This is a genomic window from Microbaculum marinum, assembly GCF_037855135.1.
GTDB classification, from domain to species: domain Bacteria; phylum Pseudomonadota; class Alphaproteobacteria; order Rhizobiales; family Tepidamorphaceae; genus Microbaculum; species Microbaculum marinum.
In genome coordinates, this window is sequence record NZ_JAZHOF010000001.1 from 113093 (window position 1) to 170136 (window position 57044).

Below are 57044 nucleotides of genomic sequence, written 5' to 3' on the forward strand. Positions count from 1 at the left end.
ACATCTTCCGCGTCCAGATCCGCGCCCTGTTGCGGGCGGCCGCCGAGGGCGAGATCCGGGTGATGGTGCCGATGGTGTCCGTGCCGTCGGAAATGCGGCAGGTTCGCGAGATGGTCGCAGCGGCCGCAGGCGAGCTCGCGGCGGAAGGCCTTGCCCACAAGGTGCCGCCGGTCGGCATGATGGTCGAGGTGCCCGCCGCCGCGCTGGTGCTCGAGGCCTTCGACACCGACTTCGTGTCGATCGGCTCCAACGACCTGACGCAATACGTCATGGCGGCGAGCCGCGACAGCGCCGACCTGCACGACCTCGCCGACCCCGCCGATCCGGCGGTGCTGGCGCTGATCGCAACGATCGTCGACAAGGCCGGCAGGCGGGCCGTCCCCGTGTCGATCTGCGGCGACGCCGGTGGCGACCCGGCGATCGTGCCGGCGCTGCTCGATGCCGGCCTCAGAACGCTGTCGGTCGCCCCCGCGGCGGTCGGCAGGGTCAGGCGGGCGGTGAACGACTACCGGAGCGCGGCGGCATGAACCGGCACCAAGGGGGCAAACCCGAGCCGGTCGAGGGGATCGTCGAGTACAAGAGCCTGCTGCGCGACGTCATCGACCGGCGTCCGTCCGGCACACGGCGCCGGCTTGCCGAGGCGATCGGCAAGAACCCGAGCTTCGTCAGCCAGATCACCAATCCGGCCTACCCGACGCCGATCCCCGCCGGGGACGTCGAGGCGATCCTCGAACTCTGCCACTTCTCGCCGGAGGAGCGGACGCGGTTCCTGGAGGCCTATGCCAACGCCCATCCGCGCCGCGTCGGGGGGCGGCGCAGCCGGCCCGCCGTGAGGTCGCTGACCCTGAAGGTGCCCGACCTGGGGGCGGTCGGCCGCAACGTGGAATTCGACCGCGCCGTGCAGGATTTCGTCACGCGCCTGGGGCGGCTGATGGACGATACCTGAACCGCAGAACCCAAGCCACGCGGGCTATTGCCGGGAGGAGGAACATGAAGAAGCTCATCAACGGCGTCGACACGGTCCTGAGCGAGAGCCTGGACGGCTTCTGCGCCGCCCATGCCGACATCGTGACGCTCGGCGAGGAGCGCAAGTTCGTGCGCCGCGCGACCCTGACGCCGGGCAAGGTGGCGCTGGTCTCCGGCGGCGGCTCGGGCCACGAACCGCTGCACGCGGGATTCGTCGGCCACGGCATGCTGGACGCCGCCTGTCCGGGCCAGGTGTTCACCTCGCCGACGCCCGACCAGATGCTCGCCGCGGCCGCCGCCGTCGAGCAGGGCGGGGGCGTGCTGTTTATCGTCAAGAACTACGAAGGCGACGTCATGAACTTCGAGATGGCGGCCGAAATGGCATCCGGCGAGGTGATGACGGTGGTCACCAACGACGACGTGGCGGTGGAGAACTCCGACTTCTCGACCGGCCGGCGCGGCGTCGCCGGCACGCTGATCGTCGAGAAGGTGGTGGGCGCCGCGGCCGAGGCCGGCGCCGACCTCGCCGCCTGCAAGGCGCTCGGCGACCGGGTCAATGCCCGCACCCGCTCGATGGGGATCGCGCTGACCTCCTGCACGGTGCCGGCCGCCGGCAAGCCGACCTTCACGCTGGCCGAGGACGAGATGGAGATGGGCGTCGGCATTCACGGCGAGCCGGGCCGCCGCCGGGTCAAGCTGATGCCGGCGGCCGGCATCGCCGCCGAACTGATCGAGGCGATCGCCGGCGACCTCGGCGCCGAGGCCCGGGGCGACGCCATCCTGCTGGTCAACGGCTTCGGCGGCACGCCGGCGATGGAGCTTTACGTGATGTACGAGAACGCCCGCGCCGAGCTCGAGAAGCGCGGCGTCCGCATCGCCCGCTCGCTGGTCGGCACCTACGTCACGTCGCTGGAAATGGCCGGCTGCTCGCTCACCGTGACGATGCTCGACGAGGAGATCGCCCGCCACTGGGACGCTCCCGTGCACACCGCCGCGCTGCGCTGGAAGATGTAGCGGCGGCCCGCCGCCTGCACCGCGCTAACCCATCTGCCTGAGCGCCTCGCGGCCGAGCTCGGTCGTACGCCAGTAATGCTCGGTCAGCAGCCGCACCGCCAGGTCGGCGTCGCGTGAGATCGCCGCGTCGGCGATCGCCTTGTGCTCGTCGGCGGCGTTGCGGGTGCGGCCGTGCCGGCGGGAGACGTGGCGATAGCGCTCGGCGACGTCGAACAGGTCGTCGCAGAACTTGGTCAGCCGGGACGAGCCGCTGGCGCGCACCAGCGCATGATGGAAGGCCATGTGCGCGGCCGACCACTCGCGGGTGCGGTAGGCGGCGTCGTCCTTGACGAGGCGCGGCAGGTGCGTCAGCCGATGGCAGGCGAGGAGGACGTCCTCCTCCCATTCGGCGTCGCCGTTGGCGATCGACTTGCGCAGCCCGATCTCGTTGAGCCAGCAGCGCGTCGTGGTGACGTCGACCAGGTCCTCCTCGGTCAGCGGCGCGACCGTGAAGCCGTGCTGGTCCCACTGCTTGACGAGGCCTTCCGCGGTCAGCCGGTTGAGGGCCTCGCGGACCGGACTGATCCCGACGTTCAGGCGGTCGCACAGCGAGCGGATCTTGAGGCGCGCGCCGGGCGCGATCTCGCCGGCGATGATCTCGTGCCTGAGGGTGGCGAATGTCGACGTGGCCAGCGTTCCCTTCGGGCGAAGCGCGCCTTCCGACTTCGTATCAAGCGTCGACACCGCGGTGACCGTCCGTTGTTGTTCCGGCCTTGCGTCCGCCACGGCGTCGGCGGCCGGAGTCCGGTGCCTGCTGCGCAGTCCCGGAGCCTTGCGACGAACGCCATTCTGTTCGATATTTTTGCACTTTTCAACAAATGATCGATTTTCTTGACCATGCTCTTCGAGGCGCGTAACGTTCCCAAAACGAACAACGACGTAGAGGGCAGGCGGCACCATGGACCTGGGAATTGCCGGAAAGACCGCGATCGTCTGCGCGTCGACCCAGGGTCTCGGCCGGGCATGCGCCGAGGCGCTGCTGGCCGAAGGCGTCGACGTCACCATCAACGGCCGGCACGAGGACAGGACGCGCGACGTCGCCGCCGAGCTCGCGGGCCTCGCCGGCCGGGACGTCGGCTGGGTTGCCGCCGACATCACGACGAGGGACGGCCGCGAGCGGCTGATCGCCGCGTGCGAGTCGCCCGACATCCTCATCACCAACAATGCCGGGCCGACGCCGGGCGCCTTCCAGGAACTCGACGAGGAGGACTGGCTGGCGGCGCTCAACACGCACATGCTGGCGCCGCTGGCGCTGGTCAGGGCGGTGCTGCCGGGCATGCGCAGCCGCAAGTTCGGACGCATCGTCACCATCACCTCGGCGATGGTGACCCGGCCCAACGCCGGCATGGAGATCTCGACGGGACCGCGCACCGGCCTGACGGCGGTGCTGAAGGCGGTCTCGCGCGACGCGGTGCGCGACAACGTCACCATCAACAACATGCTGCCGGAGCGCATCGACACGCCGCGCCAGATCCAGATGGCCCACCGCATCGCCAAGCGCGAAGGCGTCGACTACGACGAGGCGCGCCGCATCCAGGCGCAGATGGTGGCGGCCGGGCGGCTCGGGCTGCCGGAGGAATTCGGCGCAGCCTGCGCGTTCCTGTGCAGCGTCCAGGCCGCCTTCATCGCGGGCCAGAACCTGCGGCTCGACGGCGGCTCGTATCCGGGGCTGGTGTGATGGCGATGGAGATCAACGACCTGCTGCCCACCACCGTGGTGGGAAGCTATCCGCAGCCGGAATGGCTCGTCGACCACGGCGTCATGGCCGACAACACGGTGCCGCGCATCCGGCTGGCGGAGATGTGGCGCATCCCGGAGCCGCACCTGGCGGAGGCGCAGGACGACGCCACCGTCGTGGCGATCGAGGAGATGGAGCGCGCCGGCATCGACATCATCACCGACGGCGAGATCCGGCGCGAGAGCTATTCCAACTTCTTCGGCACCGCGCTCGACGGCGTCGACATCGACAACCCGTTCATCATGACCAACCGCAAGGGCATGCAGATCCCGGTGCCGCGGATCGTCGGCGAGATCCGCCGCCGCGCCCCGGTCGAGGCCGGCAACCTCGCCTTCCTGAAGAGGCACGCGACCCGCAGGGTCAAGGTCACGCTGCCCGGCCCGTTCACCCTCAGCCAGCAGTCCAAGGACGAGCACTACGGCGATCCGGAGGCCGTGGCGCTGGCCTTCGCGGCGGCGGTCAACGAGGAGGCGCGGCAGCTCGACGCGATGGGCGTCGACGTCATCCAGCTCGACGAGCCGTGGGTCCGCAACGATCCCGACGCGGCGAAGCGCTACGCGGTCAGGTCGATCGACCGGGCGCTGGAGGGGCTCTCCTGCCAGACCGCCATCCATGTCTGCTTCGGCTACGCCCGCGGCGCCCGGCCGAAGCCCAGCAGCTACGATTTCCTGGCGCAGCTCGCCGACTGCCGCGCCGGCCAGATCTCGGTCGAGGCGGCGCAGCCGAATATCGACCTGGCGATTCTCGAGAGCCTGCCGGGGAAGGACATCATCCTCGGCGTGCTCGACCTCAGCACCCCGGAGGCCGAGACGCCGGACCTCGTCGCGCAGCGGATCCGCGAGGGGCTGGAGCACGTGGCGGCGGAGCGGCTGATCCCGGCGCCGGACTGCGGCATGAAGTACCTGTCGCGGCGGCTCGCCTTCGAGAAGCTGCGGGCGCTCAGCGAGGGCGCGGCCATCGTGCGGCGGTCGCTGCAATGAGCGGCCGCACCCAGAGCCGGCGGAGGTGAGGAATGCCGATACCCGACCCCGTCCACTATCCGCCGTTCAACATCACCCGCGCCGGCCACGTCCGGGTGACGGTGCGCGACCTCGACGCGGCCCGCGACTTCTACACCTCGGTCTACGGGCTGATCGTCAGCGACGAGGCGGACGGAGCGCTGTACCTGCGCGGCGTCGAGGAGGTCTGCCACCACAGCCTGGTGCTGACGGCGGCCGGGGACGGGCCGCTCTGCGAGCGCATCGGCCTGCGGGTGCAGACCGAAGAGGAGCTGGACAAGGCGCATGACTGGTTCTGCGGGGAAGGGCTCGGCCCGGCCTGGGTCGAGCAGCCCTGGCAGGGACGGACCCTGCACGTCACCGACCCGTGCGGCGTGCCGCTGGAGCTGTGCGCCTCGATGACGGCGGTGCCGCGGCTCGGTTCGGCGGTCGACCGGCATCGCGGCGGCGTGGCGCTGCGCTTCGACCACTTCCAGATTCTGGTGCCGGACGCCCAGGCGGCCTGCGACTTCTACACCCGGCTCGGGTTCCGGGTCAGCGACTATGTCGAGACGCCGGACGGCGCGCTGGTGGCGGCCTTCATGTACCGCAAGGACATCCCCTGGGACCTGGTGTTCTTCGCGGCGAAGGGGCCGCGCATGCACCACTTCGCCTACATCACGCCGAACGCCGTCGACATGTTCCGCGCCTGCGACATCGCCGGCATCCGCGGCTATGGCGAGGCCGTCGAGCGGGGCCCGGGCCGCCACTCGATGGGCCATGTCCAGTACGTCTATTTCCGCGACCCGGACGGCCACCGGTCCGAGCTGGTGCTCGACGCGCCGCACCACATGACGGACCTGGAGAACGAACCGGTGCAGTGGACCCCGGCGAGCATCGGCGAGAAGGCCTGGGGCCTGCCGGCGCAGCGCGCCTGGTTCCTCGAGGCGAGCCGGTTCCCCGGCGTCGAGCCGGTCGAGACGTCGGTCGCCCGCGGCGCGCTGACGCTTGAGGACTACCTGAGCGCCCGCACGGTGGTCGCCTGAGCGGCGGCAGGCGGCGGGAACGACGGCCAAGACGCCATCCGCCCGCCGGGCCGGATGGACGCGAACTGGGAGGACCGGCGATGCGCGGTGCGTGTCAGGCCACGGGCGTCGGCGGTCGACAATCTGGAAACCGGAGTATCGCATGACGCAGGTGTATCGCGCCGACCATTGTGGAAGCCTCATCCGTCCCGAGAAGCTGAGGCGGGCGCGGGCCGACTTCGCGCACGGCAGGATCGACCGCGACCGGCTGAGGGAGGTCGAGGACGAGTCCATCCTGGAGGCGTTCGAGCTGCAGCGCAGCGCCGGCGTCGACATCTATTCCGACGGCGAGTTCCGGCGCGGCTTCTGGCTCTCGGCGATCTCCGAGGAGTTCTTCGAGGGGATGGAGAACGAGGGCATCGACTACATCCGCTATCCCTTCCTGAAGGGCCGCGACATCGCCGATGCCGCCCTGCTGGTGCCGCCGAACCCGGTCGTCAAGGGCAGGCTGCGGCTGAAGAAGCGGATCACCGCCGACGAGGTCGCCTTCCTCAAGGCCAATGCGCCGGGGCCCTACAAGATCACCGTGCCGAGCCCGGTGACGCTGTCGCGCGCCTCCTACGTCGAAGGCATCAGCGAGCGCGCCTACCCGACCTGGAGCGACTTCTTCCAGCACTATACCGACCTGACCGCCGAGGAAGTCTCGGCGATCGCCGACGACGGCGTCCCCTACATCCAGCTCGACGCGCCGCACTACACCCGCTTCATCGTGCCCGAGCGGCGCCAGCAGCTGACCGACCTCGGCATCGACCTGGAGGAGGAGCTGGCGACCGCCATCGACGCGGAGAACCGCTGCCTGCGCGCCGCCCGCAAGAACGGCGCCACGGTCGGCGTCCACATCTGCCTCGGCACCTTCATCCTCGGGCCGCAGGGGCCGCTCGGCGGCGCCGGCGCCTACGACGAGGAGGTCGTCGGCCGGCTGCTGAGCGAACTGGAGGCGGACGTCTTCCTGATGGAATATTCCGACCGGGCCGGCTCGCTGGAGACGCTGCGCAACGCGCCGAAGGGCAAGACCGTCTCGCTCGGCATCCAGAACACCCGCGACCCGCGGGTCGAGACCACCGAGGAGATCCAGCGCAAGATCGAGACGGCCGCCAGGTACGTGCCGCTCGAGAACCTGAGCCTGTGCCCGAACTGCGGCTTTTCGGGCGGCGCGGCGGAAACCTGGCTGACGGAGGACGTCGAGAAGCGGAAGCTCGAGGTGCTGGCGGAAACGGCGCACCGGGTCTGGAACTAGCCCGATGCGCTGGCTGGCGGCCCGGCGGCAGCATCACCGAGGATTGCATGCTGACGGTCGATGACGTCTCGGTACGGTTCGGCGGCGTGGTGGCGCTCGACGGTGTCTCGTTCGCCGTCGAGCCCGGCATCATCTGCGGCCTGATCGGACCCAACGGCGCCGGCAAGACCACGCTGTTCAACTGCCTGACGCGGCTCTACGAGGTGTCGTCGGGCACGATCACCTTCGACGGGGTGTCGCTGCTCGACCTGCCGCGCCACCGCATCGTCTCCTGCGGCATCGCCCGGACCTTCCAGAACCTGGCGCTGTTCAGCACCATGACGGTGCTCGAGAACGTCATGATGGGCGCCCACAGCCGGCTCGGCTCGAGCTTCCTCGACACAGCGCTCCGGCTGCCCTCGATGCGGCGCGAGGAGGAGGAAGCACTGGCGGTGGCGCGACGTCTGCTCGGCGACTTCGGGCTCGATGCCGAGGCCGACACGCCGGTCTCCGAACTGACCTTCGCGACGCGCAAGAAGGTCGAGTTGGCGCGCGCGCTGGCCAGCGAGCCGAAGCTGCTGCTGCTCGACGAGCCGGCCGGCGGACTCAACCATGCCGCCGTGGAGGACCTCGCCGACACCCTGCGCCAGCTGCGCGACCGGCACCACATCACCGTGCTGCTGGTCGAGCACCACATGAACCTGGTCATGATGGTGTCCGACCGCGTCGTCGCGCTCGACTTCGGCAGGAAGATCGCCGACGGCACGCCCGGCGAGGTGCAGCGCAACGCCAAGGTGATCGAAGCCTATCTCGGCGAGGCGCCGGCATGACGGACCTGCTCAGGCTGAAGGGCGTCGAGGCCTCCTACCGCGACCACCAGGTGCTGTTCGGCATCGACCTGGCGATCGCGCCGTCCAGCTCGGTGGCGCTGCTGGGGGCGAACGGCGCCGGCAAGACCACCACGCTGCGGGCGATCTGCGGCATGGTGCGCACCAGGGGCGAGATCACCTTCGAGGACGAGCGCATCGACGGCCGCCGCACCGACCAGGTGGCGCGGCTCGGCATCGGCCACGTGCCGGACGGCCGCGGCACCTTCCTGAACATGACGGTCGAGGAGAACCTGCAGCTCGGCGGCTACCTGCGGCGCCGGAGCGGGGCGATGGCCCAGCGCATGGAGCAGATCTTCACCCACTTCCCGCGGCTCAAGGAGCGCCGCAACCAGCAGGCCGGCACGCTGTCGGGGGGCGAGCAGCAGATGCTGGCGATCTCGCGGGCGCTGATGCTCGATCCGAAGCTGCTGCTGCTCGACGAGCCGTCGTTCGGGCTGGCGCCGCTGATCGTCAAGGAGATCTTCTCGATCCTGCGCGCCATCAACGAGACCAACCGGACCGCGCTTCTGATCGTCGAGCAGAACGCCAAGCTGGCGCTGGACATCGCCGAGCACGCCTATCTCATCGAAACCGGATCCATCGTCATGCACGGCCCCTCCGAGAAGCTGAAGGGCGAGGAGTCGATCCGGAAGGCCTATCTCGGATACTGACATGTACGAGCTGTTCCACCAGATCCTGACCGGACTCTCGCAAGGCGGCATCTATGGCGGCCTGGCGCTCGGCCTGGTCATGGTCTACCGCACCACCCATCACGTGAACTTCGCCCAGGGCGAGTTCGCGATGTTCTCGACCTTCCTGGCGCTGACCCTGATCCAGGCCGGCTTCTCGTACTGGTCGGCCTTCTTCCTGACCATCGCCATCTCCTTCGCCGGCGGGATGGCGGTCGAGCGGATCGTCATCCGTCCGTTCCACCAGGCCTCGGCGCTGACGCTGGTCTGCGTGTTCATGGGTCTGCTGATGGTCACCAACGCGACGGCCGGCTGGCTGTTCGGATACACCATGCAGCCGTTTCCGAGCCCGTTCTCCGACGCCTTCGCGCTCGGCGGCTTCATCCCCGCCCACGAGGCCGGCACGATCCTGCTCGTCGCATTGATGCTGCTGCTGATCTACCTGTTCTTCCGCTTCACCTGGCTCGGCCTTGCCATGCGGGCGACGGCGGAGAACGGCGAGTCGAGCGCGCTCGTCGGCATCAATGTCGGCGCCATGCTGGCGCTCGGCTGGGGGCTTGCGACGGGCATCGGCGCGGTCGCCGGGATGATGGCGGCGCCGATCGTCTTCGTCGATCCCAACATGATGAGCGGCGTGCTGGTCTATGCCTTCGCCGCGGCCCTGCTCGGCGGCATCGACAATCCGTGGGGCGCGGCGATCAGCGGGTTCATCGTCGGCGTCGTCGAGAACATCGCCGGCGCCTACCTGGTGGGCACCGAGCTGAAGCTGACGCTGGCGCTGGCGATCATCGTCGGCGTGCTGCTGATCCGGCCCAGGGGCATCTGGGGCCGCAGCTTCGTGACGCGGGTGTGACGCGATGTCGATGACGATCGTACCCGCCGCCGCCCGCAGCGTGCCGCTGAGACCCGCCACGCGCCGGTGGCTGCTCGCCGCCGTGCTGGTGGTGGCGCTGCTGCTGCCGTTCGTGCTGAGCGACTTCCGCACCTTCCAGCTCACCCTGATCCTGGCCTACGCGATCGCCCTGTTCGGCCTGAACCTGCTGATGGGGTTCAACGGCCAGATTTCGGTCGGGCACGGCGCCTTCTTCGCGGTGGGAGGCTACACGGCGGCCATCCTCATGATGATCTACGGGGTGCCGTACTGGGCGACGGTGCCGATCGCCGCGGCAGTCGCCTTTCTCGTCGGCTTCCTGTTCGGCATCCCGGCGCTGCGGCTCGAGGGCATCTACCTGGCGATGGCGACGTTCTCGCTCGGCGTCACCGTTCCGCAGCTGCTGCGCGTGCGCGCCTTCGAGCCGTGGACCGGCGGCGTGCTCGGCATCGTCATGGACAAGCCCGAGGTCCCCTTCGGGCTGCCGATCAACCAGGACCAGTGGCTCTACTACTTCGTGCTGGCGTTCACCTGCCTGCTGTTCGCGCTGGGCTACAACCTGACCAGGGGCCGGATCGGCCGGGCGATCGTGGCGATCCGCGACCAGCCGCTGGCGGCAGCGTCGATGGGGGTCAACATCGCGCTGTACAAGTCGGCCACCTTCGGCATCAGCGCCGGCTTCACGGGCCTCGCCGGGGCGCTGGCGACCATCACGGTCGCATATGTCTCGCCGGATTCGTTTCCGATCCTGCTGTCGATCAGCCTGCTCGTCGGCGTTGTGGTCGGCGGTCTCGGCTCCGCGGCGGGAATGTTCTTCGGCGCCGCCTTCATCGTGCTGGTCCCGAACATGGCGGGAAGCGTGTCGAAGGCGCTGCCATGGGCGATCTACGGCCTCGGCGTGATCGTCATCATGTACGTCGCCCCGCTGGGGGTCGGCGGTCTGGCGCAGCAGGTGATGGCCCGGCTGCGCCGGCCGGCCTCCGGCCATGGCGGCGGCAAGGAGCAGTAACGTCACCAAAACAAACGGGAGGACAGCATCATGCTGCACATACTGAAGAAACTGACGCCGGCACTGGCGCTCGCGGCCCTCGTCGCCAGCCAGGGTCCGGCGGGCGCGCAGGCGCCCGGCGTCTCCGACACCGAGATCAAGATCGGCCAGACCATGGCCTACAGCGGCCCGGCGTCGTCCTACGGCGTGATCGGCAAGGCCGAGGCCGCCTATTTCGACATGGTCAACGACAACGGCGGCATCAACGGCCGCAAGATCAACCTGATCAGCCTGGACGACGGCTACAGCCCGCCGAAGACGGTGGAGCTGACCCGGCAGCTCGTCGAGCAGGACGGCGTCGCCTTCATCTTCCAGAGCCTCGGCACGCCGCCCAGCACCGCCGTCCAGAAGTACCTCAACCAGAAGGGCGTGCCGCAGCTGTTCATCGCGTCGGGCGCGGGCAAGTGGAACAATCCCGAGGAGTTCCCGTGGTCGACCGGATGGCAACCGACCTATCCGACCGAATCGGCGGTGTTCGGCAAGCACATCCTGCAGACCAACCCGGATGCGAAGGTCGCCGTCCTCTATCAGAACGACGATCTTGGCCGCGACTACCGCAAGGGCCTGGTCGATGCCTTCGGCGACCGCTTCGAGGACATCGTCGTCGGCGAGGCGACCTTCGAGGCGAGCGATCCGACGGTCGACTCGCAGATCGTCAGCCTGCAGGCGAGCGGCGCCGACACGCTGGTGCTCGCCGGCCTGCCGCGGCCGGTCGCCCAGGCGATCCGCAAGGCCTACGACATCGGCTGGAAGCCGACGCTCTACCTGCCGTCGGGATCGAGCTCCGTCTCCTCCGTCCTGACTCCGGCCGGCCTCGACAAGTCGGTGGGCGCGGTCACCGTCGGCTTCCTCAAGGACCCGACCGACGCGCAGTGGGCCGACGACGAGGAGTACAAGGCCTATGCCGAGTGGATGGACAAGTACTATCCCGACGGCGACAAGGCGGAGTTCCTCAACGCCTTCGGCTACGCCGCGGCCGCGACGCTGGTGAAGGTGCTGGAAATGGCGGGCGACGACCTGTCGCGCGAGAACATCATGAAGCAGGTGGAAAGTCTCGACGACGTTGCCGTCCCGATGCTGCTGCCCGGCGTCACCGTCAGCGTCAGCCCGGAGAACCATAGCCCGATCCGCAAGATGCGCACGATGCGCTTCAACGGCGAGAAGTGGGAGATCTTCGGCGACCTGATCGAGGGCTGAGCCGCACCATCGACCGGCCCGGCCGGATCCGGGCCGGGTCGCCTCCCAAGCACCGCCGCGCGGCGGATTCGCCCCGCCGCGTAGCCCTCCCCGGCCGCCCTGTAGCCTGGATGGAGCGCAAGCGTAATCCGGGGCCGCTTTATAGCTAAGAGCCTCCCGCCGCTTCGCGCCCGCCCTCGTGGTTCGAGACAGCCGCTGACGCGGCTTCCTCACCATGAGGGCTTCGAGGGGCCAGACCTGCGGCAGCCGTACGCGGCCGTCCCCGGATCAAGCCCCGGAGTCAACTGCGGCGTGGCGTGTCCGAGCCGCAGGTCAAACCCTTCCTTCGTCATCCCGGCCGGAGCGCAGCGCAGAGCCGGGATCGGAGAGCCCCCGCCTCTCCGTGGCTCTCCGATCCCGGATAATCGCGTCCGCGATTTCCGGGATGACGGTGGACAACGAAGGGGGCGGCCCTACCTCCGCGGCTTCGCCCCATCGGCGCAAAGCCCCCTTGCACCGACGACGTCCCGGACCTGATCCGAGACCCAGCGCAAAACCAGGCGAAGCCGCCGTGCCTCGCTCCGCGGAGCCCGGATGGAGCGCAAGCGTAATCCGCGCCGCCTTCCGACGGCCTCTCGCCGCGCCCGCCCTCGTGGTTCGAGACAGCCGCTGACGCGGCTTCCTCACCATGAGGGCTTGGAAGGGCCGGACCTGCGGCAGCCGCACGCGGGTCCCCGATCCGGTCTCCGGCGTCGACTGCGTCGTCGAAGGAAGCCGCCGCTCCTTCAGCGCGTGCGCAGTCCGTCGACGAAGATGTCGATCAGCCGCAGCACCTTGGCCTGCCAGTCGGGCTTGCCGTACATCTGGTAGCACATGCCCACCAGCGTCAGCAGCAGGTCGTCCGGAGCGACGTCGGCGCGGATCTCGCCGGCCGCGACCGCCCGGTCGAGCAGCGAGCCGACCGAGGCCGTCAGCCTTTCGGCCGTGTAGGCATGCAGCTCCGAGGAGCCCTGCGCGGCGAGCGCCAGGGCGACCAGCATGCCCTTCTTCGTCGCAACCAGCCGGACGCTCGCGTGCAGCCAGCGGCGCAGGCCGTCGACGGGCGCCGCCTCGCTCCCCAGCTTCAGCGACAGGTCGTGGAGCTGATCCACCTCGTGGCGGTAGACCGCCTCGAACAGGTCCTCGCGCGTCGGAAAGTGCCGGTAGAGCGTGCCGATGCCGACACCGGCCGTTCGGGCCACGGCCTCGAGGCTCGCGTCGGGACCGCCGGCGCTGAACACCTCGGCGGCGGCGTCGAGCAGGCGCAGCCGGTTGCGCTGCGCATCGGCGCGCGGCTTTCGCGCCCGGCTACCCGTAGTCCTGGTTCCTGGGCCGGAGTCCTGCGGCTTATCTGCCATTCTGTTCCTGCCTGCCTCCCGCCTCCCGAAAAACGGAGGCTCCCTCCTCTTGCAAAGCGGAGGCACCCTCCGTATAATACATCACATGGCGCCCGGGCACAGTCGCCCCGGTGCCGGGCCGGGTGGCCAACCGTTTACCCCCGAATGGCCGCAGGTGCGACCCAGCACTCCCTCATGGCCTCCCGGCCGCCCCGAACTCTACATCAGCAACCCGTGCCTGACTGGAGTCCCCCGATGACATTCTCCATCAGCCTCGCCATCAATGGCGAGCAACGAACGGTCGAACTCGACGATCCGCGCGTCACCCTGCTCGACCTGCTGCGCGAGCGCCTCGAGCTTACCGGAACCAAGAAGGGCTGCGACCGCGGCCAGTGCGGCGCCTGCACCGTCCTGCTCGACGGCCGCCGCGTCAATGCCTGCCTGGCGCTGGCGGTCAGCTGCGACGGCGGCGAGGTCGTCACCATCGAAGGCCTGGCCGACGGCGACGAGCTGCACCCGGTGCAGGCCGCCTTCATCGACCACGACGGCTTCCAGTGCGGCTTCTGCACGCCCGGCCAGGTGATGAGCGCGGTCGGCCTGATCGCCGAAGGCGAGGCCGGCGCCGACCCCGAGCGCATCCGCGAGGGCATGAGCGGCAACCTGTGCCGCTGCGCCGCCTACAAGGGCATCACCGAAGCGGTGCTGGACGCCCGGGAGAGGATGGCCGGACGCAGCGAAAGGAGCGCGGCATGAAACGCTTCGACTACGTGAAACCCGCCAGCGTTCCCGAGGCGGTCGCCGCCGCCGCCGAGCCAGGCTCGGCCTATCTCGCCGCCGGAACCAACCTCGTCGACCTGATGAAGGGCGGCGCGATGCGGCCCGACCGGCTCGTCGACGTCAGCCGCCTGCCCGGCCTCGACGCAATAGAGCGGCTTGCCGACGGCGGCGTGCGGATCGGCGCGCTGGTGCGCAACGCGACGCTGGCCCGGGATCCGGGCTTCGCGCGCGACTTTCCGGCGGTGGCCGAGGCACTGCTGTCGGGCGCGTCGGCGCAGCTGCGCAACGCCGCCACCGTCGGCGGCAACCTGATGCAGCGCACCCGCTGCCCCTACTTCCACGACACCGCCAGCGCCTGCAACCGCCGCGACCCGGGCGCCGGCTGCGATGCGCTCGGCGGCGAGAACCGGCTGCACGCGGTGCTCGGCTGGAGCGAGGCCTGCATCGCCACGCACCCGTCCGACTTCTGCGTGCCGCTGGTGGCGCTCGGCGCGGTCGTCGAGATCGAGGGCAGGGCGGGCCGGCGCGAGATCGAGCTTCAGGACCTGCACCTGCTGCCGGGCGACACGCCGGAGCGCGAGACCGCGCTCGAGCCGGGCGACCTGATCGTCGCCGTGCGGCTGCCGGCGGAGGCGAGGGCCTATGCCGGCCACGCCCGCTACCTGAAGCTGCGCGAGCGCACCTCCTTCGCCTTCGCGGTGGTGTCGGCGGCAGCCGCGCTCGACATGGACGGCGGCACGGTCCGCAGCGCGCGCATCGCGCTCGGCGGCGTCGCCGCCAAGCCGTGGCGGGCCCCCGAGGCCGAACACCTGCTGGCCGGCGCCGACGCCGGGGAGGACGCCTTCCGGCGCGCCGCCGACGCGGCGCTCGCCGAGGCCAGGCCATCCGGCGACAACGCCTTCAAGATCGAACTCGCCAGACGGATCGTGGCGCGGGCCCTGACGCTGGCGGCAGCCGGTACGCCCGAACGCGTCGCCGCGCTGCCCGGCTCCCCCTTCTCCTCCAACGCCGGAGACCCGCAACATGCTTGAGGTAACCAGCCTGCCGGCCGCGCCGCACATGCGCTACGGCTCCAATTCCGGCCAGGCGCTCACCCGCCGCGACGGCGTCCTGAAGGTGACCGGACAGGCCCGCTACGCCGCCGACAACCATCCCGAGGGCCTGCTCCACGCGGTCACCGCGACGAGCACGATCTCGCGCGGCCGGGTCATCCGTCTCGACGTCGAGGCGGCGAAGGCCCATCCCGGCGTCGTCGAGGTGATCACGCCGGCCAGCCGGCCGCCGCTGATGGCCGATCCCGACTGGAAGGGCCATCTCTTCGCGTTCCGCACCGAGGCGCTCCAGAACGACCAGGTGCGCTACGCCAACCAGCCGATCGCCCTGGTCGTCGCCGAGACGCTGGAATCCGCCACCGAGGGCGCCGCGCTGCTGGCGCCGCAATACGAGACCGAGCCGGCCCGCACCGGCCTCGACCTCGAACGCTTCGCGCCGGAGGCGGTCGGCGTCGGATCGCCGCCCGGCGCAGCCGTCGGCGACGTCGAGGCGGCGCTCGGCGCCTCGGCGCGACGCATCGAGGCGAGCTTCGACACCGCGGCGCAGTACCACAACGCGATGGAGCCGCACGGCCTCGTCGCCGCCTGGGACGGCGACCGGCTGACCATCGACATGCCGAACCAGGCGCCCGTCATGGCCGGCGCGGCCTTCGCCCGGTATTTCGGCATTCCGCCGGAGAACGTGCTGATCCGCACGCCGTTCGTCGGCGGCGGCTTCGGCTCCAAGGCGATCCTGAACGGCCCGCAGATCCTCTGCATCCTGGCCGCCCGGATGCTGAACCGGCCGGTCAAGCTGGTGCTCAGCCGCGGCCAGATGTACGGGCCGGTCGGCCATCGCGGCCAGACCCGCCAGACGCTGCGGCTGGGCTTGGCCGACGACGGGCAGCTGACCGCGCTCGCACATCACGCGGTGGCGGCAACCAGCAGCTTCGACGAGTTCATCGAACCTGCCGCAGCCGTCTCCGAGCTGGTCTATGCCAGCCCGGCGATCTCGACGAGCCACGAGGCGGTGCGCAACGACATCGGCACGCCGGGGCCGATGCGGGCGCCGGGCGCCGCTTCCGGCTCGATCGCCCTCGAGGTCGCCATCGACGAGGCCGCCGAGGCCTGCGACATGGATCCGCTCGAGTTCCGCCTGAAGAACTACGCCGAGGCCGAGCCGATCTCCGGCAAGCCCTACTCCTCGAAGGCGCTGCGCGAATGCTACGCCGAGGCGGCCCGCAGCTTCGGCTGGTCGGGACGGCCGCTGGCGCCCCGGCAGATGCGCGACGAGGCCGGCCTGCTGGTCGGCTGGGGCATGGGCACCGCCGTGTTCCACTGTCCGATGTTCGCCGCCGAGGCCTGCGCCGTGCTGCGCAGCGACGGCACCGGCCTGGTCGAGACCTGCGGCATCGACATGGGTCAGGGCGCGTGGACGGCGCTCGCCCAGATCGCGGCGGACGGGCTCGGCCTCGACATCGACCAGGTCGAGTTCCGCTCCGGTTCCTCCGACCTGCCCGACGGCGGCATCGCCGGCGGCTCCGGCCACACCGCGACGGCTGGCATGGCGATCGACATGGCCGGAGCCGACGCCATCGCCCGGCTGGCCGACATTGCGACGGCCGACCCGGCTTCGCCGCTCTACGGCTCCGGCAATGCCGGCGTCGTCGCCCGCGAGGGGCGTCTCCACCGCCGCGACGACGAGACCCGCTCCGAGAGCTACGCCGATATCCTCGCCCGCGCCGGGGTGGCGCAGGTGGAGGGCACCGGCAGGGGCGGCCGCGACCCGGCGGCGGCGCAAGACCACGCACTGCAGGCGCACGGCGCCGTCTTCGCCGAGGTGAAGGTCGATCCCGACCTCGGCCAGGTCCGCGCCACCCGCCTGGTCGGCGCCTTCGCGGCCGGCCGGATCATCAACCCGCGGCTGGCGCTGAGCCAGCTGCACGGGGGCATGATCTGGGGCGTCTCCTTCGCCCTGCACGAGGCGGCGGTCGTCGACAGGCGCACGGGCCGGGTGATGAACGCCGATCTCGGCGAGTATCACCTGCCGGTCAACGCCGACGTGCCGTCGGTCGAGGCGCTGCTCGTCCCCGAGCAGGACCCCTACGTCAACGAACTCGGCATCAAGGGGGTGGGCGAGATCGGCATCACCGGCAGCGCCGGCGCGGTCGCCAACGCCGTGTGGCACGCGACGGGCATCCGAGTCCGCCGGTTCCCGGTGCGGATCGAGGATCTCATGATGTCCGCCGCAGCATAGCGGTCTGCACCACCCGCGGCGGAGGCCGGCACATGCGGCGGGCTGCGACAGCGGCCCGCCGCTTTCGGTTTCGGGCCGTGGACACCGTGTCCCGGGAGGTTTTGCGATCCGGCTGCTTGACATCGGAATGAATTGCCAGAACAATCGATGCAAACGATTGCATAAGCATCCCGAAGCAGGATGCACGCACTGCCGGGCCGGTTTCCGGCGCTGCACGGAGGAAAAGCTTGGGACGCGACCAACTGCTCTCGGTCACCGGTCTGGCAAAGCGCTACGGGGCGACCGTGGCCCTGCAGTCGCTGTCCATGGAGGTCGCCCCCCGCGAAGTGCACGCGATCCTCGGCGAGAACGGTGCCGGCAAGTCGACGCTCGTCAAGATCCTCTCCGGCGTGGTGCGACCCAACGGCGGAACGATGCGGCTCGGCGGGAGCGACTACACCCCGCACTCGATCGTCGAGGCACGGCGTGCCGGCGTCTCGACGGCTTTCCAGGAACTGAGCCTCCTGCCGAACCTGACGGTGGCGGAGAACCTACTGCTCCCGAACGTGTCGGGCGGACCGTTGCGGCCAAGTTCGCGCGGCGACGCGATCGCGGCGGCCCGCGACATCTTCGCTGAATTCGACATCGACGACATCGATCCGCGCTGGCGGGTCGAGGACCTGAGCCTTGCCGAGAAACAGCGGCTCGAGATCACCCGGGCCTTCTCCCACAAGCCGCGGCTGCTGATCCTCGACGAGCCGACGGCGGCGCTGCCCGACACCACCTGGCTGTTCGACCAGATCCGCCGGCTGACCGGGGATGGCGTCGCGATCCTCTACATCTCGCACCGGCTGGCGGAGGTGCGCGAGCTGTGCCAGCGCGCCACGGTGCTGCGCAACGGCGTCTCCATCGGAACGGTGGATCTCGCCGGCATCAACGACGACGAGATCTTCAAGATGATGGTCGGCCGGGCGCCGGAAGCCCGCTTCCCCGGCCGCGCGCCGGCCGCCGGCGACAGGCCCGTGGTGCTGGAGGGCCGCAACCTGTCGTCCGGACGGATGCGCGACGTCAGCTTCGAGTTGCGGCAGGGCGAGATCCTCGGCGTGGCGGCGCTCGAGGGCCAGGGGCAGCTCGAGCTGTTCCGGGCGCTGGCCGGGCTCGCGCCGGCCACCGGCGGCGACATCCAGGTCGACGGCAGCCCGGCAGCGCTCGCCTCGCCCCACCAGGCGATGGCGGCTGGGATCGCCTACGTGCCGGAAGAACGCAAGGTCGAAGGGGTGTTCGGCGGCCTGACCGCCGCCGCCAACGTTTCCCTGCCGAAGATCGGGGCGATCTCCAGGTCAGGTATCCTCACCCACGCCCAGGACGCGAAGGCCATCGCCGGCCCCGCCAGGGCGGTGGAGCTCGCCGACCGCTACTTCGGCTTCCGGATGAACGACCTGTCGGGCGGCAACCAGCAGAAGGCGGTGCTGGCGCGCGCCCTGATGAGCGGCGCGCGCTGCCTGGTCATGTTCGATCCGACCCGCGGCGTCGACGTCGGCACCAAGCAGGCGATCTACGCGATGATGCGCGACTTCGCCGACAAGGGCGGCGCGATCCTCGTCTATTCGTCGGAATTGCCGGAACTGGTCAATCTCTGCGACGCCTGCCTGGTGATCTACGGCGGCCGGGTCGCGGCCGAGGTGCCGCGCGGGGAGCTGTCGGAACAGTACCTGCTGACGGCCGCCCACGGCCATGTCGGCGACGAACCGATGAAGGCGGCGAGCTGAGATGAGCGCCGTCGACGCGACATCGGCGACAGAGGCCGGCCACGCCGCGCCGAAGCGCCGGCTGCGCCAGGGCATCGCCTCGCAGGGGGCGGTCCTGATCGGCGTGATCTACGTCATCCTGTGGGTCGTCTACGCGGCCGAGCAGCCCTCGGCCCTGTCGGCCTATTCGATCGAATCGCTGCTCAACAATTCGCTGCCGCTGATGCTGGCGGCGGCCGGCCAGACCTTCGTCGTGCTGCAGGGCGGCTTCGATCTCTCGGTCGCCGGCATCATCTCGCTGTCGAACGTGCTGGTCGCGGTCTATCCGGTCGAGGGGCCGTTCGGGGCACTGGTCAACCTGGCGATGGTGGTAGGCGTCGGGCTCGCGGTCGGCGCCACCAACGGCATCCTCGTCGCCTACATGCGCATCCAGTCGATCGCCGCGACGCTGGCCACGATGATCGTCTGCCAGGGCATCGCGCTCTTGATCCTGAAGGCACCCGGCGGCTACGTGTCGGAGTTCATCGCCTACGAACTGACCGGCTCGCTGTTCGGGACGGTGCCGGTCGCGGCGGTGATCGCGGTCGCCGTCGCCTGCATCTGGCTGGCGTTCCGGCGCACCAACACCGGCATCGCGCTCTACGCGGTCGGGCGTGACGCGACGGCGGCGGAACTGTCGGGCATCGACGTCCGGCGCACCCGGTTCGCCGCGTTCTGCTGGGCCGGCGTCCTCTACGGCTGCGCCGGCTTCATGCTGTCGGCCCAGACCTCGACCGGCAATCCGACCGCCGGCGAGCCGTTCCTGCTCCTGTGCTTCGCCGCCGTCGCGCTCGGCGGCACCTCGTTTTCCGGCGGCTCCGGCGGCGTCATCGGCTCGCTGATCGGCGCGGCGACGCTGATGCTGATGCAGAAGGTGCTGTTCTCGACGGGCGTCTCGTCGTTCTACACCGGCGTCTTCCAGGGCGTCGTGATGATCGTCGCGGTGCTGTTCGCAGCCTTCGTCCAGTACATGTCCAGGTCGCGGGGCAACGGCTGATGAGCGTCGAGGACGACATGACGGCAACCGATGCGGCGGCGGCGGCGGCCGACACCCGCGGCGCCGCGCGGATCGGCAGCGAACCGATCACGATCGCGGTAATCTTCGGCATCACCGTCCTGCTGATCCTGTCCTCGCGGTTCATCAGTCCTGCCTTCGGCGGCTGGAGCCAGACCGAGACGATCCTGTTCCTGTCGTCGTTCCTGGTGTTCTGCTCGTTCGGGCAGGGCCTGGTCATCCTGGTGCGCGGGCTGGACCTGTCGATCGCCTCGATGATCACGCTCGGCGGCGTGCTGACGACGACGTGGCTGGCCGGCAGCAACGACGGTATCTGGTACGTCATCCCGGCGATCCTCGCCGTCAGCGCCGCGATCGGCAGCATCAGCGGGATCGGCGTCACCGTGCTGCGGATTCCGCCGTTCATCATGACGCTGGCGATGGGCATCATCGTCTACAGCCTGTGTCTCGGCTACACCCAGGGGACGCCGCGCGGTTATCCCGCGCCGGCGCTCGCCGACCTGATGCGCGCCCACGTGCTGGGCGTCCCGGCGCCGGTGCTGCTGCTGGCGGTGTTCGTGGCGATCGCGGTGGTACTGCAGTCCTGGACCACCTTCGGTCGCAGGCTCTACGCGGTGGGCAACAATCCGGTCGCCGCCCACGTCTCCGGCCTGTCGACGCGCCGGCTGACGATCGGCGCCTACGCGATCTCGGCGATGTGCGCCGGCTTCACCGGCATCGCGCTGGCCGCCTACGCCAACGGCGCGACGCTCCGGATGGGCGACGACTACCTGCTGCCCTCGATCGCCGCGGTGGTGGTCGGCGGCTCGTCGATCCTCGGCGGCAAGGGCAATTTCCTCGGCACCGTGGGCGGCGCCATCCTGCTGACGACGCTCGGCACGATCCTGGCGGCGCTCGGCATCGAGCAGGGCTGGAAGACGATCATCGAGGGCGCCGTCATCCTGGTCGCCCTGATCATCCTGCGCGAGAGCGTCTACGAGGCGATCCGCGTCTGGATGGGGAGGACGTCCGCGGGCTGAGGGGAATCCCGACGCCCCGGACAGGACGGAAAGGTTTGCGAGTGGGTTTTTCCGAGCCGTCGTGCAAACGATTGCATGACGATCGGGGAGAAGTCGCGGCACCTGCCGAGGGACCTGGTGCGTGCCGTTTCGAGAAGGCCGGGCTTGCCGGCCGAACAATATGGAGGAACACGAAATGAGAGTGACTAGAAGCCTGGCCTCACTGGCGCTCGGGGCGCTCGTGGCGGTCGCCGTGGTCGGCGCCGCCAGCGCCCAGGACAAGAAGAAGATCTACCTGTCGCTGAGCTATTCCGGCAATTCCTGGCAGAGCGAGGCGGCCAACATCGTCAAGGCGCTGGCCAAGACGCCGCCCTACAACGAGACCGTCGAACTGGTCGAGGTGATCTCCGGCACCGACCCGCAGGCGCAGATCTCCGACTACGAGAGCATGATCGCCGACGGCGCCGACGGCATCATCTCCTTCCCGATCTCCTCGACGGCGCTGAACCGCGTCATCAAGCGCGGCTGCGAGCAGGGCGTGCTGTTCTTCATGTACGACGCCACGGTCACCGAGCCGTGCGCCTACAACATCAGCTACATCACCTCGGGCTTCGGCGAGAACACCGCCCAGGCGCTGGTCAACGCGCTCGACGGCAAGGGCAAGATCTTCCTGTCACGCGGCGTGCCCGGCAACTCGGTCGACGAGCGCCACACCAACGGCGCCAAGCACATCTTCGACCAGTATCCCGGCATCGAGGTCGTGTCGGAGTACTACAGCTACTGGGACGACCGCACCACGCAGCAGGAGACCGCCAAGGCGCTCGCCGCCCATCCCGACGTCGACGGCATCTGGGCCCAGGCCGGCGAGTACGGCGCCATCGAGGCGCTGCGCCAGGCCAATCCCGACCGCCTGGTGCCGGTCACCGGCGAGAACTCCAACGGCTTCCGGCTGGCGCTCGCCAACCCGGAGGACCAGGCCAAGGGCCTGAAGGGCGTCTCCTCGGGCTCGCCGCCCGCGCAGTCGGGCTACGCCTTCAAGCTGATGATGGAGATCCTCAACGGCGACCGCGAGCTGGAGCCGATGAACATCCAGTATCCGCTGCCGTGGGTTCCCGCCGACGCGGTGCAGCTCTGCGAGGGCGACACCTTCGAGAACGGCTGCAACGCCTTCCCGGACGGCAAGGTGCCGAGTTCCTTCGTCACCGAGGTGTTCAATCCGGAGCTGCTGCCGGAACTGTCGCTGACCTCGGCGCTGGACGGCGAGCCGACGCCCGGCGCGACGATCCAGCCGCTTCCCGCCGACGTGGTGGTGAAGGCGCCCAACGAGCCGGGCATCAACTGCCAGCGTTGCGAACCGCCGGCCGATCTCTACAAGCTGACCAAGATCGAGCCGACGGTTAAGCCGGGCAACTGAGTGCGATCCCGGGAGGGGCGGAGGTCCGCCTCTCCCGTCACTATCCGGCGGCAGCGCCGAGGCAGGAAGGAAATATGGCCGAGATACTGAAGTCCGGAATGGACCCCGAATCACTCGACGCGGTGGACAAGTCCGTCCGCGAGACGGTGCAGGCGATCCTCGAACGCGTGCGCACCGAGGGCAGCGCCGCGGTTCGCGAGTATTCGCAGAAGTTCGACAACTGGAACCCGGAGAGCTTCCGGCTCTCGGACGCCGAGATCCAGGACTGCATCGACAGCCTGCCGGCGCAGACGATCGACGACATCAAGTTCGCCCAGGCGCAGATCCGCGGCTTCGCCGAGGCGCAGAAGGCATCGATGCTGCCCGTCGAGGTGGAGACGATCCCCGGCGTGACGCTCGGCCACCGGCACATCCCGGTGAAGAGCGTCGGCTGCTACGTGCCCGGCGGCCGCTACCCGATGGTCGCCTCCGCCCACATGAGCGTGGTGACCGCGCGCGTCGCCGGCGTCGACCGGGTCATCGCCTGCACCCCGCCGACCAACGGCAAGGCGCATCCCGCGACGATCGCGGCGATGGCGCTCGGCGGCGCCGACGAGATCTACCTGCTCGGCGGCGTCCAGGCGATGGCGGCGATGGCGCTCGGCACCGACGAGATCGCCCCCGTCGACATGCTGGTCGGCCCGGGCAACGCCTTCGTGGCGGAATCCAAGCGCCAGCTGTTCGGCCGCGTCGGCATCGACCTGCTGGCCGGGCCGACCGAGATCCTGGTGCTGGCCGACGACACCGCCGACGGCGAGATGTGCGCCACCGACCTGCTCGGCCAGGCCGAGCACGGGCCGAACTCGCCGGCGGTGCTGGTCACGACCTCGCGGCGCGTCGCCGAGGACACGCTGCGCGAGATCGACCGGCAGCTCGGCACCCTGAAGACGGCGGAGGTCGCCGGCAAGGCATGGGCCGACTACGGCCAGGTCATCCTCGTCGAGGACGACGAGGAGATGCTGCGCGAGGCCGAGCGGATCGCCTCCGAGCACGTCGAGGTGCTGACGGAGAACCCGCGCTGGTTCCTCGACCGGATGACCAACTACGGCTCGCTGTTCCTGGGCAAGGAGACCAACGTCGCCTACGGCGACAAGGTGATCGGCACCAATCACACCTTGCCGACCAAGACGGCGGCCCGCTACACCGGCGGACTGTGGGTCGGCAAGTTCATGAAGACGGTGACCTATCAGCAATGTACGGAAGAGGCGAGCGTGGTCATCGGCGAGTACTGCTCGCGGCTGTGCGCCATCGAGAACTTCTGGGGCCACAAGGAACAGGCCGACCTGCGCCTGAGACGCTACGGCGGCAGGAACACGGCCTGAGGCCGCGGCCCGGCAAGGCGGGGAGCGTCCGACGGCGACCCATGCATTCGCGCCGCGCCCGGGACCGCAGCAGCACACGGACATCGGCATGACATCGATCTCCAAGGACACGGCAGCCGCAGACCCCTCTTCCCCCGATCCCGGGCCCGACCCGGGACCGGCGGCGGACGCGGCGACAGGCTGGTCGCGCGTCACCGCGCGCGACATCGCCGAGGAGCTCGGCGTCTCCGTCTCCACGGTGTCGCGGGCCTTCACCGAGAATGCCGTCATCGCGCCGGAGACGCGCGAGAAGGTGCACCAGGCGGCGGAGCGGCTCGGCTACCAGCCCAACCCGTTCGCCCGCAGCCTGATCACCCGGCGCAGCAAGATCGCCGGCATCGTCGTCGCCGACATCACCAACCCGTTCTATCCCGAGGTGCTGGCCAGCCTGACGCGGCGCCTGCAGGACACCGGCCTGCAGACCATGCTGTTTTTCGCCGGCCCCGGCCGCAAGACCGACGACGCGCTGCCGACGCTGCTCCAGTACAGCCCCGACGTCGCCATCGTGCTGGCCGCGACCATGTCGTCGGAAATGGTGACGGCCTGCCGCGCGGCGGGGACGCCGGTCGTGCTGTTCAACCGTTACGTACCCGGATCGGGGGCGGCGGCGGTGTGCTGCGACAACTTCGACGGCGGCCGCCAGGTCGCGGAGGCGCTGGCCGCCGCCGGCCACCGGCGCCTCGCCTACATCGCCGGCCTGCCCGACACCAGCACCAACACCGACCGCCTGCGCGGCTTCGTCGAACGCTGCGCCCAACTCGGCGTCGAGGCGCCGATCGTCGAGGAGGGCGGCAGCTTCACCTACGAGGCCGGCTTCACCGCCGTGAAGCGGCTGATGGACCGGCGCAATCCGCCGGACGCGATCTTCTGCGCCAACGACATCATCGCCATCGGCGCGCTCGACGCCGCCCGCCGCGAGCTCGGCCTGTCGGTGCCGCGGGAGCTCTCGGTCGTCGGCTTCGACGACATCTCGATGGCGGCCTGGCCGTCCTATTCGCTGACCACCGTGCGCCAGCCCGTCAACGCGATGATCGAGACGACCATCGACGAGGCGCAGCGGCTGCTGGCCCACCCGCAGGCGCAGGCCGAGGAGCACACGCTGCCGGGCCGGCTGATCCGGCGCGGGTCGGCCCGACTGGAGGAGACGACATGACGGCAGTCCAGACCGGAACAGGGGCCGGCGCCATCCACGGAGCCGACTGCTCGATCTGGGACCTCCCGGCGGACGCGGCCCCGGATGCGCTGATCGGCGAGGGCATAGATCGCGACGAGGTCATCGCCTATCTCGGCGCGGCGCGGCCCGTCTACGACGCCTTCAAGCGGGTGCTCGGCCAGTTCGCCGGGCTGCTGCTGCTGTCGCAGGCCGACAGCCGCAGCGTCGTCGACCTCGACCTGCCGATGCACACCTCGGCGAGGGACCAGCTGCTTGAAGCGACCGAGCGGCTTCGCGCGGTCCCGGCCACCGCCGCGGTCGAGCGTCACCGCGACGCGCTGCTGGCGATTGCCGGGCTGCTGCGCAGCGGACTTGAAAAGCTCGAGAAGGACCTGTCCTCGCCGCGCCGCGCGGAGGCGGAGTTCGAGGCGATGTCGGCGCTGCTGCACGAGGCGCAACGGCGCCTGCTGGCGGCGTCCGAGCCGCGGGCGGGCATGACGCCCGTCGACTTTTCCCACGCCTGCTGCTCGTGCGGAGCCCGCAAACACACAGGCAGGCCGGGATAGCCGGGCCGCCACCGCGACGCATCAGCGAGACAAATCCGAAGGGAGGAAATGATGGCGCTCTACTCGATCCACGTCCTGGAGTATTCCTACGTCCCGAACTACCACAAGAGCGGCGTGCTGTACGGCGCCCACAACCAGGGCTACGTCAAGCTTCCCTACTGCTACGTGCTGATCAAGAGCGACGAGCATGTCGCCCTCGTCGACGTCGGCTACAACCACAAGGACTACGGCAAGCACCTCGCCGACAAGTTCGGCGTCGAGAACTGGCACAGCCCCCGGGAGGTGCTGGCCGAATGCGGCGTCACGCCGGAGGACGTCGACACCGTCTTCATCTCGCATGCCCATTTCGACCATTTCGGCTGCGTCGAGGACTTCCCCAACGCAACCTTCTACATCCAGCGCTCCGAGATCGAGAACTGGGTCTGGGCGATGTCGCTGCCGGACCGGATGCGCTGGATGATGATCGCGGTCGATCCGGGCGACATCCTGCGCGGCGTCAACCTGGCGAAGGAGAAGCGGCTCAGGGTGATCGACGGCAGCGTCGAGAACGTGCTGCCCGGCATCGACCTGCATGTCGCCCGCGACAGCCACACCTTCGGCTCGATGTGGGTGACGGTGCGCAACGACAACGAGACGGACTCGAGCGATACCTGGGTGCTGGCCGGCGACCTCGTCTACCAGTTCGACAACCTAGAGGGCGACGGGTTCGCCGTCGACGTGGAGACGATGTACACGCCGGTCGGGCTGGCGGTCGGCAGCCAGATGAACCTGGTGCTGGCGACCGAGGAGATGATGAAGCAGACCGGCTACGAGGCGCGCCGCGTCATCCCGATCCACGAGGAGCGGCTGGCCGACACGTTCCCCTGTCGGATCACCGACAACAAGCTGCGGATCAGCGAGATCTGCCTGGCCGACGGCGCCACGTCCGTCGTGTCCTGAGGGCGCAGCGGCGATGACCAGACCCGTCGGAATTGTCGGTGCCGGCCTCGTCGGCTCCGGCTGGGCGATCGTCTTCGCGCGGGCCGGCTATCCGGTTCGCGTCTTCGACAGCGACGCCCGCACCATGGCGACCTTCGCCGAGCGGGTGCGCGGCAACCTCGAGGATCTGGCCCGCTACGAGCTGATCGACAGCCCCGACGCGGTGTTCGAGCGCGTCGAGATGGTCGACACGCTGGAGCAGGCGGTCGGCGAGGCGGACCATGTCCAGGAATCGGTGTTCGAGCGCACCGACGTGAAGCAGGCGATCTACCGGCAGATCGACGAGGTCGTCGGAGCCGACACCGTCGTCGGGTCGTCGTCGTCGGGCATCCCGGCGTCGGAGTTCACCGACGGGCTCGACCATCGCGAGAACTATCTGGTCGTCCATCCCGTCAACCCGCCCTATCTCGTGCCGGTCGTCGAGATCGTGCCGGCGCCGTGGACCCGTGCCGAGGCGGTCGAGCGGGCGACGACGCTGATGGAGGCGGTTGGGCAGGTGCCGGTGCTGGTGCGCCGCGAGGTCGCCGGCTTCGTCCTCAACCGCCTGCAGGGCGCGCTGCTCCGGGAGGCGTGGGCGCTCTACGAGGAGGGCTATGCGAGCCTCGAGGACATCGACAAGACGGTGTCGGCCGGTCTCGGACGCAGGTGGTCGTTCATGGGCCCGTTCGAGACGATCGACCTCAACGCGCCGGGCGGCATCAGCGACTATGCCGAACGGCTCGGCGGACTCTATCTGGACATTGCCCGGCAACGCTCCGACCCGCAGCCCTGGAGCCGCAACCTGATCGCCCGCGCCGACGCCGAACGGCGCGGCGCGCTGCCCAAGGAGAGCCTCGGCGAGCGCACCAAGTGGCGCGACCGGCGGCTGATGGCGCTGTCGGCGTTCATGGCCAGGAGCCGGGAGGCGGAGGGCGAATGACCGGCGACACCCCCCTGTCGCGCTATTCGCTCGACGGCCGCACCGCGCTGGTGACCGGCGCGGGCCGGGGCATCGGGCGGGCCTGCGCGCTGGCCCTTGCGCGCTCCGGCGCCGACGTCGCGCTGATGTCGCGCTCGCGCGACGAGTTGGAATCGCTGGCCTCCGAGGTCAAAGCGACCGGCCGACGGGCGCATGTCCTGGTGGCCGACGTCTGCGACAAGGCAGCGGTCGATGCCGCCATCTCGGGCCTGCCGCGGCTCGACGTGCTGGTCAACAATGCCGGCACCAACGTTCCGCAGGAATTTCTCGACGTCGACGAGGAGACCTTCGACAGGGTCACCTCGATCAACATCCGGGCGGCGTTCTTCACCGCCCAGGCGGCGGCGCGGCGGATGGTCGCCGCCGGCGCCGGCGCGATCGTCAACATGAGCTCGCAGGCCGGCCACGTCGCGCTGGTCAGGCGCACGGTCTACTGCACCACCAAGTTCGCCATCGAGGGCCTGACCAAGGCGATGGCCGTCGACCTGCGCGGCACCGGCGTCCGGGTCAATGCCGTGGCGCCGACCTTCGTCGAGACGCCGATGACGAAGCCCTTCCTGTCCGATCCGGACTTTCGCGCCTACGTCGACGCCAACCTGCTGACCACCCGGCTGGCCGGCGTCGACGACGTTGCCGACGCCGTGCTGTTCCTCAGCTGCGATGCCTCGGGGATGGTGACCGGGACGAGCCTGCTCGTCGACGGCGGCTGGACGGCGCACTGACCGGCAGCTCGGCCGGGTCGCCCGACGCGGGCAGACTGACCGGGCGCTGGCGGATCGGCTCGACGCCGGCCCGTGCGACGAGGTCGGGCAGGGCGGCCAGGATGACTTCGCGGAATGCGGATGCCACGGGACTGCGCACCGCGCCGCGACGCTCGAGCAGCCCGACGGTGCGCTGCGCCTCGCCGTCGCGCAGCTCCAGCGCGGCAGCGCCTTCCGGCAGACCGACGGTCGCCAGCGCCGGCAGCAGCGTGATGCCGAGACCCGCCCGCGCCAGCGCCACGAGCGAGGTGACGTTGTGGACCGTCAGCGACGCGCGCGCCGCCTTCGCCCGATAGCCGGCCGACTGGATCGCCTCCGAGGCGCCGTTGCGGATCAGCGTTTCGCCGGCGAGGTCGGACCAGCGCAGCGGCGAGGGCCTGGCGCACAGCGGCGAACCCTCCGCGCACACGACCTTGAAGCGGTCGCGGAACAGCGGCGTGAACTCGGTGAGGGCATCTGATACCGGCTCGCCGGCAAGCCCCAGATCGGCCTGGTCGGCCTCGACCATCGCCTGGACGCTGCGGCTGTCGATGTCGAACAGCTCGACCTCGAGCCCCGGCCGCTCGGCGACGAACCGCGGCAGCAGCGCCGGCAGCAGATGGGTCGCGACCGACGGCACCGCGGCGACGCTGAGGCGGCCGATGCGGTTCTGGGCATAGGCGCGGATGCGGGCGATGGACTTGTCGTAGCTGCGCAACTGCACCTGTGCGGTGTCGAGGATGAAGCGGCCGAGCGCCGTCAGGCTGCTCTTGCGGTCGGTGGCAAACAGCGGCCCGCCGACCTCCTCCTCGAGCTGCTTCAGCGTCATCGAGATGGCCGAGGCGGTGCGGCCCAGGCGGTCGGCGGCGTCCTTGATGTTGCCGACCTCGGCGACGGTGATGAAGACGCGCAGCGCTTCCAGCTTGATCATGCCCGCTCCACTTCAGGAATCCTGAAATTGGTAACAGATATTTCTGTTTGATTGAAGCGGCGGCTTCGCCGAGGTTGTCCCGCACGGAGCACCGAATGACAGCCACCTTTGCAAACCTGATCGCGGGCGAATGGACGCCGGGCGGCGAGACCGTCGCGAATATCAATCCCTCGGATCTCTCCGACATCGTCGGCGCCTACGCGCAGGCGACGCCGGCCCAGCTCGACGATGCGGTATCGGCGGCGCGGGCGGCGCTGCCGGCCTGCCGTGAACTCGGCCTCGAAGCGCGCCAGGCGGCGCTCGATGCGATCGGCCGCGAGCTGATGGCGCGGGCCGAGGAGCTCGGCACGCTGCTGTCGCGCGAGGAGGGCAAGCCGCTCGCCGAGGGCCGGGGCGAGGTCTATCGCGCCGGCCAGTTCTTCAGCTATTACGCCGCCGAAGTACTGCGCCAGCTCGGCGAGACCGCCGACTCGGTGCGCCCGGGCGTCGAGATCGACGTGCGCCGCGAGCCGATGGGGGTCGTCGCGGTGATTTCTCCCTGGAATTTCCCGGTTGCCACCGCGAGCTGGAAGATCGCCCCGGCGCTCGCCTTCGGCAACGCGGTGATCTGGAAGCCGGCGAACGAAACGCCGGCCTCGGCCTGGGCGCTGGCCGAGATCGTCTCCCGTTCGGGCCTGCCGGACGGCGCCTTTCAGCTCCTGATGGGTCCCGGTTCCGGCATCGGCAGCGGCCTGGCCGGCCACCGCGGCGTCGACGCCGTCACCTTCACCGGATCATACGAGGTCGGCTGCCGGGTGGCGCTCGCCGCGGCGGCGAACCTGACCAGGTTCCAGCTCGAGCTCGGCTCCAAGAACGCGCTGGTCGTCATGGACGACGCGGACCTGCAACTCGCCGTCGACGCCGCGATAGCCGGCGGCTATTCCGGCACCGGCCAGAAATGCACCGCCTCATCGCGCCTGCTCGTCCACGAGGCCGTGCACGACGCGTTCGTCGACAGGCTGTCGTCCGCGCTGTCGGCGCTCACGGTCGGGCACGCCCTGCACGAGGACACCCGGATCGGTCCGGTGATCAGCGCCGGCCAGCTTGCCGCCAACCTCGACTGGATCGACAGGGCGCGGGCCGACGGCGCGGACGTCGTCACCGGCGGCGGGCGGCTGTCGCTGCAACACGAGGGCCACTACATGGCCCCGACGCTGCTGGCCGGCACCACCAACGACATGGACGTCAACCGCGCCGAACTGTTCGCGCCGATCGCCGCGGTGCAGAAGATCGGCTCCTGCGCGGAGGCCCTCGCGATCGCCAACGATACCGACTACGGCCTCGTCGCCGGCATCTTCACGAAGTCGCTCGCCCACGCCACCCATTTCCGCCGCAACGTCGAGACCGGCTGCGTCACCGTCAACCTGCCGACCGCCGGCACCGACTACCACGTGCCGTTCGGCGGCCGGAAGAACTCGAGCTTCGGGCCGGGCGAGCAGGGCCGGGCGGCAGCGGAGTTCTATACCCAGGTCAAGACCTCCTACATTCGCGCCGGTGAGCCCGAGTGAGTATGGTGCCGGATACCGTGACCATGGACCCCGCGATCATAGACTGCCTCCAGTACGCCAACTGGTCGGAGAAGATCTTCCGCCAGATGCGGGCCGGCGGCCTCGATGCCGTGCATGCGACGATCGCCTATCACGAGTCGTTCCGCGAGACGGTGCTCAACGTCGAGGCCTGGAACCGCCGGTTCGAGCGCCACCCCGACCTGATCGTCCGCGGCCTGACCGGCGACGACGTTCGGCGCGCCCGCGCCGAGGGACGCACGGCGATCGTGTTCGGCCTGCAGAACCCCTCGCCGATCGAGGACGACATCGGTCTCGTGGAGATCTGCCACGCGCTCGGCGTCCGCTTCATGCAGCTCACCTACAACAACCAGTCGCTGCTGGCGACCGGCTGCTACGAGGACGAGGATACCGGCGTCACCCGCTTCGGCCGCCAGGTCATCGCGGAGATGAACCGCGTCGGCATGGTCGTCGACATGAGCCACTCCGCCGAGCGCTCGACGCTGGAGGCGATCGACCTCTCGTCGCGCCCGATCGCCATAACCCACGCCAACCCGGCCTGGTGGCATCCCGCGCGCCGCAACAAGTCCGACGCGGTGCTGCGGGCGCTGACGGACAGGGGCGGCATGCTCGGCTTCTCGCTCTACCCGCACCACCTGAAGGACGGCTCCGGCTGCACGCTGCGGGTCTTCTGCGAGATGATCGCCGAGACGGCCGGGCGCTACGGCAGCGAGCATCTGGGCATCGGCTCCGACCTCTGCCAGGACCAGCCCGACAGCGTCGTGGAATGGATGCGCAACGGCCGCTGGTCGAAGGTCACCGACTACGGCGAGGGCTCCGCCGCGGCGCCGGGCTTCCCGGACCAGCCCGGCTGGTTCCGCGACAACCGGGATTTCCCGACGCTTGCCGAGGGCCTGCGCGCGGTCGGCTTCTCGGAAGCCGAGACGGCCGGCATCATGGGCGGCAACTGGCTGAGGTTCTACGACGCCTCGTTCGGGCCCGAGACCGCATGACCGCGGCGGCCCATCGCGACGACCGGGCGGCGCCGAGGCCGCCGGACGAGGTGATGCGGCTTGCCCGGATGGGCGCCTTCTTCCCGACGAGGCTGAGCTTCATGCGGACCCTGCTGCGCCGCCTGTCGGCGGAGCGCGCCGTCGTGCACCGCGCCGTCTGGGAGATCGACGACGCGGGCTTCGGCCGCGCCGTCTACTCGGTGCCGCTCGGCGGCCACACCTACTCGCTGGTCGCCTTCTCGACCCCGCTGGCGCCGGAGGATCGCACCGATCGCGTCATCGCCGAGGCGTGGGACACGAGCTACGTGCTCTACGACGGCGTGCCGGCGCCCGGCGACCTCGACCGGCTGCAGGCGAATGCGCCGCGCCAGGAGGCCGGGCGCTTTTCCGCGACCGACCTCGTGCTGTGCCGCGCCAACCGGTCGGTGCGGCTGTTCGAGCATGTCGCCGACTGCCTGTCGCGCGGCGTCCAGCCGCCCGCCGACGTGATCAACGCGACCGGCTACCTGATGCGCACCACCGCCGTCTACGGCAACGGCAAGTTCGGCATCGCCGACCGCGCCCGCATCGAGACCCGGCCCGGCCTGTCCGGCCCCTTTGCCGCCGAGATGCTCGCCGTCTGGCTGGTGCGCGGCTTCACGATCGATCTGGTCGAGCACATCGCCCGCAGCCGCGCGCCGGACAGCTTCGTTCCGCTCGACCGCGCCCTGAAGCGGCATCTGGGCATCGGCAACGCCACCGGCCTCGGCATGGCGCCGTTCCTCGTCAGCCATCCGATCCTGCTCGACCGCTGGATGACGGCGCGGGAAACGGCGCTCGCGCGGGTGCGCGCGGTCCCTCACGCCTCGCCCGAGGCCCGCGACAAGGCCGAGGAGCTGATCGCCCGCGTCCGCCGGCACCTCGACCAGTGGCGCGTCGCCGACGCGCGGCAGTCCCGGCGCATCGAGGTCCTGCGGCGCGAGGTTGCCGATCTCGCCGCGCTGGCGACGCGGGACTGGCTCGCCGGGCCTTTTCCCTGGGACCGGCTCGTGGCCGCGTCGATGCGGCACTCGCTCGAATGCCAGGAACTCGTCGTCTCGCTGGTGCTCGAGCCGAACGGCGCGCTGGTCGACGACCTGGCCGACACGATGGCGAGCGCCGGGCGGCCTCGGCTGCGGCCGGAGATGCCGGTGGCCGCCCTGACTGACCTCGTTGACAGCCGCTTCGCCTGGGCGCTCGGCATCGACTTCGAGGACCGGGAGGCGACGGATCGGTTCTGGTATGTCTCCGAGGAGAAGCTCGAGCCGCGGCTCGGCAGCCGCCACCAGGAGCCGGGCGCCGACAAGGAAATGCCGCTCGATATTGCCCGCCAGGTCCAGGCGTTGCGCCGCGAACTTGCCGCCGCTCCGGCGTCGCAGACCGTGGCGGAGTTCCTGCTTGCCCGTCCCGCCCATCGCCATGCGGTGCGGCGCGTGCAGACGGCCGCTGACCACCCCTATGCCGAGATCCGCGACAACCTGATCGCCGCCGATTGCCTGCCGATCGACATGCTGCGCTGCAAGCTCTCCTTCTTCGGCGCCGCCAAGTTCGACCCGAAATCGGACCGGTGGACCCGCATCACCATGTTCCAGGGCGCGCCGCTGCTCGACGAGATCGCCACGCCGCTCGCCGACGACTGGTGGCTGTCGGCGCTGGAGGGCCTGTGATGCGCCGCTCGCTCAACGAGATCGAGGTGGCGCTGCGGAAGGCCGCCGTCGGCGCGGGCTTACCGTTCGGACAGGCCGAGGACATCGGCGAGGCCGGCGCCTGGCTTTGCGCACACGGGCATGACGGGATCGGCGCCTGTCTGGCCGCCCTCGGCGGCAGTCGTCCCGAAGCGGCCGCGGCGATCCGTCTGGACGGTACCTCGACCGTCCCCGAGGCGCGCGTCGCCTGGACCGGTCCCTCCGCGCTCGACCTGCTGCTGGCCGACGAAGAGCTCGCGGAAATCGCGTTCACGGGCATCGACGCGCCGCTGCTGCTCGCCGGCTGCGCGGGGGTGGCGGCCGCAGCCGGGGGGACCTGCTTCGACCTGCGGTTCCCGACCGGATGCACCGTCTCGATCGGGCCCGGAGGCCTCGCCGTTTCGGGCCCGCTGCCGCCGGCGGGCGCGGATGCGGTGCTGACCCGCAGAGGTCATGCCGGCTCGCGCCCGCGGACGCCGCAGACCTCGCCCGCCGAAGGAGCCGAAGTCGGCGAGGCGGCGTGGGTGGAGGTGCTCGCCCTTGCCGCGCTGACATACGTGCCCGCCAGCGAGGCCTCGCGCGCCACCGGCGCAGGCGCCGGCGATATCGACAACGACTGAGACGGGGAAGCCATGTCCGCAACGACGATGACGCTGGCGGAGATCGAGGCTCTGGCGCGCGACGCGCTGGAGGTCGCCGGCGCAAGTCCCGGCAACGCCGCATCGGTAGCCCGTTCGACGCGGCTCGCAGAACGCGACGGCATCCGCAGCCACGGCCTGCTCTACGTCCCGATCTACGCCGAACACGTGAGATGCGGCAAGGTCGACGGACGGGCGGTTCCCGGCGTCGAGCAGACGCGGCCCGGCGCCGTGCGCGTCGATGCGAAATCCGGCTTCGCCCATCCCGCCATCGATGAGGGATGGCCGGCCTTCACGGCTGCGGCGCGCGACTGCGGCGTGGCGGCGATGACGGTGCGCAACTCCTACAACTGCGGCGTGCTCGGCCATCACGCCGAGCGTCTCGCCGGGGACGGACTGGTCGGGCTGTGCTTCACGCACGCACCCGCCTCGATCGCGCCGGTCGGCGGCTCGGTGCCGGTGATCGGCACCAATCCCTTCGCCCTCGCGGTGCCGGACGGCTGCGGCGGCGCGGCGCTGGTGATCGACCAGTCTGCCAGCGTCGTGGCGAAATCCGAGATCATGATGCGCGCCCGTGCGGGCGAGCCGATCGAGCCGCACTGGGCGCTCGACGATCGGGGGCGGCCGACGACCGACGCCGACCTGGCGCTGAAGGGATCGATGGCGCCGTCCGGCGGCTACAAGGGCTTCGGCGTCGGCCTGATGGTGGAGGTGCTCGCCTCCTGCCTCGCCGGCGCCGTGTCCAGCCGCGAGGCGAGCCCCTTCTCCGGAACCGCCGGCGGTCCGCCCGGGACCGGCCAGTGCTTCGTCGCCTTCGACCCCGGCGCCTATGGCGCGGCCGGGTTCCAGGTCGCCATCGATGCCCTCGTGGATGCGATTTCGGGACAGCCGGGAGCCCGCGTGCCGGGCGCCCGCAGACGGGCGAAACGGGAGCGGATCGAGCGCGACGGTGTCAGCGTCGACCAGGCGCTGATCGACAAAATCCGAGGCGTCGCCTGAGCGCGGGTTCAGGAAAACTGAAATAAAGCTAAGTTATTCCTGTTTGCCTGAAATTTGCACTTACCCCATGCTTCGCGTTAGGACCAGAGGGGTCGGCAGCCTTGCCGGCATGTTTCAAGCTCAGTAACAGGGAGCTTTCATATGAAAGTTTTGAACTCGACCATCGTCGCCGCGGCGGCATCGGTCGTCATGACCGTAGGGATTTCGGCGCCTGCCTCGGCCACCGAGTGCGGTACGGACGACGAGATCACCATTGCGGAAATGACCTGGCTCTCCGCCAGCACGCTGGCCCGCGTGACGGAGAAGATCCTCGCCGACGGCTACGGCTGCAACGCCTCCGTGGTGCCCGGCGACACCGTGCCGACGGCCACCTCGATGCTGACCAAGAGCGAGCCGGACATCGCGCCCGAGATGTGGGTCTCCACCGCCCAGTCGATCTGGGACCAGATGATGGAGAAGGGCAACGTCTACAAGGCCGGCGACATCTTCTCCAAGGGCGGCGAAGAGGGCTGGTGGATTCCGGACTACGTCGCCGAGGAGCATCCGGAGATCAAGTCGATCACCGATCTCAAGGACAACGCCAAGGTCTTTGCCGACATGTCCAACCCGGACATGGGCCGGCTCTACGGCTGCCCGCCCGGCTGGGGCTGCGAGATCATCACCAACAACCTGTTCGACGCTCTCGACCTCGGCGAGACGTTCGAACTGTTCTCCCCGGGTTCCGGCGAGAACCTGAAGGCCTCCATCGCCCGTCAGGTGGCCCGCAAGAAGCCGATCGTCGGCTACTACTGGGGTCCGACCGCGGTGATCGGCAAGTACAACCTCGTCCGGCTCGACATGCCCGAATATGACGCCGCGAAATTCAAGTGCCTGACCGACAAGGACTGCGAGGATCCGCAGGTCACCGGCTGGGCCGTCGGCGAGGTCGCCGTGGCCGCCGTCAGCGATCTCAAGGAGAAGGCGCCGAACGTCGCCGAGTTCCTGTCCAAGATGCAGGTGCCGAACGACGAGATCAGCGCCGTCCTGGCCTGGGGCGACGAGAACAGCGCCAGCCCCGAGGAGGTCGCCGAATACTTCCTCAAGAACAACGAGGATGTCTGGACCGCGTGGGTGCCGGACGACGTGGCCGAAAAAGTGAAGGCGTCGCTCTGACGACCCCGACGTCGGATCCTCTGATCTGACCCGGAAGGGACGGGCGCGGCAAGCGTCCGTCCCTCCGGCAATCGGGAACGGTCCGGCCATTCGAATCGATCCCGTGACGACGGGCCCCTGACGCGAATTCGGATGGCGAGCGATGGCTGACACCTTTCCCGAACTGATCGACACCCGCGCCCTGCGGATCGCGCTTGACGACGGCTTCACCTGGATCGTCGCCCACTACGGGGAAGCGCTGGAGATCGCCTTCCTGCCGGTGCTGCGGGCGCTGCTGGCGACGGAAGACTTCCTGCAGTGGCTGCCGTGGTATGTCGTGCTGATCGCGCTCAGCGTCTTGACCTATCTCGCCTCGCAAAGCTGGAAGGCGGCGCTCGGCACCGCCGTCATGCTGTTCATCATCGGTCTGCTCGGGATCTGGGAACCGGCCATGGCGACGATCGCGCTGATGATCATCGCCACCCTGCTCGCCGTCCTGATCGGGATCCCGATCGGCGTCGCGATGTCGCGGTCCGACACCATGCAGTCAATGACGCTTCCGGTGCTCGACATCATGCAGACGATGCCGATCTTCGTGTACCTGATCCCCTTCGTCATGCTGTTCGGCCCGGGCAAGATCCCGGCGCTGCTGGCGACCATCGTGTTCGCCATCCCGCCGGTCATCCGCCTCACCAATCTCGGCATCCGCCACGTCGACGCGGAGGTGATCGAGGCCGTGACCGCCTTCGGCGCGACGCCGCGCCAGCGGCTGTTCACCGCGCAGATACCGCTTGCGATGCCCACCATCATGGCCGGCATCAACCAGACCACCATGATGGCCCTGTCGATGGTCGTCATCGCCTCGATGATCGGCGCCGGCGGGCTCGGCTACCAGGTGCTGCAGGGAATCCAGCGCCTCGAGGTCAGCCGCGGCCTGTTCGCCGGCCTCGGCATCGTCTTCCTGGCCATCATCTTCGACCGCATCGCACAGTCCTACGGACGGCGCATGCAGCAGCACCTCAACATCGGGTCCTGAAGCGATGGAGACCGGCACGGCCGATATCGGCAAGACCAGCACCGGCAGGACCAGCACCGGGGACATCAAGATCGCGGTGCGCAACATCTACAAGGTGTTCGGGTCGGATCCCCAGTCCGTCATGGACGTGGTCCGGGCGGGGATCAGCAAGAGCGACCTGCTCGACCAGACCGGCCACGTCATCGGCATCCGCGACGTCTCGCTCGACATCAAGGCCGGCGAGACCTTCGTCGTCATGGGCCTGTCGGGGTCCGGGAAGTCGACGCTGATCCGCCACTTCAACCGGCTGATCGAGCCGACCTCCGGCCAGATCCTGGTCGACGGCGCCGACGTGCTGGCGCTGAGCGCGGCGGAGCTGCGCGACTTCCGCCGCCACAAGGTGTCGATGGTGTTCCAGCGCTTCGCGCTTTTACCGCACAAGACGGTGCTGGAGAACGTCGCCTACGGCCTCGTCATCGGCGGCATGCGCAAGACCGAGGCGCGGCAGAAGGCGATGCAGCAGATCGAGCTGGTCGGGCTCGACGGTTTCGAGCACCAGTATCCCAAGCAGCTCTCCGGCGGGATGCAGCAGCGTGTCGGCCTTGCCCGCGCGCTGGCCACCGAATCAGAGGTCATGCTGATGGACGAGGCGTTCAGCGCGCTCGATCCGCTGATCCGCAACGACATGCAGGACCAGCTCAAGAACCTGCAGTCGCGCCTGCACAAGACCATCGTCTTCATCACCCACGACCTCGACGAGGCGCTGCGCATCGGCGACACGATCGCGATCCTCAAGGACGGCGAGCTGCGCCAGGTGGGACCCGGGCCCGAAATCCTGCTCAACCCCGCCGACGACTACGTCGACCGCTTCGTCCGCGACGTCAACCGCGCCCGGGTGGTGACGGTCGGCTCGATCGCCGAGCCGGCCGCAGCCCTTGCCGCACGCGAGGCGACGGCCGCGCGCTGCGGCGAACTGCTCGAGACGAACGCCGCCGTCGTTCTGACCGAGGAGGGCAAGCCGCGCCATCTGCTGACGCGCGAGACGGCGGCGAACGGGCTCGAGGAGATCCTGCGCGACATCTCCGCGCTTCCCGAAGCCGCCGCAATCGACCGGCACGCGACCCTGGAGGAGAGCTTCCCGCTGCTCACCGGCCCGGCCGACCGGGTGGTGGTCACCAACGCGCAGTCCGAGCCTGTCGGAGCGGTCGCCCGGAAGGCGGTCCTGGAAGCGATGGTGCGGCACGACCGCTGACGGTCCGGCAAGAGACCGAGGCTGCCCGACAACGGACGCAAACGGTGCCGATCAGGCGGCGCACCAGTCGCGGACCAGCCGGTTGAAGCCGGCCGGCTGCTCGCGGAAGGTATAGTGTCCCGCATTGTTGAAGACGTGCATCTCGGTGTCTTCCGTGCGCGCCGCCAGTCGCTGGTAGAGCGGCAGTCCGACCTCCGCCAGCGGCGCCGACGGGTCGTTGCGGCCCCAGACGACGAGCGTGCGCACCGGCATGCCGCTGTCGTCGATCCTTCCAAGAACCTCGGCCCGCGCCCGCTCGATGCTGGGCTGGAACACTGCCTTGCTCACCCCGCCGCGCATCCGCTTCAGGGCCTCCTGCTGGCCCGGCAGGCGGGCGATCTCCAGGTACCGGTCCAGGTAGGCCTCGGTGACGTGCGCGGTCGAGTGGGAGTTCAGTTCGGCCTCGACCATCAGGTCCTCGCGGGAATTGACGCCGTTCGGCGTCCTGCGGTCGACCTCGGCGTAGAAATGCATCGAATGCAGGCGCGGATCCGCAGGGTCGGGCGCGAGCGTGGCGCTGTCGATGATCACCGCGCTCCGCCCGCAGCCGGGCCGCTGAAGCAGCGCCGACGCCACCACCAGGCCGCCGCGCGAATGTCCTACCAGATGGGCGTTTGCGGGCACGCCCGCTGCCTTCAGCCAGCCCAGGAAGTGCCGCAGCACCGCGTCGTAGGTGTAGTCCTCGTCGCGGCTGGGAATGCCCGTGTGACCCTGGCCGAACTTGTCGAGCGCGAAGACGTGAAAGTCGCGGGAGAGCTTGGCGAGGTTCAGGCTCCATGTGTCCAGCGCGTCGGCGAAGCCGATGTCGCCGCCATGGACGAGGACGAGCGGATCGCCGCTGCCGTCCTCGTAGTAGCGCGTCGGGACCCCGTCCACATCGACCCACCGAAGCTTGTCCGGATCGATCCTGTCGATGATCGCTGCGCCATTCGTCGCCATCGTTCTTTCTCCGGCCCGCGGGTGGTGGCATGAAAAGGCACAAAGTCACAATCGTCAACAAAATCTCCAGATCAGATAAGAATTTTGTACGGCAGCCGAATTTGGTACAATCGGACGCGCAGGACGGTGCGGATCTCTCCGGACCGGCTTGCAATGGCGCGGCCGGACCGGGTCTGCGAACGGCGCTCGTTCAAAAACTTGTAATCGTGCCGAAAATAGAAATGATGGGGCGCCAGGCGGCGCAGCCGAGCAGCGGGAGAAAACGACATGGGTCGAATTTGGGATCGGTTCCTGACCGAAAGGGACCAGCAGGTGCTCACCGCTGCGGGCTACGGCACCCGGGCCGGCTTCGGCAAGCGGCCGGCCCTGCTGATCGTCGACGTCAGCTACGGATTCACCGGCGACCGGCCGGAGCCGATCCTCGACTCGATCAAGCGCTGGAACAATTCCTGCGGCGAAGAGAGCTGGGCGGCCGTCGAGGTGATCGGCAGGCTGGCCGACTCGTTCCGCGCCAGGCGCCTTCCGGTGATCTATTCGACCGGCGTGGCGCGCGACGACAACTGGGATGCCGGCAGCTGGGGCTGGAAGAACAACCGCGTCGACGAGACCGTTCCTCCGGCCAAGGGGGCGCGGGGAACCAACGAGATCGTCGACGAGATCGCGCCGCAGCCGCAGGATATCGTCGTCTACAAGCAGAAGCCCAGCGCCTTCTTCGGCACCAACCTGACGAGCTACCTCAACCTGCTCGACTGCGACAGCCTGATCGTGACCGGCTGCACCACCAGCGGCTGCGTCCGCGCCACCGTCATCGACGCCTTCAGCCTGAACGTGAGATGCACCGTCGTCGAGGACGGCTGCTTCGACCGCTGCCAGTCGAGCCACGCGGTGACCCTGTTCGACCTGCACTGCAAGTATGCGGACGTGCTGACGGGTGCGGAGATCGAGCCGTATATCGAGGGACTTCCGGACGACCTGTTCGAGAACCTGCCCGGCCGATGACCGGCGCGAAGCGTGCCATGCCGGTGGCCGGGCCGGAATAGCCCGATGTCCGGGCGCAGGGCCTACGACTACATCATCGTCGGCGCCGGATCGGCCGGGTGCGTGCTGGCAGACCGCCTCTCGGCCGACGGCGACGCCTCGGTGCTGCTCGTCGAGGCCGGCGGCTGGGACCGGGACCCGTGGATCAGGATCCCGATCGGATGGGGCCGGATCATGCAGCGCCGGCTGCACGACTGGGGCTACGATGCCGAACCGGATCCCGGCGTCGGCGGGCGCACGATGGAGTGCATGCGCGGGCGAGTCGTCGGCGGTTCCTCGTCGATCAACGCGATGGCCTATGTCCGCGGCAATCGCGGCGACTACGAAAGGTGGGCGGGATACGGCCTGCCGGCACTGGCCTATGACAGCGTGCTGCCGGTGTTCAAGCGCCAGGAGCACTGGCAGGACGGCGAGAGCGCCTATCGCGGCGGCGGCGGTGGGCTGTTCACGACGCGAGCGAGTTACGGCGACCCGCTGGTTGCCGCCTGCCTCGAGGCCGCCGAGCGGGCCGGACATCCCTATACGGACGACTACAACGCCGAGCAGCAGGAAGGCTTCGCGGTCCTGCAGTCGACGATCGGCCGCGGCCGCCGCTGCAGCGCCGCGGACGCCTTCCTGCGGCCCGCGCTGCGGCGGCAGAACCTGCATGTCCTGACGGGGGCGCTGGCGACCGGCATCGGCTTTCAGGGGGACCGCGCGGTCTCCGTCTCGGTGGTGCGATCGGACCTGCTGGAGACGATCCGCGCCGAGCGCGAGATCGTGCTGTGCGCGGGCGCCATCAATTCGCCGCAGCTGCTGATGCTGTCGGGCATCGGCGACCCCGCCGAACTGCACCGCCTCGGGATCGAGACGCGGGTGGCGCTGCCCGGCGTCGGCGCGAACCTGCAGGACCATGCGACCGTCGCGGTGGAGTTCGCGCGCGCAGCACCGGGCCCGTTCGTCCAACACATGCGCGCCGATCGCATCGCGGCCAGCCTGGCGCAGGCCTATCTGACGGGCAGCGGCTTCGCCACCGACCTGCCGAGCGGCTGGACCGCGTTCCTGCGCACCGCCTCCGCCGGCCCGCTGCCGAACCTGCAGCTGATCTTCCGCGCCGTGCCGCTGGCGGCCGCGCCGTGGTTTCCAGGCGTACGCAAGCCGTTTGCCGACGGGTTCGCGATCCGGGCCGTGCTGCTGCGGCCGGAAAGCCGCGGCAGCATCGCCCTGCGCTCCGCCAATCCGCGCGACAAGGTCGTCATCCGCCAGAACCTGCTCCAGGCCGACAGCGACAGGCGGACCGTCAAGGAGGGGCTCGGGATCGTGCGGGACCTGGCGAACCAGTCCGCGCTGAAAGCCTATATCGGTCGCGAGATCGCGCCGGGACCGGGCAACTGGAGCGATGCCGGGCTGAACGATCACGTCGCCCGCTCGGCGGCAACGGCCCACCATCCCGCCGGCACCTGCCGGATCGGCGGCGGCGAAGAGGAGAGCCTCGTGCTCGACCCCCGGTTCCGCGTTCGCGGGACACGGTCGCTGCGCGTCGTCGATGCCTCGGCGTTCCCGGATCTGGTTGGCGGAAACATCAATGCGGCGGTTATGATGCTCGCCGACAGGGCGGCGGACGAAATTCTCGGGACCGTTGCGCAGGCGGGGACTCCGGCAATGAGAAATGTCTCCTAAAGTGGGATAATTGCCACCAGTTTTCCCAAGTTAAAAATTTGTACAAAAAATTTGACTGACCTCCGGCTGTTGCCTATCGTTCGTCTGATCAGATTTCGAGCTTGGCTGCTTTTCGGGCAGCAATGACGAAGAAGGGGAACGCAAAAATGAAGCTCTTCAAATCGATCCTTGTGGCCGCGACGCTGGTGCTTCCGGCACTGCCCGCGGCGGCCAAGGAATACCGGCTCCTGTCAAGCTGGGACGGCAACTACGCCTACAATCCCTACATCCTCGATCCGTTCGTCGAGCAGCTGAAGGAGGCGACCGACGGGCGCATCTCGATCTCGGTCAGCGGTCCGGAGACCGTGCCGCCGTTCGAGCAGCTCGAGCCGGTCGGATCGGGTGTGTTCCAGTTCCTCTTCACGCATGGCGCCTATCATGCCGGCACCACGCCGATCATGCTCGCCGCCGACGCGCTTCATGGCGATCTCGACGCGGTGCGCGAGTCCGGCATTTTCGACGAGCTGGACAAGATCTACCAGAAGTACAACCTCAAGCTCGTGATGCTGCCGATCACGCCGGAGGGCGCCTACCACATCCTGCTGCGCGAGCCGGTCAACGACAACGGCGACCTGGAAGGCCGCAAGATCCGCGGCAGCCTGTCCTACAAGGGCGTCGTCGAGATGCTCGGCGCGGTGCTGGTGGTGATGCCGCCGTCGGAGATCTACACCGGCCTGGAGAAGGGCGTCATTGACGGCGCCGCCTGGCCGATCATCGGCGCGCTCGACTACAAGTGGTACGAGGTCGCTCCCTATCTCCTGCGCCCGGGCTTCGGCGTGAACTACGAGCCGATCTTCATGAACCTCGATGCGTGGAACGCGCTGAGCGAGGAAGACCAGAAGGCGGTGATGGACGTCTCCGCGAAGATCGAGGACTCCTGGTACAAGGATGCCCCCGAGGTCTGGAAGAAGGAAGAGGACGAGCTCAAGGCCCGCGGCATGAAGGTCACGGAGATGGGCGATAAGCAGAAGGCGGAGCTGGGCAACGCCTGGGCCGCCGCGCTCTGGACCATGGCCGAGGAAAAGGATCCGGAAGCCGCCAAGCAGATCCGCGACTTCGCCCGCAGCAAGGGCCTGACCGACTGATGTCAGCCGAACGGCGCCTTTCGTGGCCGGCACGCGTGCATGATGGCATCACGCTGGTCGGCTACCTGGGCGCCGTGATCTGCCTGATCGTCATCGTCTTCTCGTATTCCTACGAGGTGGGGGCCCGGTATCTCTTCTCGGCTCCCACCACCTGGGCCTCCTCCCTTGTCTCCTACATGCTGGTGCTGATGGTGTTCCTCGCAATGCCGGAGCTGACGCGGGCGCGGAGCCACATCTTCATCACCATCGTCCTGGATTCCATGCCCGAGCGGCGCGCCCTCTGGTTCCAGCGCGTCTCGTTCCTCGTCGCCGCGTTCGCCTGCCTGCTGGCCGCCTGGTTCTGCTTCGACGCGACCGCCCAGCAATATGTCCGTGGCATCTCGACCGTGAACGAATGGGGCGTGCCCAAGTGGCTCCTGACCTGGGCCATTCCCTACGGGCTGGCATCGACCAGCATCTACTTTCTCCGGCATGTCGCCACCATGACCTCCTATCAGCCGTCCGAGGCCATCTAGATGGACTGGTGGATGACGCTGCTGCTCGGCATGGCAGTGCTGCTCACGCTGCTGTTCGTGGGAATGCCGATCTTCGTCGCCTTCCTGATCCTCAACGTTGCCGGCGTGTTCTGGCTGATCGGCCCGTCCGGCTTCGGCATGTTCGCCAACTCCATCTACACGACGGCGTCGACCGGCAGCCTGGCGGCCGTCCCGCTGTTCATTCTGATGGGCGAGGTGCTGTTCCGGTCCGGCGCCATGGAGGTGCTGCTGACGTCGCTCGACCGGCTGGTCGGCAACATCCGCGGACGCCAGTACGTATTGTGCATTCTGCTCTCGGCGATCTGCGGCGCGCTGGCCGGCGCGGCGATGGCGGTCGCCGGCCTGCTGGGCAGATCACTCTATCCGACCATGCAGCAGCGCGGCTACGATGAGCGGCTGTCGGCGGGAACGATCCTGGGCGGCGCCAGCCTCGACCCGATCATCCCGCCCAGCGTGCTCGCCATCATCATCGCGTCGCTGGCGAAGGTGTCGACGGGAAAGCTGCTGATGGCCGGACTGGTTCCGGGCCTGGTGCTGATGGTCATGTTCCTGATCTACGTGCTGGTCCGGGTGAAGCTGAAGCCGTCGCTTGCGCCCGACCTGTCGGAGGACCTGCGGAACCCCGACACCAAGGGCAGCGCCCTGGTCGCCTTCCTGAAGATGCTGCCGGTTTCGCTGATCTTCCTGACCGTGGTCGGCTTCATCATGATGGGCGTCGCCACGCCCACGGAGGCGGCGGCGACCGGTGTGATCGGATCGCTGATCCTGGCGGCGGCTTATGGCGGGCTCAATCTGGAGATGCTGCGTCTGTCGCTGTTCTCCGGCGTCCGGGTCGCCGGCATCATGCTGGCGATCATGGCCTGCGCGACGATGTTCAGCCAGCTGCTGATCTTCTCCGGCGCGCTGGGACAGCTCGGCGACTTCGTCCTGCATCTCGACCTGTCCTTCTACCTGATGCTGCTGGTGCTGCTCGGCCTGCCGTTCCTGCTGTTCATGTTCCTGGACCAGGTTTCGGTGCTGATGGTGCTCGTTCCGCTCTACCAGCCGATCATCCAGCACTACGAATACGACCCGATCTGGTTCTGGGCGCTGGTGCTGATCGTCGCGACCGTCGGCGGCATCACCCCGCCGTTCGGCTACACGCTCTATGCCTTCAAGAGCGCCGTGCCGACGGTGGAGACGAAACTGCTGTTCTCGGCGGCCTGGCCGTTCGTCTGGATCATCGTCGCCGGGATGGCGCTGATGGCGGTGTTCCCCGAACTGATCACCTTTGTACCCAACATGATGCGCGGATAGCGGCCACTGGCCCCCGGAGCACCGACAGCAGTCGCCGCAGGTAGCAGCAATGCAGCAGATCCGATTTGTCGATACCACGGTACGTGACGGCCAGCAGAGCCTCTGGGCGACCAACATGCGCACGGAGATGATGCTTCCGGCGCTCGAGCATCTCGATCGCGCCGGCTTCGAGTCGATCGAGATCCACGCCAACAGCTTCGAGAAGAAGATGGTGCGGGAGCTTCTCGAGAACCCGTTCGACCGCCTGCGCCAGGCCCGCGCCATCGTGCAGAACACGCCGCTGCGGATCATCCGCGGCCGCTACCTGACCTCCTTCCAGATCGCGCCGCGCTGCCTGGAGGAGATGTGGTACGAGCTGCTCGGCGCCTACGACATCCAGGAAGTGCGCACGTCGGACTCCTCCCACACGGTCGAGCACTGGAAGTGGCACGTGGAGACCGCCCGCAAGTCGGGCGTCGACACGATCCTCAACCTGATCTTCTCGATCTCGCCGCGCCACACCGACGAGTACTACGCCGAGAAGACCCGGCAGGCGGCCGCCCTTCGTCCCTACCGGATCTGCCTGAAGGACCCCGGCGCGCTGCTGACGCCCGAGCGCCTGCAGACGCTGGTCCCGGCCGTGCTGAAGAATGCCGGCGACATCACGGTGGAGTTCCACACCCATTGCAACACGGGCCTCGGCGGCCTGTGCACGCTTGAGGCGATCAAGCTCGGCATCGGCACCGTGAACACGGCCGTGCCGCCGATGGCGCACGGCTCTTCGAATCCCTCGACGTTCGAGGTCGCCCGCAACGCCCGCACGCTCGGCTACGAGACGGTTCTCGACGAAACCTGCCTGCCGCCGGTCGAGGCGCACCTGCGCGCGGTCGCCGCGCGCGAGGGCCTGCCCGTCGGCGAGCCGCTGCCCTACGACGCCGCCCACTACATCCACCAGGTGCCCGGGGGCATGATCTCCAACCTGCGCTTCCAGCTCGGCAATGCGGGCCTTGCGGAGAAGCTCCCGGAAGTCCTCGAGGAGATCGGGCGCGTGCGGGCGGATTTCGGCTACCCGATCATGGTCACACCGTACTCCCAGTTCATGGGCGCCCAGGCGGTGATGAACGTCATCGCCGGCGAACGCTACAAGACGGTCTCCGACGAGATCGTGCAGTACGCCCTCGGCTTCTGGGGCGCCGACGAGCGCGACGCCATCGAACCCGACATCCGCGACCGCGTGCTGGACCGGCCGCGCGCCCGCCAGATCGCCAAGCACCCGCCCGAGGAGATCACGCGCGAGGAGCTTCGCAGGCGCCACGGCGGACCGGGCGTCTCGGACGAGGAGATGATGCTGCGGATCTTCACCGACGAGGACTCCGTGGCGCGGATGCGGGCGGCCGCCGGGGCGCCGGCCGCGGCACGCTCCGGCGGCGGCATCGAGGGCCTGCTAGACATGCTGTCGCGCCACGAGCGGGTCGGCTACGTCCGAATCGAGACCGAGGGACTGAATCTGGAACTGAAGGCGAACCGGCCGTCCGGCGCTCGCAAGTCAGGGGAGACCGTGCAGTGACCAGCAAGTTCGACACGCTGAGCGAGGCGGATATCGCCAGGATCGGCCAGCTCGTCGAGGCGCTCGACAAGTCGGGCTTCGACTACCTGACGCTGGAACTGGCCGATTTCAGGATCACGGTCGGCACCGGCGCGGCGGTTCCCGACGGCGTGGCGGCGGCACCGCCGTCCCCGGCCGCTCCGGTCGCCGCGAAGGCCCCCGTCAGCGCTGCGCCGCAGGCCACCGCGCCGGCAGCCGGGGCCGCGCCCGCACCCGCCGCCGAGCCGGTGGAGGAGGGGCTGGTCGACGTCGTCGCGACGACGATGGGCCGCTTCTATTCGAGGCCCGATCCGAAGTCCGATCCGTTCGTGACCGTCGGGTCGGAGGTGACGCCGGAGAGTTCCGTCGGCCTGATCGAGGTCATGAAGCTCTTCAATGCGGTCACAGCCGGAGTGACGGGCACCGTCGCGCAGATCTGCGTGGAGGACGCCCAGTTCGTCGAGTACGGGCAGGTGCTCTGCCGCATCCGGCCCTCCGCGTGAGCGCGTCTCCCGCGAGATGACCATCAGGCGCGTCTTCATCGCCAATCGCGGCGAGATCGCGGTGCGCATCATCCGGGCCTGCCAGGGGCTCGGCATCGAGAGCGTGCTTGCGGTCTCGGAAGCAGATCGCGACAGCCTCGGCGCGCGGATCGCCGACCGCGCCGTCTGCGTCGGCCCGGCCTCCGCAACCGAAAGCTACCTGATCGCGAAGAACATGGTGGCTGCGGCGGTCGGCACCGACTGCGACGCCCTGCATCCGGGCTACGGCTTCCTCGCCGAGTCCCCGGACCTCGCCCAGCTCTGCGCCGACAACGGCGTCACCTTCGTCGGCCCGAGCCCCGAGCAGATCCGGCGCATGGGCAACAAGATCGAGGCGCGGCGGCTGGCGGAAGAGTTTGACATCCCGACGCTGCCGGGATCGACGCGGGTCGGCAGCTACGAGGAGGCCAGCGCGGTCGTCGCGGAAACGGGCCTGCCGGTGATGATCAAGGCTGCCGCCGGCGGCGGCGGCAAGGGCATGCGGATCGTCACCGGGACCGGCCAGCTGAGGGACGAGTTCGCCCGTGCCGCCTCCGAAGCCGGCGCGGCCTTCGGCGACTCGACGCTGTACGTGGAGAAGTTCATCGCCAACGCCCGGCACGTCGAGGTCCAGGTGCTGGCCGACAGCCACGGCAACGTCATTCATCTCGGCGAGCGCGACTGCTCGCTGCAGCGCCGGCACCAGAAGATGGTCGAGGAGGCGCCGGCCCCGAACCTGCCGGAGGCGCTGCGCGATAAGATCCGCGAGGCGGCGGTGCGGCTGGCGAGCCGGTTCGGCTACCGGAACGCCGGCACCGTCGAGTTCATCCTCGACCAGGACGAGGGCCGCTTCTACTTCCTGGAAATGAACACCCGCATCCAGGTCGAGCATCCCGTCACCGAGATGATCACCGGCATCGACCTCGTCGAGGAGCAGTTCCGGGTGGCGGCCGGCAAGACGCTGCGCTTTGCCCAAGACGACATCGTCTTCCGCGGCCACGCGATCGAATGCCGGGTCAACGCCGAGATGCCGGAAGAGGGCTTCCGGCCGAGCCCCGGACGGATCTCGGTATGGCAGCCGCCGCAGGCCCCCTACATCCGCCTCGATAGCCACTGCCACGAGGGCTATCTGGTACCGATGTTCTACGACTCGATGATCGCCAAGCTGATCGTCTACGGGACGGACCGCGCTGAAGCGATCGACCGCATGACACGGGCGATCGACCGGTTCCACATCGAGGGGCCCGCCACCACGCTCGCCTTCCAGAAACGTCTGATCTGCGAGCCGGCGTTCCGGGACGGCACCATGAACACCGGCCTCGTCGACCGGATGCTGGCCGGCAATCGGGAAGGGAAACAGCCGTGAACTGCTGCGTCACCGACCAGTCGGTCATCGTCACCGGGGCCGCCAGCGGTATCGGCAAGGCCTGCGCGACATACCTCCTCGGCGGCGGCAACCGCGTCCTTGCCGCGGACCTGCGTGAGGAGGATCTCGCCGCCGCGTTTCCCCAGCCTCCCAATAACCTGCGCACCGTCGCGGCCGACATTTCGGATGCGGATGCCTGCGCCCGGATCGTCGAGACGGCGGTCGAGGCGTTCGGAGCCGTCGACGCCCTGATGCACTGGGCCGGGCGGCACTCGATCAAGTCGTGGGACCAGCTCACGGCAGATGACTTCGACAGCCTGCTCCGCGTCAACGTCACCGGTTCGTTCCTGATGGCGCAGGCTGCGGCGCGCCGGATGGCCGGCCAGGCGACCGGCGGCGCCATCGTGCTGACCGGATCGACGGCCGTGATCCACGCCCCGATCGGCGGCTCGGCCGGCAACGGCGGGCCGCTCTACGTCACCTCGAAGGCGGCGATCACCGGGATGGTGCGCTCGCTCGCCCGCGCGCTCGGCCCCTCCAACATCCGCGTCAACGGCGTCGCGCCCGGTGTCACCGAGACGCCGATGATCTCCAACTACGCGCAGGAGACGCGCGAGCTGCAGGTCAAGACCTCGCCGCTCGGACGCATCGGCTCGGCTGCAGAGGTCGCGGAGGCCGGATGCATGCTGATCAGCCCGGCGTCGCGCTACGTGTCGGGGGAGATGATCATCGTCAACGGTGCGACGGCCTTCGGATAGGTCCGGCAGTTCAGGGGAGACAGCAATGAAGGTCGGTAAGCAGGATGCGGCGCTGAGCGCCATCTGCACGTCGGACACCCACACCATCAACGTGCGCGGCAAGGAGTTGAGCGCGGACCTGATCGGCAATGTCGATTTCACCAGCTACTTCTTCTTCCTCGTCACAGGCGAGATGCCGGACGACAGGCAGAAGGCGATGCTCGACGCTGTCCTGGTGGCGATCGCCGAGCACGGCCTGGTGCCGAGCAACCAGGCGGCGCGTATGACGCTCGCTGCCGCCCCCGATGCGCTGCAGGGCGCCGTCGCCGCCGGCCTGCTCGGCTGCGGATCTGTAGTGCTGGGCAGCACGGAAGCCTGCGGACGGTTCCTCGCCGAAGTCCTCGAGAGTGCGAAGGCGTCCGGCGAGCCTGTCGAGGAGGCGGCGCGGACGGCGCTCCAGGACCTGCGCGACCGCCGCCTGCCGGTGCCGGGCTTCGGCCATCCCCAGCACAAGGACGGCGATCCGCGCGCGATCCGGCTGCTGGCGCTCGCCCGCGAGCGCGGCGTCGCGGGCGCCTATGTCGGTCTGGTCGAGACCATGTCGAGGCTCGTGGCCGGCATCTGGGGCCGGTCGCTGCCGCTCAACGTCTCCGGCGCGATCCCCGCCGTCATGCTCGACGCCGGCTTCCCGGTGACCGTCCTCAAGGGCATCCCGATCCTCGCCCGCACCGCGAGCCTGATCGCCCATCTGAACGAGGAGATGAGCCGCTCCATCGGCTTCATCCTCGCCGGCAACGCCGCCGAAACGATCGGCTACGACGGCCCGGCGCTGGCCGGGGCGGGAGAGCGCTGACATGGTGAAGGTGCTCGAAGGCATCCGCGTCGTCGAACAGGGCAGCTTCATCACCGGCCCCGCCGCCGGCATGTTCCTCGCCGATCTCGGCGCCGACGTCATCAAGGTTGAGCGGCCGGGCTCCGGCGATCCCTTCCGGGCCTTCCGGGGCGGGCTCTACAGCCCGGTGTTCCAGGCCTACAACCGCAACAAGCGCTCTATCGCGCTCGACACCACCGAGGCCGGCGATCGCGCCATCTTCGACGACCTGATCGCCACGGCCGACGTCTTCATCCACAACTTCCGGCCAGGCGGCGCCGAGAAGCTCGGCGTCGGCGCCGAGCGGCTGCGCGCCCTGAATCCGCGCCTGATCTACTGCGCGATCAGCGGCTTCGGGAAGAGCGGGCCCTACGAGAAGCGTCCCGCCTACGACACCGTTGCGCAGGCCGCCAGCGGCTATCTCGGCCTTCTGGTCAACCCGGAGAACCCGCGCGTGGTCGGTCCGGCGATCGCCGACGCGGTGACCGGCTTCTATGCGGCCTACGGCGTGCTCGGAGCGCTACACGAGCGCCACGCCACCGGCACCGGCCGCCTCGTCGACGTGTCGATGCTGGAGGCCATGTGCCACTTCAACATCGACGCCTTCACCAACTACTTCGTGATTGGCGACGTGATGGGCCCCTACAGCCGGCCGCGCGCCTCGCAGTCCTACGTTATGGCCTGCGCCGACGGGAAATGGGTCGCCCTGCACATGTCGTCGCCGGAAAAGTTCTGGCGCGGGCTCGCCAAGGTGATCGAGCGGCCGAACCTGTTCGACGATCCCCGCTTCGCCGACCGTGCGGCGCGCATCGAGAACCACGAGGCGCTGATCGCGACGCTCACCGAGGAGTTCGTCAAGCGCCCGCGGGCGGAGTGGTGCGCGTTGCTCGAAGCGGAGGACGTGCCCTACGCGCCGATGTACCGGACCGACGAGGTGCTGCAGGACCCGCAGGTGCGGCACCTGGAGATCGAGACTGTCGCCGAGCATCCGACCGAGGGGCCGTTCCGCTCGGTGCGCAGCCCGGTCACCTACGACGACGACCGGGTGCCGCTCGCCGAGGCGCCGCCGACGCTCGACGAGCATCGCGCCGCGATCCTGGCGGAGATCGGCCGGTAGCGCCGCCTCTCGGCCGGTACGTTAATTCAGGGGTGTAGGATCGCCCGGCCGGTGACCTTGCGGCCGAGCAGGTCCTCCAGCGCGCGGGCGTAGTCGGCCAGCGGATAGGCCTGGACGGGAGCCGGTCTGATCCGGCCGGCGACGCAGAGGGCGAAGATGTCCTCGAAGCACTCGTTCATCAGCTCCGGCATCCGCTTGCGGTAGTCGCTGACCTGGACGCCGCTGACCTCGATGTTCTTCAGGAGCAGGTAGTTCGCCTTGACCTCCGGGATGCGGCCGGAGGCAAAGCCGATCACCACCAGCCGTCCGCGCCAGGCAACCGCGCGGAGCGCCGCATCGAAGAAGTCGCCGCCGAGCGGATCGAGCACGATGTCCGCGCCGGCGCCGCCGGTCAGGGCATGGACCTGCTCGCGCAGGCCGTTGCGCAGATCGGGCACCGACAGGTCGACGATCTCGTCGGCGCCGGCCTGCCGGACGATATCCGTCTTCTGCGGCGAGGTGACGCCGGCCAGCACCCGCGCGCCCTTCGCCTTGGCGAGCTGGATCGCGGCAAGCCCGACCGCCCCGGTCGCGCCCAGCACGAGCACCGTGTCGCCCGCGGCAAGCCGCGCCCGGTCGGTGAGCGTCACCCAGGCGGTGTCGTAGGCAAGCGACACCGAGGCGGCGTCATCGAAGGAGAGGCCGTCGGGCAGCCGGAAGCACTGGCTCTCCGGCACGCAGACAAATTCGGCGTAGCCGCCGTGCTCGGCCATGGTCAGCAGGCGGTCGCCGGGGCTGAACCGCGTCACGCCGGCGCCGACCGCGTCGACGGTGCCGACCGGCAGCTTGCCGGGCGAGAAGGGGCGCTCGGGGAGGAACTGGTACTTGCCCTCCATCACCAGCGTGTCGACGAAGTTGGCGGCGACGGCTGCGACCCGGATCCGCACCTCGCCGTCCTTCGGCTCGGGAACCGGCATGTCCTCGAGCTTCGCCGTGCCGAGCGGCCCGAACTCGCGGACGACGATCGCCTTCATCGTGGTCATGTCCGCCGCTTCGCTCATTCCGCGGCGCTCTTCCAGCGGATCGGCTCGGGCTGCAACTCGCCGCTCTCGATCGACGGCATCAGGGCGCGCTTCAGCACCTTGCCGCTGGCCCCGAGCGGGATCTCGTCGACCTGCAGGAAGTACTCCGGCATGTCGTACTTCGACAGTCCCTCGTCATGGAGATGGCCGAGCAGTCCAAGAGGCTCCACCGTTTCGCCCTTCTTCGGCATCACGACGATGCAGACCCGCTCGCCGAGGCGCTCGTCCTTGACCGGCACGGCGGCGGCGCGCTCGACTGCGGGGTGGCGCATCGCAAGCGCCTCGATGGTCGCGGGATGGATGTTATGGCCGCCGCGGATGATGACGTCCTTGATGCGGCCGGTGATCTGCAGGTAGCCGTCCGCGTCGAGGCGGCCGAGGTCGCCGGTCATGAACCAGCCGTCGCGGTTGAACGATTTCTCGGTGTTCGCCTGGTCGTCGAAATAGCCGAGCATGAGGCTGCCGCCGCGGCCGCCGATCTGGCCGATCTCGCCGACCGGCAATTCCTTGTCCTGGTCTTCGGCGCAGAAGATCCGCACCTCGTATCCCGGGCAGACCCGCCCGGACGTGGCGACGATCTTCTCCGGCGGGTCGCCCGGCAGCGTGTAGTGGTGCGAGCACGCCTCGGTCATGCCGTAGCCGCTCTGCGGAATGATGTCGTAGGACAGCAGCCGTTCGACCACCGCGGAGGGGGCTGCGGCCCCCGAAATGCGGAATCCGCGCAACGCCGGCAGGTTCGCGCCGCCCTGCGCCTCGATCTCGGCGAGCAGGTCCATGGCGTGCGCCGGGACGCCGAAGACGAAGGTGGTCCCGGTCTCGCGCAGGCGCGTCAGCAGGCTCGCGCCGCGCGGCAGGTCGTGCAGCACGATCTCGCCGCCCGCCTGCAAGGTGAGCACCAGTGCGCCGAAGCCGAGGTTGTGGCTCAGCGGGCTCAGCGTATAGGTCACGGACTGCGGCCCAAACGACCAGTCCGCGGCAAGCGCGCGGGCGTTGGACAGGAGCGTGTTGTTGGAGTGCATCACGCCTTTCGGCTCGCCGGTCGTGCCGGAGGTGAAGGCGAGATAGACTACGTCGTCCGGCCAGTCCTCCGCGTCCGGTATCGATGCGTCCTTGCCCGATGCATCCGGGTCGGACTTTTGCGCGGCGCCGAGCGCACGGGCGATATCGGCGGCCGAGCGCGGACGCGGTGCATCGAGGCGGCAGATCTTCTGCACATGCCCGAGTTCGCCGGCACGCGCGAAGACGTCCTTGCGGTCGGCATCGGCCCCGTATCCCGCTTCGGCGTAGAGCGCCCGCGCCGTAGAGCGTTCGAGCAGCGTCGCGATCTCGTCGACGGTATGATTGCGGTGTAGCGACGGGCACAGGACGTAGCCCTGCCGCGAGCAGGCCAGCAGAAGCGGGGCAAGCTCGACCCGGCTGGACATCCAGGCGGCGACGCGGTCGCCGGGCCGCAGGCCCGACGCGTGCAGGTCCGCGGCGATCCCCGCGGCGAGATCGAGCAGTTCGCCGTAGGTCAGCGCCGCCGAGCTGTCGCGGATCGCGACCTTCTCAGCCGAAGCCTCGGCGCGGGCGGCGGCGCGGTCGTAGATGGTCTCGTCCTTCCACACGCCGGACCCGTAGAACTGCTTGAGGAGACCGTCCGTCAGGCGGGTGAGCAAGTTCTGACCGCCGAAGCGAGATGGACGATCCATGCGACCCATGTGCGGGCCTCCTCCCATTACAGCACTGCAAATTCCGACGGTTTCTTGAAGCCCATTATAGTTCCAAAATCAACATTTTTCCCAAATTATTTATATACGTCAGTGGGAGGCCGGATTTTTGAAAGGTGTAACGTGGGGCATTAGCGCTTCCCGAATCCGGCGCCATCGCCGATAATCCGGGGATTGTGCCGATCCGGGGGAGGGTCGGCCGCGGCGGCGCACGCGTGGCGCCGCCAGCGCGGACAATGGAAAAAATCGAGACGTTTCGAACGGGAGGGGGCGCAATGTCTGTGCGTTACGATGAAATCGGCCAGCGCCTGCGCGCGTTTCGCCTGGGGTCCGGGATGAGCGCCGACGACATCGCCAAGCGAATCGGCATCTCCCGGACGGCAGTCTACCGCTTCGAAAAGGGGGAGGTCGTCAAAATCGAGACGCTGTCCAGCCTCGCCGACCTGCTTGGCGTCTCGCTGCCCACCCTGCTGGGCGTGGAGATCGAGTACATCTCCTCGGCCGTCACCTATTTCGAGCGCCTGCGACAACTGGAAGCCGTGGCCGACCGGATCATCGTGCTCGCCGGGCCGATCTCCTTCCTGCTCGCCTCCGACGAGTTCCGCTCGTCGCTGCGGGACCTGCTGCGCGAGAGCATCGCCGACAACGACGAGCACAAGGACAAGCTGCTCGCCGACATCGAGCGGATCATCGAGATCCTCGAGGAGCGGCGGAAGAACTACGAGGAGCGCCGGCCCGCGATCGTCAACCTGATGTCGGCGCTGGATATCGAACGGCTTCTCCGCTCCGGCTTCGTCGGCCGGCCCTTCGTCTCGGATCACGACATCCGCAAGCGCCAGCAGCGCGCCCAGTCGGAGGTCGCGCATTTCGCCAGGCTGATGGAGGAAGAGCCGATCGGCACGCAGATCGGGCTCGTGACCGGAACGCTGCCGCACACCGGGTTCCAGATCTTCCGCAGCGGCGACCGCAAGACGCTGTCGGTCAGCCCGTTCCGCCTCGGCGAACAGCCGAACATCAAGCTGGGCGTGGCGATGATCACCGAGAACGAGGAAGCCGTGTCGCTGCACGAGACCGTCGTCGACGAGATGTGGCGCACTGCGCTGAAGGGCCGCGAGGCCGCCCGGTATCTCCGCGACCTGATGGCCTCGGTGGGCAAGAACGCGAACTGAGGCGGTTTGGACCGGGCCTCCGCTCCGCCCGGATCGGACCTGTTCCGGGTGACGCAGCGGACCGGCACGCCAGTCGATGAAGCCGGATCCCCGGCAAAGTGACCGGTCGCCGTGGTGCGGGAAAACGAACTTTGTCCCAAATTTGGTAATTCTCTTGCGCTGCGTTTCAAATTCTGGTCTGAATTGGTTGCGTGCCGGCGAGGACCGAACTTGTGGTCCTGCCTGCCATGCCCAGGCCGACGAAAAGATCGGCGCCTGCATCACCGGTTTCAGAAGAGAAGGGGAATATCGATGAAGAAGGTCATGTTCGCGACCGCCGTCGGCATCGCGCTTTCCGCGGTCCAGCCGGCGACGGCGCAAGAGGTGAACGAATCCGTGTGCGGCGCAAGTCCGGGGGGCCTGTGGTCGCTGGTCGGTACCGGTCTCGACGCCGCCGTGAAGGCAGAGTATCCGGGTTCGACGATCACCTATCAGACGTCCAGCGGCGGTCTCGCCAACATTCCGCAGGTCATGAACGGCGTCTGCCTGTTCGGAATGGCGAATGATGGCGACCTGGTGTTCGCCGCGAAAGGTATCGAGCCGTTCAAGGCGCCCGTCGAGGGCCTGACCGCGGTGGCCGTCCTGTACGACTGGGCGCCGGTGTGGTGGATCGCGCGGAAGGACTTTGCCGAGGAGTACGGCATCGAAGACCTCAACGATCTGGTCGAGAAGAAGCCGCCGGTCCGGCTGGTGTTCAACCGGCGCGGGCTATTGACCTCCGCCATCACCGAAAGCACGCTCGAGGCGCTCGGCGTCTCGCTCGAGGACGTAGAGTCCTGGGGCGGATCGATCCAGTACCAGGCGTCCAACGAGCAGACCGGCCTGATGAAGGACGGCCGCGTCGACATGCTCGCCAACACGCTGTTCGAAGGGCACCGCTCGCTCGCCGAGATGGGCGAGTCGGTCGATCTCAAGCTGATCGGCGTTCCGGACGACGCGGCCCAAGCCGTGATCGAGGAATACGGACTGCAGCCGTGGACGATCTCGGCCGACGCCAATCCGTGGGGAGATGACGACGTCAAGACCGTCACCACGAGCATCATCCTGTTCACCAAGGCCGACACCCCTGACGATGTCGTCTACGAGGTGACGAAGTCGATGATCGAGCATCCCGACAAGATGGGCGCAGTCTCCGACGCCATGAAGCGGTTCTCCCCTGAGGGGATGGTCGCGCAGGACGCCGCTCCGTTCCATCCGGGCGCCATCAAGGCGTACAAGGAAGCCGGCTTGATGTGAGGCCAGCCGTTGCGGAACCGCTCCGGTCCGACGCCGGCCGTTTCCTGGCGGCCGGCGTGACCGGGGCTTCCGCGACTGCCAGCGCGGGGCATAGGTCATGGTGAAGTTCGCCCGTTTGGCGGTCACGACGGGGGTGCGCAGGAAGCTGGACGGTCGGCTTGGCCAGATCGTCAAGCTGTTCGCCGTCGCGACGGCCGCCTACACCATCTACGCCGCGACCCTGTCGACCTGGGACGTCCTGGCGCGCACGATCGTCTTCCTGACGCTGATGCTGACGATGCTGTTTCTCGTCGTCGGCGCACGCGAGAACTCTAATGCGGACAGGCCGTCCGACTTCGACCTCGCCCTGTCGGGACTGAGCCTTGCCTGTCTGATCTTCTTTGCCATCGAGATGGATGCGATCGCCCAGCGGATCACCCTGTTCGATCCGCTCACGCCGGCATACTGGTTCTTCGGCTACCTCTTGCTGTTCCTGGCCGTGGAAGCCGCGCGACGGACCGTCGGGATCGGCCTCACCGCCATCGTCCTGATCATCGTCGCCTACAACCTGTGGGGCCACAATTTCGACGGGCCGCTCAGGCACGGCTACATCAGCTTCGGGCATTTCCTCGACATCTCCGTCTTCACCACCGACGGCATCTTCGGAGTTCCCGTCCAGGTCACGGCGACCTACGCCTTCC

General features: G+C 68.9%; 53 protein-coding genes (2 of these 53 running past the window's edge). 47 read left to right on the forward strand and 6 right to left on the reverse strand.

Annotated features, from left to right (window positions below):
• The 3 genes in view from V3328_RS00535 to dhaK are tightly spaced (at most 44 nt apart) and all read left to right on the forward strand, a layout consistent with a single transcriptional unit that may run on beyond the window.
• Positions 1-527 carry the final stretch of a phosphoenolpyruvate--protein phosphotransferase gene (locus tag V3328_RS00535; RefSeq protein ID WP_340327680.1) on the forward strand. The gene continues 1144 nt to the left of window position 1, outside the view, so 527 of the gene's 1671 nt are visible here — the last part of the coding sequence; its start codon lies beyond the left edge, outside the window; its stop codon occupies positions 525-527.
• Positions 524-946, forward strand: coding sequence for a ferritin family protein (locus V3328_RS00540; RefSeq protein WP_340327681.1), 423 nt, complete (start codon positions 524-526; stop codon positions 944-946). Before V3328_RS00535 ends, V3328_RS00540 begins: the two co-directional genes overlap by 4 nt.
• A gap of 44 nt (positions 947-990) precedes the next feature.
• Entirely contained in the window at positions 991-1980 is a 990-nt protein-coding gene (gene dhaK / locus V3328_RS00545) for a dihydroxyacetone kinase subunit DhaK (RefSeq protein WP_340327682.1), read from the forward strand.
• 24 nt (positions 1981-2004) lie between these two features.
• Here the strand turns inward: dhaK and V3328_RS00550 are convergent, their stop codons facing one another.
• On the reverse strand, positions 2005-2703 hold the full coding sequence (locus V3328_RS00550; protein ID WP_340327683.1) for a GntR family transcriptional regulator: 699 nt from the start codon (positions 2701-2703) through the stop codon (positions 2005-2007).
• A 214-nt stretch (positions 2704-2917) separates the two neighbouring features.
• Here V3328_RS00550 and V3328_RS00555 point away from each other — a divergent pair, with 214 nt between their 5' ends.
• From V3328_RS00555 to V3328_RS00595, 9 genes are all read left to right on the forward strand, one after another.
• A complete protein-coding gene (locus tag V3328_RS00555; RefSeq protein ID WP_340327684.1) occupies positions 2918-3697 on the forward strand; it encodes an SDR family oxidoreductase in 780 nt (259 codons plus the stop codon).
• Complete coding sequence (locus V3328_RS00560) at positions 3697-4737, forward strand: 5-methyltetrahydropteroyltriglutamate--homocysteine methyltransferase (protein WP_340327685.1); 1041 nt, start codon at positions 3697-3699, stop codon at positions 4735-4737. Before V3328_RS00555 ends, V3328_RS00560 begins: the two co-directional genes overlap by 1 nt.
• Before the next feature lie 32 nt (positions 4738-4769).
• Positions 4770-5780, forward strand: a complete 1011-nt coding sequence (locus tag V3328_RS00565) for a VOC family protein (RefSeq protein WP_340327686.1) — start codon at positions 4770-4772, stop codon at positions 5778-5780.
• A 142-nt stretch (positions 5781-5922) separates the two neighbouring features.
• Positions 5923-7056, forward strand: coding sequence for a cobalamin-independent methionine synthase II family protein (locus V3328_RS00570; RefSeq protein ID WP_340327687.1), 1134 nt, complete (start codon positions 5923-5925; stop codon positions 7054-7056).
• A 47-nt stretch (positions 7057-7103) separates the two neighbouring features.
• Positions 7104-7865, forward strand: coding sequence for an ABC transporter ATP-binding protein (locus V3328_RS00575; RefSeq protein WP_340327688.1), 762 nt, complete (start codon positions 7104-7106; stop codon positions 7863-7865).
• The gene (locus tag V3328_RS00580; protein WP_340327689.1) at positions 7862-8575 is read left to right on the forward strand and encodes an ABC transporter ATP-binding protein; all 714 of its coding nucleotides are present in this window, start codon (positions 7862-7864) and stop codon (positions 8573-8575) included. Before V3328_RS00575 ends, V3328_RS00580 begins: the two co-directional genes overlap by 4 nt.
• Before the next feature lies 1 nt (position 8576).
• Positions 8577-9446: a branched-chain amino acid ABC transporter permease gene (locus V3328_RS00585; RefSeq protein ID WP_340327690.1), complete on the forward strand. Its 870-nt coding sequence runs from the start codon at positions 8577-8579 to the stop codon at positions 9444-9446.
• 10 nt (positions 9447-9456) lie between these two features.
• On the forward strand, positions 9457-10473 hold the full coding sequence (locus V3328_RS00590; RefSeq protein WP_340327691.1) for a branched-chain amino acid ABC transporter permease: 1017 nt from the start codon (positions 9457-9459) through the stop codon (positions 10471-10473).
• Positions 10474-10503: 30 nt separating this feature from the next.
• Positions 10504-11709 carry an ABC transporter substrate-binding protein gene (locus tag V3328_RS00595; protein ID WP_340327692.1) on the forward strand — a complete coding sequence of 402 codons (1206 nt, stop codon included), beginning with the start codon at positions 10504-10506 and terminating at the stop codon, positions 11707-11709.
• A 764-nt stretch (positions 11710-12473) separates the two neighbouring features.
• Here the strand turns inward: V3328_RS00595 and V3328_RS00600 are convergent.
• On the reverse strand, positions 12474-13085 hold the full coding sequence (locus V3328_RS00600; protein WP_340327693.1) for a TetR/AcrR family transcriptional regulator: 612 nt from the start codon (positions 13083-13085) through the stop codon (positions 12474-12476).
• Between the two features lie 234 nt (positions 13086-13319).
• Between V3328_RS00600 and V3328_RS00605 the strand changes: the two genes are divergently transcribed.
• From V3328_RS00605 to V3328_RS00665, 13 genes are all read left to right on the forward strand, one after another.
• The gene (locus tag V3328_RS00605) at positions 13320-13817 is read left to right on the forward strand and encodes a (2Fe-2S)-binding protein (RefSeq protein WP_340327694.1); all 498 of its coding nucleotides are present in this window, start codon (positions 13320-13322) and stop codon (positions 13815-13817) included.
• Positions 13814-14872 (forward strand): FAD binding domain-containing protein, encoded by a 1059-nt coding sequence (locus tag V3328_RS00610; RefSeq protein WP_340327695.1) that lies wholly within the window; start codon positions 13814-13816, stop codon positions 14870-14872. The genes V3328_RS00605 and V3328_RS00610 overlap by 4 nt, the downstream gene beginning before the upstream one ends.
• Entirely contained in the window at positions 14865-17129 is a 2265-nt protein-coding gene (locus tag V3328_RS00615; RefSeq protein WP_340327696.1) for a xanthine dehydrogenase family protein molybdopterin-binding subunit, read from the forward strand. Before V3328_RS00610 ends, V3328_RS00615 begins: the two co-directional genes overlap by 8 nt.
• A gap of 227 nt (positions 17130-17356) precedes the next feature.
• The gene (locus V3328_RS00620; RefSeq protein WP_340327697.1) at positions 17357-18877 is read left to right on the forward strand and encodes a sugar ABC transporter ATP-binding protein; all 1521 of its coding nucleotides are present in this window, start codon (positions 17357-17359) and stop codon (positions 18875-18877) included.
• A gap of 1 nt (position 18878) precedes the next feature.
• A complete protein-coding gene (locus V3328_RS00625; RefSeq protein ID WP_340327698.1) occupies positions 18879-19892 on the forward strand; it encodes an ABC transporter permease in 1014 nt (337 codons plus the stop codon).
• Entirely contained in the window at positions 19892-20929 is a 1038-nt protein-coding gene (locus V3328_RS00630) for an ABC transporter permease (protein ID WP_340327699.1), read from the forward strand. The genes V3328_RS00625 and V3328_RS00630 overlap by 1 nt, the downstream gene beginning before the upstream one ends.
• 175 nt (positions 20930-21104) lie before the next feature.
• The gene (locus V3328_RS00635; protein ID WP_340327700.1) at positions 21105-22322 is read left to right on the forward strand and encodes a sugar ABC transporter substrate-binding protein; all 1218 of its coding nucleotides are present in this window, start codon (positions 21105-21107) and stop codon (positions 22320-22322) included.
• 74 nt (positions 22323-22396) lie between these two features.
• The gene (hisD, locus tag V3328_RS00640) at positions 22397-23683 is read left to right on the forward strand and encodes a histidinol dehydrogenase (RefSeq protein ID WP_340327701.1); all 1287 of its coding nucleotides are present in this window, start codon (positions 22397-22399) and stop codon (positions 23681-23683) included.
• Between the two features lie 88 nt (positions 23684-23771).
• On the forward strand, positions 23772-24875 hold the full coding sequence (locus tag V3328_RS00645) for a LacI family DNA-binding transcriptional regulator (protein ID WP_340327702.1): 1104 nt from the start codon (positions 23772-23774) through the stop codon (positions 24873-24875).
• Positions 24872-25441, forward strand: a complete 570-nt coding sequence (locus V3328_RS00650) for a hypothetical protein (protein WP_340327703.1) — start codon at positions 24872-24874, stop codon at positions 25439-25441. Before V3328_RS00645 ends, V3328_RS00650 begins: the two co-directional genes overlap by 4 nt.
• A gap of 51 nt (positions 25442-25492) precedes the next feature.
• Positions 25493-26380 (forward strand): N-acyl homoserine lactonase family protein, encoded by an 888-nt coding sequence (locus V3328_RS00655; RefSeq protein ID WP_340327704.1) that lies wholly within the window; start codon positions 25493-25495, stop codon positions 26378-26380.
• A 13-nt stretch (positions 26381-26393) separates the two neighbouring features.
• A complete protein-coding gene (locus V3328_RS00660) occupies positions 26394-27338 on the forward strand; it encodes a 3-hydroxyacyl-CoA dehydrogenase (RefSeq protein WP_340327705.1) in 945 nt (314 codons plus the stop codon).
• The gene (locus tag V3328_RS00665; protein WP_340327706.1) at positions 27335-28099 is read left to right on the forward strand and encodes an SDR family NAD(P)-dependent oxidoreductase; all 765 of its coding nucleotides are present in this window, start codon (positions 27335-27337) and stop codon (positions 28097-28099) included. Before V3328_RS00660 ends, V3328_RS00665 begins: the two co-directional genes overlap by 4 nt.
• Here V3328_RS00665 and V3328_RS00670 read toward each other — a convergent pair.
• Positions 28029-29048, reverse strand: a complete 1020-nt coding sequence (locus tag V3328_RS00670) for a LysR family transcriptional regulator (protein WP_340327707.1) — start codon at positions 29046-29048, stop codon at positions 28029-28031. The genes V3328_RS00665 and V3328_RS00670 overlap by 71 nt on opposite strands.
• A 95-nt stretch (positions 29049-29143) precedes the next feature.
• Here V3328_RS00670 and V3328_RS00675 point away from each other — a divergent pair, with 95 nt between their 5' ends.
• The 8 genes from V3328_RS00675 to V3328_RS00710 all read left to right on the forward strand — a co-directional run bounded on the left by V3328_RS00675 (position 29144) and on the right by V3328_RS00710 (position 38343).
• Complete coding sequence (locus V3328_RS00675) at positions 29144-30595, forward strand: aldehyde dehydrogenase family protein (protein ID WP_340327708.1); 1452 nt, start codon at positions 29144-29146, stop codon at positions 30593-30595.
• Positions 30596-30618: 23 nt separating this feature from the next.
• Positions 30619-31605 (forward strand): membrane dipeptidase, encoded by a 987-nt coding sequence (locus V3328_RS00680; RefSeq protein WP_340327709.1) that lies wholly within the window; start codon positions 30619-30621, stop codon positions 31603-31605.
• The gene (locus tag V3328_RS00685; RefSeq protein ID WP_340327710.1) at positions 31602-33290 is read left to right on the forward strand and encodes a hypothetical protein; all 1689 of its coding nucleotides are present in this window, start codon (positions 31602-31604) and stop codon (positions 33288-33290) included. Before V3328_RS00680 ends, V3328_RS00685 begins: the two co-directional genes overlap by 4 nt.
• On the forward strand, positions 33290-33928 hold the full coding sequence (locus V3328_RS00690) for a DUF3726 domain-containing protein (RefSeq protein ID WP_340327711.1): 639 nt from the start codon (positions 33290-33292) through the stop codon (positions 33926-33928). Before V3328_RS00685 ends, V3328_RS00690 begins: the two co-directional genes overlap by 1 nt.
• A 12-nt stretch (positions 33929-33940) precedes the next feature.
• Positions 33941-34945, forward strand: coding sequence for an Ldh family oxidoreductase (locus V3328_RS00695; protein WP_340327712.1), 1005 nt, complete (start codon positions 33941-33943; stop codon positions 34943-34945).
• A gap of 141 nt (positions 34946-35086) precedes the next feature.
• Positions 35087-36097, forward strand: a complete 1011-nt coding sequence (locus V3328_RS00700; RefSeq protein ID WP_340327713.1) for an ABC transporter substrate-binding protein — start codon at positions 35087-35089, stop codon at positions 36095-36097.
• Between the two features lie 142 nt (positions 36098-36239).
• Positions 36240-37112, forward strand: coding sequence for an ABC transporter permease (locus tag V3328_RS00705; protein WP_340327714.1), 873 nt, complete (start codon positions 36240-36242; stop codon positions 37110-37112).
• Positions 37113-37116: 4 nt separating this feature from the next.
• Positions 37117-38343 carry a quaternary amine ABC transporter ATP-binding protein gene (locus V3328_RS00710; RefSeq protein WP_378758909.1) on the forward strand — a complete coding sequence of 409 codons (1227 nt, stop codon included), beginning with the start codon at positions 37117-37119 and terminating at the stop codon, positions 38341-38343.
• A 51-nt stretch (positions 38344-38394) separates the two neighbouring features.
• Here V3328_RS00710 and V3328_RS00715 read toward each other — a convergent pair whose 3' ends face one another.
• On the reverse strand, positions 38395-39321 hold the full coding sequence (locus V3328_RS00715) for an alpha/beta fold hydrolase (protein ID WP_340327715.1): 927 nt from the start codon (positions 39319-39321) through the stop codon (positions 38395-38397).
• Between the two features lie 267 nt (positions 39322-39588).
• Between V3328_RS00715 and V3328_RS00720 the strand changes: the two genes are divergently transcribed.
• The 11 genes from V3328_RS00720 (at position 39589) to V3328_RS00770 (ending at position 51150) form a co-directional block, all read left to right on the forward strand.
• Positions 39589-40320: an isochorismatase family protein gene (locus V3328_RS00720; RefSeq protein WP_340327716.1), complete on the forward strand. Its 732-nt coding sequence runs from the start codon at positions 39589-39591 to the stop codon at positions 40318-40320.
• Between the two features lie 45 nt (positions 40321-40365).
• Complete coding sequence (locus tag V3328_RS00725; RefSeq protein ID WP_340327717.1) at positions 40366-42018, forward strand: GMC family oxidoreductase; 1653 nt, start codon at positions 40366-40368, stop codon at positions 42016-42018.
• A gap of 146 nt (positions 42019-42164) precedes the next feature.
• A complete protein-coding gene (locus V3328_RS00730) occupies positions 42165-43142 on the forward strand; it encodes a TRAP transporter substrate-binding protein (RefSeq protein ID WP_340327718.1) in 978 nt (325 codons plus the stop codon).
• A gap of 35 nt (positions 43143-43177) precedes the next feature.
• Positions 43178-43657 (forward strand): TRAP transporter small permease, encoded by a 480-nt coding sequence (locus tag V3328_RS00735; protein ID WP_340327719.1) that lies wholly within the window; start codon positions 43178-43180, stop codon positions 43655-43657.
• Positions 43658-44974: a TRAP transporter large permease gene (locus tag V3328_RS00740; RefSeq protein ID WP_340327720.1), complete on the forward strand. Its 1317-nt coding sequence runs from the start codon at positions 43658-43660 to the stop codon at positions 44972-44974.
• Between the two features lie 49 nt (positions 44975-45023).
• A complete protein-coding gene (locus tag V3328_RS00745) occupies positions 45024-46520 on the forward strand; it encodes a hypothetical protein (protein ID WP_340327721.1) in 1497 nt (498 codons plus the stop codon).
• The gene (locus V3328_RS00750; protein WP_340327722.1) at positions 46517-47041 is read left to right on the forward strand and encodes an acetyl-CoA carboxylase biotin carboxyl carrier protein; all 525 of its coding nucleotides are present in this window, start codon (positions 46517-46519) and stop codon (positions 47039-47041) included. The genes V3328_RS00745 and V3328_RS00750 overlap by 4 nt, the downstream gene beginning before the upstream one ends.
• Positions 47042-47057: 16 nt before the next feature.
• Positions 47058-48425: an acetyl-CoA carboxylase biotin carboxylase subunit gene (locus tag V3328_RS00755; RefSeq protein WP_340327723.1), complete on the forward strand. Its 1368-nt coding sequence runs from the start codon at positions 47058-47060 to the stop codon at positions 48423-48425.
• Positions 48422-49183 carry an SDR family NAD(P)-dependent oxidoreductase gene (locus V3328_RS00760; RefSeq protein ID WP_340327724.1) on the forward strand — a complete coding sequence of 254 codons (762 nt, stop codon included), beginning with the start codon at positions 48422-48424 and terminating at the stop codon, positions 49181-49183. Before V3328_RS00755 ends, V3328_RS00760 begins: the two co-directional genes overlap by 4 nt.
• A gap of 25 nt (positions 49184-49208) precedes the next feature.
• The gene (locus tag V3328_RS00765) at positions 49209-50015 is read left to right on the forward strand and encodes a citryl-CoA lyase (protein WP_340327725.1); all 807 of its coding nucleotides are present in this window, start codon (positions 49209-49211) and stop codon (positions 50013-50015) included.
• A 1-nt stretch (position 50016) separates the two neighbouring features.
• Positions 50017-51150 carry a CaiB/BaiF CoA transferase family protein gene (locus tag V3328_RS00770; protein WP_340327726.1) on the forward strand — a complete coding sequence of 378 codons (1134 nt, stop codon included), beginning with the start codon at positions 50017-50019 and terminating at the stop codon, positions 51148-51150.
• Positions 51151-51176: 26 nt separating this feature from the next.
• On the opposite strand, the gene V3328_RS00775 is transcribed toward V3328_RS00770, so the two are convergent.
• Positions 51177-52190: an NADPH:quinone oxidoreductase family protein gene (locus V3328_RS00775; RefSeq protein ID WP_340327727.1), complete on the reverse strand. Its 1014-nt coding sequence runs from the start codon at positions 52188-52190 to the stop codon at positions 51177-51179.
• Positions 52187-53902 (reverse strand): class I adenylate-forming enzyme family protein, encoded by a 1716-nt coding sequence (locus V3328_RS00780; RefSeq protein ID WP_340327728.1) that lies wholly within the window; start codon positions 53900-53902, stop codon positions 52187-52189. Before V3328_RS00780 ends, V3328_RS00775 begins: the two co-directional genes overlap by 4 nt.
• A gap of 293 nt (positions 53903-54195) precedes the next feature.
• On the opposite strand from V3328_RS00780, the gene V3328_RS00785 reads away from it, so the two are divergent.
• From V3328_RS00785 to V3328_RS00795, 3 genes are all read left to right on the forward strand, one after another.
• On the forward strand, positions 54196-55089 hold the full coding sequence (locus V3328_RS00785; protein ID WP_340327729.1) for a helix-turn-helix domain-containing protein: 894 nt from the start codon (positions 54196-54198) through the stop codon (positions 55087-55089).
• 291 nt (positions 55090-55380) lie between these two features.
• Positions 55381-56364 (forward strand): TAXI family TRAP transporter solute-binding subunit, encoded by a 984-nt coding sequence (locus V3328_RS00790; protein WP_340327730.1) that lies wholly within the window; start codon positions 55381-55383, stop codon positions 56362-56364.
• A 97-nt stretch (positions 56365-56461) separates the two neighbouring features.
• Positions 56462-57044 carry the 5' end (the start) of a TRAP transporter permease gene (locus V3328_RS00795; RefSeq protein ID WP_340327731.1) on the forward strand. The gene runs 1349 nt beyond the window's last position, so only the first 583 of its 1932 coding nucleotides appear in the window; its start codon is at positions 56462-56464; its stop codon lies beyond the right edge, outside the window.

Excerpts from the sequence above, each read along its gene's own strand:
- V3328_RS00695 (WP_340327712.1), top strand. The coding sequence starts at position 33,941 with ATGTCCGCAACGACGATGACGCTGGCGGAGATCGAGGCTCTGGCGCGC.
- V3328_RS00575 (WP_340327688.1), top strand. The coding sequence starts at position 7,104 with ATGCTGACGGTCGATGACGTCTCGGTACGGTTCGGCGGCGTGGTGGCG.
- V3328_RS00675 (WP_340327708.1), top strand. The coding sequence starts at position 29,144 with ATGACAGCCACCTTTGCAAACCTGATCGCGGGCGAATGGACGCCGGGC.
- V3328_RS00740 (WP_340327720.1), top strand. The coding sequence starts at position 43,658 with ATGGACTGGTGGATGACGCTGCTGCTCGGCATGGCAGTGCTGCTCACG.
- V3328_RS00630 (WP_340327699.1), top strand. The coding sequence starts at position 19,892 with ATGAGCGTCGAGGACGACATGACGGCAACCGATGCGGCGGCGGCGGCG.
- V3328_RS00655 (WP_340327704.1), top strand. The coding sequence starts at position 25,493 with ATGGCGCTCTACTCGATCCACGTCCTGGAGTATTCCTACGTCCCGAAC.
- V3328_RS00660 (WP_340327705.1), top strand. The coding sequence starts at position 26,394 with ATGACCAGACCCGTCGGAATTGTCGGTGCCGGCCTCGTCGGCTCCGGC.
- V3328_RS00755 (WP_340327723.1), top strand. The coding sequence starts at position 47,058 with ATGACCATCAGGCGCGTCTTCATCGCCAATCGCGGCGAGATCGCGGTG.
- V3328_RS00580 (WP_340327689.1), top strand. The coding sequence starts at position 7,862 with ATGACGGACCTGCTCAGGCTGAAGGGCGTCGAGGCCTCCTACCGCGAC.
- V3328_RS00775 (WP_340327727.1), bottom strand. The coding sequence starts at position 52,190 with ATGAGCGAAGCGGCGGACATGACCACGATGAAGGCGATCGTCGTCCGC.
- V3328_RS00705 (WP_340327714.1), top strand. The coding sequence starts at position 36,240 with ATGGCTGACACCTTTCCCGAACTGATCGACACCCGCGCCCTGCGGATC.
- V3328_RS00670 (WP_340327707.1), bottom strand. The coding sequence starts at position 29,048 with ATGATCAAGCTGGAAGCGCTGCGCGTCTTCATCACCGTCGCCGAGGTC.
- V3328_RS00635 (WP_340327700.1), top strand. The coding sequence starts at position 21,105 with ATGAGAGTGACTAGAAGCCTGGCCTCACTGGCGCTCGGGGCGCTCGTG.
- V3328_RS00680 (WP_340327709.1), top strand. The coding sequence starts at position 30,619 with ATGGACCCCGCGATCATAGACTGCCTCCAGTACGCCAACTGGTCGGAG.
- V3328_RS00595 (WP_340327692.1), top strand. The coding sequence starts at position 10,504 with ATGCTGCACATACTGAAGAAACTGACGCCGGCACTGGCGCTCGCGGCC.
- V3328_RS00715 (WP_340327715.1), bottom strand. The coding sequence starts at position 39,321 with ATGGCGACGAATGGCGCAGCGATCATCGACAGGATCGATCCGGACAAG.
- V3328_RS00590 (WP_340327691.1), top strand. The coding sequence starts at position 9,457 with ATGACGATCGTACCCGCCGCCGCCCGCAGCGTGCCGCTGAGACCCGCC.
- V3328_RS00665 (WP_340327706.1), top strand. The coding sequence starts at position 27,335 with ATGACCGGCGACACCCCCCTGTCGCGCTATTCGCTCGACGGCCGCACC.
- V3328_RS00600 (WP_340327693.1), bottom strand. The coding sequence starts at position 13,085 with ATGGCAGATAAGCCGCAGGACTCCGGCCCAGGAACCAGGACTACGGGT.
- V3328_RS00645 (WP_340327702.1), top strand. The coding sequence starts at position 23,772 with ATGACATCGATCTCCAAGGACACGGCAGCCGCAGACCCCTCTTCCCCC.
- V3328_RS00745 (WP_340327721.1), top strand. The coding sequence starts at position 45,024 with ATGCAGCAGATCCGATTTGTCGATACCACGGTACGTGACGGCCAGCAG.
- V3328_RS00710 (WP_378758909.1), top strand. The coding sequence starts at position 37,117 with ATGGAGACCGGCACGGCCGATATCGGCAAGACCAGCACCGGCAGGACC.
- V3328_RS00610 (WP_340327695.1), top strand. The coding sequence starts at position 13,814 with ATGAAACGCTTCGACTACGTGAAACCCGCCAGCGTTCCCGAGGCGGTC.
- V3328_RS00605 (WP_340327694.1), top strand. The coding sequence starts at position 13,320 with ATGACATTCTCCATCAGCCTCGCCATCAATGGCGAGCAACGAACGGTC.
- V3328_RS00770 (WP_340327726.1), top strand. The coding sequence starts at position 50,017 with ATGGTGAAGGTGCTCGAAGGCATCCGCGTCGTCGAACAGGGCAGCTTC.
- V3328_RS00700 (WP_340327713.1), top strand. The coding sequence starts at position 35,087 with ATGAAAGTTTTGAACTCGACCATCGTCGCCGCGGCGGCATCGGTCGTC.
- V3328_RS00560 (WP_340327685.1), top strand. The coding sequence starts at position 3,697 with ATGGCGATGGAGATCAACGACCTGCTGCCCACCACCGTGGTGGGAAGC.
- V3328_RS00650 (WP_340327703.1), top strand. The coding sequence starts at position 24,872 with ATGACGGCAGTCCAGACCGGAACAGGGGCCGGCGCCATCCACGGAGCC.
- V3328_RS00555 (WP_340327684.1), top strand. The coding sequence starts at position 2,918 with ATGGACCTGGGAATTGCCGGAAAGACCGCGATCGTCTGCGCGTCGACC.
- V3328_RS00540 (WP_340327681.1), top strand. The coding sequence starts at position 524 with ATGAACCGGCACCAAGGGGGCAAACCCGAGCCGGTCGAGGGGATCGTC.
- V3328_RS00720 (WP_340327716.1), top strand. The coding sequence starts at position 39,589 with ATGGGTCGAATTTGGGATCGGTTCCTGACCGAAAGGGACCAGCAGGTG.
- V3328_RS00615 (WP_340327696.1), top strand. The coding sequence starts at position 14,865 with ATGCTTGAGGTAACCAGCCTGCCGGCCGCGCCGCACATGCGCTACGGC.
- V3328_RS00765 (WP_340327725.1), top strand. The coding sequence starts at position 49,209 with ATGAAGGTCGGTAAGCAGGATGCGGCGCTGAGCGCCATCTGCACGTCG.
- V3328_RS00565 (WP_340327686.1), top strand. The coding sequence starts at position 4,770 with ATGCCGATACCCGACCCCGTCCACTATCCGCCGTTCAACATCACCCGC.
- V3328_RS00570 (WP_340327687.1), top strand. The coding sequence starts at position 5,923 with ATGACGCAGGTGTATCGCGCCGACCATTGTGGAAGCCTCATCCGTCCC.
- V3328_RS00585 (WP_340327690.1), top strand. The coding sequence starts at position 8,577 with ATGTACGAGCTGTTCCACCAGATCCTGACCGGACTCTCGCAAGGCGGC.
- V3328_RS00685 (WP_340327710.1), top strand. The coding sequence starts at position 31,602 with ATGACCGCGGCGGCCCATCGCGACGACCGGGCGGCGCCGAGGCCGCCG.
- V3328_RS00625 (WP_340327698.1), top strand. The coding sequence starts at position 18,879 with ATGAGCGCCGTCGACGCGACATCGGCGACAGAGGCCGGCCACGCCGCG.
- V3328_RS00785 (WP_340327729.1), top strand. The coding sequence starts at position 54,196 with ATGTCTGTGCGTTACGATGAAATCGGCCAGCGCCTGCGCGCGTTTCGC.
- V3328_RS00725 (WP_340327717.1), top strand. The coding sequence starts at position 40,366 with ATGTCCGGGCGCAGGGCCTACGACTACATCATCGTCGGCGCCGGATCG.
- V3328_RS00780 (WP_340327728.1), bottom strand. The coding sequence starts at position 53,902 with ATGGATCGTCCATCTCGCTTCGGCGGTCAGAACTTGCTCACCCGCCTG.
- hisD (WP_340327701.1), top strand. The coding sequence starts at position 22,397 with ATGGCCGAGATACTGAAGTCCGGAATGGACCCCGAATCACTCGACGCG.
- dhaK (WP_340327682.1), top strand. The coding sequence starts at position 991 with ATGAAGAAGCTCATCAACGGCGTCGACACGGTCCTGAGCGAGAGCCTG.
- V3328_RS00730 (WP_340327718.1), top strand. The coding sequence starts at position 42,165 with ATGAAGCTCTTCAAATCGATCCTTGTGGCCGCGACGCTGGTGCTTCCG.
- V3328_RS00790 (WP_340327730.1), top strand. The coding sequence starts at position 55,381 with ATGAAGAAGGTCATGTTCGCGACCGCCGTCGGCATCGCGCTTTCCGCG.
- V3328_RS00690 (WP_340327711.1), top strand. The coding sequence starts at position 33,290 with ATGCGCCGCTCGCTCAACGAGATCGAGGTGGCGCTGCGGAAGGCCGCC.